Consider the following 55,178-nt stretch of genomic DNA (forward strand, 5'->3'; position numbering starts at 1 on the left):
AAACGGAAACCATCGTGGTTCGCGAGAAACTTCACGACGCTTACTCCGAAGTGGGGGAGAAGGTCGTGAATCAGGAACTGGAAGACCGTAAGGGTTGGAAGGAGGCTTAGGGGCATGGCCTTGGACATGGAATCGGTGAAGGAGCTGCGTGCCCGCACGGGCGCCGGAGTGCTGGACTGCAAGAAGGCCCTGGCGGAATGCGGGGACGATGTGGAAAAGGCGGTGGATTACCTTCGGGAGAAGGGACTCGCCAAGGCGGCCAAGAAGGTGGGTCGCACCGCCGCTCAGGGATTGGTCTTCAGCTACATCCACACCAACGGGAAGATCGGTGTCCTGGTGGAGCTGAACTGCGAGACGGACTTCGTGGCCCGCACCGACGAGTTCCAGCAGCTGGGACACGAGATCGCCATGCAGATCGCCGCCGCCAACCCCCAGTACGTCTCCCCTGAGGAGGTCCCCTCGGACGACCTGGAGCGAGAGAAGGAGATCTACCGCAACCAGGCTCTGGAAGAGGGCAAGCCCGCCCACATCGTGGACAAAATCGCCGAGGGTCGGGTGAACAAGTTCTACGAGGAGACCTGCCTCCTGGAGCAGAACTACATCCGAGACCCGGATCGCAAGATCAAGGACATGGTGATCGACAACATCGCCAAGATGGGGGAGAACATCGTGGTCCGACGCTTCGCCCGCTACTCCATCGGCGAATAGACGCAACGGGGCAGCGAAGGGCGAGGGATTTCGATCCCTCGCCTTTTTCATGGGGTTCGACGGACGACGAAAACCCGGAGGAGGCATGGACGATGAAACGACCCTACGAGCGGGTGCTGCTGAAGCTGTCCGGGGAGATCCTGGCGGGGCATCAGGGTTTCGGCCTGGATCTGGAGGCCGTGGCGGGGATCTGCGAGGAGATCGCGGAGGTGGCCCGTTCCGGCGTGAGCGTGGCCATGGTGGTGGGAGGGGGCAACATTCTCCGGGGGCAGCAGGCGGTGCAGAAGGGCATGGAACGGGCGCAGGCGGACACCATGGGGATGCTGGCCACGGTGATCAACGCCCTGGCCCTGCAGGACGCCCTGGAGCGGCTGGGGGTCTCCACCCGGGTGCAGACCGCGGTGGAGATGCGCCAGGTGGCGGAACCTTTCATCCGGCGTCGGGCCATCCGGCACCTGGAAAAGGGGCGGGTGGTGATCTTCGCCGCCGGCACCGGATCCCCGTATTTTTCCACCGACACCGCCGCGGCCCTTCGGGCGTCGGAGATCGGGGTGGAGTGCTTGTTGAAGGCCACGAAGGTGGATGGTATATATGACCGAGACCCGGCGCTGTACCCCGATGCCCGGCGTCTGCCCCGGGTCACCTACCAGGAGGCCCTGCAGATGCAGCTGAAGATCATGGATGCGGCGGCGTTTGCCCTGTGCCAGGAAAACCGCATCCCCATCGTGGTGTTCGACGTGCTGAAACAGGGGAACCTGCGAAAGCTACTCCTGGAGGGAGAGCAGGTCGGTTCCCTGGTCGAGTGAGTCGGGATTCGGAGCCCGGCCAATCTTCAGGCGAAGGAGTGAGCGGCATGCCGCAGAGCCAGATCAAGGACATGAAGCATCGCACCGAGAAGTCCATCGAGCACCTGAAGACCACCCTCCAGGGGATCCGCACCGGGCGGGCCCACCCCGCCCTGGTGGAGGAGATCAAGGTGGATTACTTCGGCACCCTGACGCCCCTCAAGCAGATGGCCATGGTGAACATCCCCGAGTCCCGGCAGATCGTCATCGCCCCCTGGGACAAGACGGCCCTCAAGGCCATCGAGAAGGCCATCCAGGCTTCCTCCCTGGGGGTGAACCCCCGCATCGACGGGGAGAGCATCCGCCTCACCCTCCCGGAGCTGACCCGGGAACGGCGGGTGGAACTCTCGAAGCTGGTGAACAAGTATTCCGAGGAGGCCAAGGTGGCCATCCGGAACATCCGTCGGGAGGTCCTGGAAGCCCTCAAGAAGATGGAGAAGGACGGGACCATCAGCGAGGACGAGCTGAAGAAGCTCCAGAAGGAAGTCCAGGAGCACACCGACGAGGCCACCCGCAAGGTGGAGCAGGCCACGGCGGAGAAGGACAAGGAGATCCTGAACGACTGACCTTCAAGGGAACGCAAGGGAAGAAAAGAGAGGAGCGGCCCCCTTGGGGGGCCGCTCCCTTGTTTTTGGGGTTAGAGGCTGTTCAGGAACCGGTGGAGCCGTTCCATCCCCTGGGCGATGTCATCGGGGGAGCAGGCGTAGGAGAAACGCAGGAATCCCGGGGCGAAGAAGGCCGTTCCCGGCACCGCAGCCACCAGCTGTTCCTCCAGGAGCCGGGCGGAGAACTCCCTGTCATCGGGCAGGGGGGAACGGGAAACGTCCAGGAAGACGTAGAAGGCTCCCTGGGGGACCCGGAAGCGCACGTAGGGCATCTTCTCCAGCTCCGCCACCATCAGGTTCCGACGTTTTTCGAAGGTCCCCCTCATGGACTCCACGTCCGCCTCCGCCCCCTGAAGGGCACCCAGGGCAGCCCACTGGGCGATGGAGCTGGCGTTGGAGGTCAGGTGCCCCTGGAGGGCGTTGATGTCGTCGATCCAGGACTTGGGTCCCAGGGCGTAGCCGATGCGCCACCCCGTCATGGCGTAGGACTTGCTTGCCCCGTTGAGCAGCAGGGTCTGGTCCTCCAGGTCCGGGGCGACCTGGAGGAAGTTCACGTGCCGGGCCTCCCCGTAGACCAGCCGCTCGTACATCTCGTCGAAGATCACCCAAAGGTCCTTCTCCCGAGCCACCTCCGCCAGCATCCCCAGGACCGATGCGTCCCAGACCGCACCCGTGGGGTTGCAGGGGGTGTTGACGATCATGCCGCGCGTCGCGGGGGTCAGCGCCGCCTCTACCGTCTCCCGAGTGGGGACCAGGTCGGTACCCAGGGTGTCCACCAGGACCTCCCGGCCCTCCGCCATGTGGAGCTGCTCCACGTAGCTCACCCACGCGGGGGTGAAGAGGAGCACCTCGTCTCCCGGATCCACTGCCGCCTGGAGGGCTTCATAGATCAGGGGCTTGCCCCCGCAGCCGATGAGGATGCGGGAGGAGGGGATGTCCAGGCCGAAACGCCGGGCGTAGTCCCCCCGCACGGCGTCCCGCAGCTCCGGGATGCCCCCTACGGGGGTATAGTGGGTCTCCTGTCGACGGATGGCCTCGACGGCGGCGGAGTAGGCCGCCTGGGGACTGCCGAAGTCCGGCTCCCCCGCGGCGAAGGAGATGACGGGTTTTCCCTCGTGTCGCAGGGCCTTGGCGCGGTTGGTCAGGCCCAAGGTGGCGGAGGGGTGGAGACGTTGGACGCGGGCGGATCGTTTCACATGGCATCACTCCCAGCGAGGAAATTCTTTGCATTATAACGGAGGAAGGGGTTTTTGTGAGGATCGACCATATGCCGCAGTGATGACGCGTTGTCAGGGCGGCTGTGATACAATGGCGTTACCAAGCAAGATGGGAGGGATGGCGATGGAAGTACGCTTTGTCACCCGAAACGTGGAACTGGTGGATTCCATCAAGGAGCACATGGAGAAGAAACTGGGGAAGCTGGACCGCTTCTTCGACCGCATCCTGGATACCCAGGTGGCGGTGGACTTCAAGCGCGGCATGTTCGTGGTGGAGATCACCTCCAACGTGAACGGCCTCGTCATGAGGGGGGAGGACTACGCGCCGGACCTGCGGAAGGCCTTCGACAAATCCCTGAAGAACATCGAGCGGCAGGTGAAGCGGCACAAGGACGTCCTTACGGATCGGCTGCAGCTCAAGACCCGGGACATCTCCTTTGATCTGGAGCCGGAGCCCTTCCCCGCGGAGGCGGACAAGGTCGCCGAAGAATCGGGGAAGGTCCAGATCGTCAAGACGAAGCGGTTCCCCGTCCGCGTCATGACCTCCCAGGAGGCGGCGCTTCAGATGGACCTGTTGGGGCACAGCTTCTTCGTGTTCCGCAACGACCAGTCCGGGGACTTCAGCGTGGTCTATCGGCGCCGCGAGGGAGGCTACGGGGTTCTGGAACCCCAGGAGTAATCCCTTCGGGGTGGATCCGGACGGCAGCCAGTCGGCGGGGGGGGGCCTTGGGCCTCCCCCCGCCTTGACCTTGCCCCCCCGGGGCGATAGCTTCTTGAGGATGCCGCCTCGGCAGGGTGTGGCCAGGAACGGGAGATGAGGGCGCTGCACGAGATGTCCTTGGTGGAATCCCTCCTCGAATCCCTGGAGATGGTGGTTCGGGAGCAGGGGGTCACGGGGGTTCGGGAGGTGGGGCTCCGCGTGGGGGCCCTGCGGCAGGTGGAGCCGGAGGTGATGGCCTTCTGCTTCTCCGTGGCCACCCGGGGGACCTTCCTGGAGGGGGCGGAGCTTCGGGTGATCCTCCAGCCTCTCCGGCGGCGTTGCCTGACCTGTGGGCACCGCTGGGAGGGGGCTTTGCAGGAGGCGGCCTGTCCCCGCTGCGGGAGTGTTTCGGAAAGGACCGGCGGGTTCGAGCTGGATCTGGAGTACATCGAGGTGAAGGAAGATGAATCGACGCATTACCCTGAACCGTAGGGTCGCCCTGGCCGACGAGGTCTACGCGCGGCAGGTGCGGGAACGCTGCGCCCAGGGGGGGATCCTCCTGGTCAACCTGATCGGGTCCCCGGGGGCGGGGAAGACCACCCTGCTGGAGCGGGTGTTGCCCCAGATGCCCTGCCGCTGCGGGGTGGTGGAGGGGGACGTGGCCACCTCCCGGGACGCGCAGCGCATCGCCGCCTGCGGCGTCCCGGTGGTGCAGATCAACACGGGCGGCGGCTGCCACCTGGAGGCTCACCTGGTGCTCCGGGGTCTGGAGGACCTGCCCCTGGACGACCTGGACCTGGTGTTCGTGGAGAACGTGGGCAACCTGGTCTGCCCCGCGGAGTTCGATCTGGGGGAGGATTTCAAGGTGGCGGTGTCCAGCGTGCCCGAGGGGGCGGACAAGCCCCTCAAATATCCCTCCCTGTTCTCCCAGGCCGCCTGCGTGGTGCTCACCAAGACGGACCTGCTTCCCTACCTGCCCTTCGACGAGGAGCTGTTCTGGAAAGACGTGGAATCCCTCAACCCTCGGGGACGGCGTTTTCGGGTGGACGGCCTCCGGGGGGACGGGGCGGAGGAGTGGGTCCGTTTTCTGGCCGAGACCCTGGAGACCAAGCGGTGCGGGGCCTGACCGAATCCCCCTTGCTGGAGGGGCTGAACCCCCCCCAGCGAGAGGCGGTGCTGCACCACGAGAGCAGCCAGCTGGTGCTGGCGGGGGCGGGAAGCGGCAAGACCCGGGTGCTCACCCGGAAGATCGCCTTCCTGATCCGGGAACTGGGGATCTCGCCGGGGCGCATCCTGGCGGTGACCTTCACCAACAAGGCGGCGGGGGAGATGCGGGAGCGGGTGGAGAAGCTCCTGGGGGAACGGGCCCGGGGACTGCGGGTGTCCACCTTCCACTCCTACGGCCTCCATTTCCTGAGGCGTCACGAGGGGATTCTCCAGGAGATGGGCTACGGCCGCCCCCTCCTGGTCTTTGACCGGTCGGACCAGAAGGGGCTGGTGAAGCGTCTTCTGGCGGAGAAAAACCTGGACGAGAAGCGCTTCGATCCCGGTTGGCTCCTGGAGACCTTCTCCACCGCCAAGGACGAGAGGGACCTCTCCTCCGGGACGGTGAACCTGGAGGGGATGCTGGGACAGCTCTACCTGCTGTACGAACAGAGGATGAAGGAACAGGGGGCCCTGGACTTCGACGATCTGGTGACCCTGCCCCTGCTCCTCCTCTCCCGGGACGAGGAGCTGCGTCGCCGGGAAGCCTCGGGGCTGGACTGGGTCCTGGTGGACGAGTACCAGGACGTGAACCGTACCCAGTACCTTCTCCTGCGGCGTCTCACCTCGGAGGGGCAGAAGCTCCTGGTGGTGGGGGACCCGGACCAGGCCATCTACGGCTGGCGGGGGGCGGACGTCTCCATGATCCTCAACTTCGAGCGGGACTTCCCCGGCGCCCGGGTGACGGTGCTGGAGCAGAACTACCGCTCCTCCGGCCACATCTTGGAGGGGGCCAACGGGGTCATCGCCCGGAACTCCGACCGCCGGGAGAAGCGGCTCTGGACCGCCGCCCATCGGGGGGAGCGCATCCAGGTGCTCCGGGCCCGAAGCGATCAGGAGGAGGCCTCCGCTCTGGCGGAACGAGTGGAAGGGCTGCTTCGGGACGGGTACCGCTACGGAGACATGGCGGTGCTGTACCGGATGAACGCCCTGAGCCGCACCTACGAGCAGAAGTTTCTGGAGGAGGGGATCCCCTACCGGGTGGTCCGGGGGGTGGCCTTCTACGAACGCCGGGAGGTGAAGGACGTCCTGGGGATGCTGCGCCTGGCCATCCAGCCCCGGGACCGGGGTTCCCTGGAACGGGTGGGGAACCTGCCTCCCCGAGGCCTGGGCAAGAAGGGCCTGGAGGTCCTGGGGGACTGGCTCCAGGAGCGCACCGAGGACCCCCGTTCGGTTTGGGAGACCCTGCGCGACCAGGGGGTGCCCGCCGTGAAGGGCAAGGCCCGGGAGGGGCTTCGGGGCCTCGCGGAGGGCATGCTGGGGGTGCTGGATCGGAGCGATCGGGCCCGGGAGGCCCTCGTCCACCTCTGGGAGGACTACGGCTACGGGACCTTCCTGGCGGCGGACGATCCGGACCGGTTCGAGGAGCGCCGGGAGAACGTCTTCGAACTCCTGTCGGTGTTGCCCGAGGAGGGGGACGTGGAGCAGGTGCTGGCGGAGGTGGCCCTGTTCACCGATGCGGAGACAACGGAGGAGGACGTGGACCGGGTGAGCCTGCTGACCCTCCACGCCGCCAAGGGACTGGAGTTCCCTGTGGTTTTCCTGGTGGGCATGGAGGAGGGGATCTTCCCCAACGGCCGCTGCCTGGGGGACCGGCAGAGCATCGAGGAGGAGCGGCGGCTGTGCTACGTGGGGATGACCCGGGCACGGGAGCGGCTCTACGTCTCCGGGGCGGAGTCGCGGCTCCTCTTCGGGGCGTTCCAGCGGAACGGGTTCTCCCGGTTCCTCCAGGAGATCCCGGAGGGCTGCACATCCCTGGAGGACCGGACCCGGATGGGGGGGCTGCGGGATGTTCGTGGTAGCCGTCAGCGGAGACATTGGAGCTGGTAAATCCACCCTGACCCGCCTTTGGGCGGATCTGGGGGCGGAGGTCACCGGGGCCGACGAGGTGGCCAAGTCCCTCTGGGGGCGACCGGAGATCCGCGCCGCCGCCGCCTCCCGGTGGGGGGACGAACTCTTCGATCCCCAAGGGACCCCCCGACCGGGGGAGTTTCTGCGTACCGCCTTCGCCTCCCGGGAGGACCACCGTTTTCTGGGGGAGCTGCTTCACCCCCTGGTGTGGGATCTCCTGAAGGAGCGCTCCGGGAGGGGGAGCTGGCGGGTCCTGGAGGTGCCCCTGCTCTTCGAAACGGGGGTCCCCGAATGGGTGGACGCCACGGTCTACGTGACCGCCCAGGCTTCCGTGCGAGAGGAGCGGGTGGCCCGTTCCCGGGGCTGGGCGACGGAAGACCTGGCCCTGCGGGAGCGGTGGCTTCTCCCGGGGGAGGAGAAGGCCCGGCGGGCCCGCTGGACCCTGGCCAACGACGGAGATCGGGACGTCTTCCTTCGGGAGGGAAGGAACCTGGGGCTGCTCTTCCGTCGCCTCGCTTCGGTGGTGGAAGGGGACACGGCCTGCGGCAGCCCCGACGAGGCGGCCCGCATCGCCCGGGCCCTGGTGGAGGGGCGCCTGGTCGCCTGTGTCCAGACAACCCCGACCCGGAGCCTCTTCCGCTGGAAAGGGAGGGTGGAGGAACACCCCGAATGGGTCCTCTCCTTCCGGACGCTGGAGGAGTACCAGGGGCCGGTGGAACGGCGCATTCGGGAACTCCACCGGTATGAACTGCCGGTAGTCTCCTTCCGCGTCCCCAGCCGACTCGGACTGGATGCTCGCCTCTGGGTCACGGAGTCCTGCGGCCCATGAAGCTCATCACCACCCACGTGGGGGCAGACTTCGACTCCCTCGCCAGCATGGTGGCGGTGCGCAAACTCTACCGGGAGGGGACCCTCTGCTTCTCCGGCGCCGCCTCGCGGAACGTGAGGGATTTTCTCAAACGCCACGCCGGAAGGCTCCGGGTCACCACTCCGAGGAAGGTCTCCCTGGAGGAGGTGGACACCCTCATTGTGGTGGACGCCCGATCCCTGGGGCGCATCGGTCCCTTCGCCGCCCTGGCCCGGGACCCCCGGGTGAAGGTGCACCTCTTCGACCACCATCCCCCGGTGTCCGACGAGATTCCCTCGGACTACGCCCTGGTGGAGACCGCGGGTTCCACCACCACCCTTCTGGTGGAGCTGCTCCTGGAGCGCCACGTCCCCATCTCCCCCTTCGAGGCCACCCTCTTTACCCTGGGGATCTACGAGGACACGGGGGCCCTCACCTTCGGGGCCACGGGGGAACGGGAGTACGCCGCCGCTGCGGCCCTGCGTCGCCTGGGGGCGGACCTCTCCGTGATCCCCACGTGGATCGAACTGGCCTTCACCCTGCTGGAACGGGAGCTGCTGGACCGGATGATGGAGGCGGCCTACGAGCGCTTCCTCTCCGGTTCCCGGGTGGTGTTCTGTGCCCTGGAGTTCCCCCAGTACGTGGAGGGCATCTCCCTCTTCGCCCACCGCCTACGGGACGCCTTCGACGCCGACGTGGTGGTGGCGGTGGTGTCCATGGACCGGCGGACCTACATCACCGTCCGCAGCCGGGAGGGGGCGGTGGATGCGGTACGCCTCCTGGCCCGGTTCCAGGGGGGGGGGACACCCCCAGGCGCGGCGGTGGCCCTGCCCCGGACCGATCCGACGGAGCTGCTCCAGGCCCTGGAGAAGGACCTGGAGGGGGCTCTGACCCCGGTGGTGGAGGTGGGGCGGATCATGTCCAGCCCCGTCATGGCGGTGGCCCCGGACCAGACGGTGGAGGAGGCCTACCGCCTCATGATCCGCTACGGACATGCCGCCCTGCCGGTGGTGCAGGAGGAGCGACTGGTGGGGCTCATCACCCGCAAGGATCTGGACAAGGCGCAGCTCCACGGTCTGGGGGCCGTCCCGGTGGTGGAGTTCATGACGGAGAGTGTCCTCACCGTGTCCTCCCGCGCCCCCGTGGGGGAGGCTCATCGGATCATGGTGTCCGCCAACATCGGGAGGCTTCCGGTGGTGGACCAAGAGACCCTGGTGGGCATCGTGACCCGCACGGACCTGCTCCGGGCCCTCTACCCCGTCTCCCTGCCCCCGGGGGAGCGGGCCCTCTCCCCGGGGCTTCCGTGGATGGAGAACCGGGCGGACCTGTTGGAGAAGGGTCTGGACCCCGGTCTGAGGGACCGTCTCCGTGCCCTGGGGCGGGTGGCCCAGGGACAGGGAGCCCGGCTCTTCGGGATCGGAGGCTTCGTGCGGGATCTCCTGCTGGGAAGGCCCAACCAGGACGTGGACCTGGTGGTGGAGGGGGACGCGGTGGCGTTTCTGGAGTCCTTCAAGGGGTCGGACGTGCGGGTCTCGGTGCACCGGCGCTACCGCACGGGCACCCTGGTCTTTCCGGAGGGGCAGAAGATCGACGTGGCCACGGCGCGGCGGGAGTTCTACGAGTACCCCGTGGCCCCGCCCACCGTGTCCAGCGACTCCCTCAAGCACGATCTCTACCGCCGGGATTTCTCCGTCAACGCCATGGCCCTCTCCCTGAACCCCGCCACCTGGGGGGAGCTGGTGGACTACTTCGGCGGGCGGGTGGACCTGGAGCGGCGGCTGCTTCGGGTGCTGCACAACCTGAGCTTCGTGGAGGACCCCACCCGGGTGCTCCGGGGGGTGCGTCTGGAGCGTCGGTTGCGCTTCCACATGGGGGACGACACGGAAAAGCTGGCGCGCAACTGCGTCCGGGGGGGGCTGCTCTCCCTGCTCTCGGGCCCGAGGCTTCGCAGCGAGCTGGAGCTGATCCTCCTGGAGCCGGAGGCCGCCTCCATGGCGGTTCGTCTTCGGGATCTGGGCGTCCTGGAGGGGGTCTTCCCGGGGCTTCGCCCGGGGGACCGCACCCAGAGGACCCTCCGCCGTCTTGCGGCCTTCCGCAAGCGGATGGGGCGGGACCTGCCCGATTCGGGGTCGGACCGCTGGCTGGCTGCGCTGGGGGCGCTTTTGGGGGAGGGGTCCGGCTGGGTCCAGAGGAACGCCCTGGATCGCCTGAGCCTCTCCGCCCGGGAGCGGTGCTGGGTGGAACGGGGGCTGGAAGGACTGGGCGCGGCGGAGAGCTTCCTGGGTACCCGGGCGGACCCGCCCCTTTCGTCGATCTACGGGTTCCTGCGGGACGCCCCGGTCCCGGCGGCCCTGCTCTGGGCGGCCGCCACGGAACAGTGGCGGGTGCGGCGGCGGATCCTGCTGTACCTCACCCGGCTCTTTCGGGTGGAACCCATGCTCACCGGCCGGGACCTCCTGGAAATGGGATGCCCCAAGGGGCCTTGGGTGGGGCGCCTCCTGGGGGACCTGCGGGGAGCCCGGCTGGACGGAGAGGTGGAGACCCTGGAGGACGAACGGGCCTGGGCGATCCGCAGGCTCGGGGAGGGAGGCTGAGGCGCTTCCGCCGCGGCTCCCATCGGGTACAATGGGGGCCACGAAAGGATGTGGAAGGATGTTCGAGGCAACGGGTGACTGGGCCCCTCGGCTGGCCAACCTGCTCTTAAGCGTTCCGGCGGTGTTGTGGGCCATCACGTTTCACGAGTTCTGCCACGGCTACGTGGCCTATCGTCTGGGAGACCCCACGGCAAAGCTGGCGGGGCGGCTTTCCCTCAACCCCCTGCACCACCTGGACCCCCTGGGAGCCCTCATGCTCCTCTTCTTCCGGTTCGGGTGGGCGAAGCCCGTGCCCATCGACGCGCGGTACTTCAAGAACCCCAAACGGGACCTGGTGCTGGTCTCCCTGGCGGGGGCGGCGGGGAACCTGCTTTCCGCAGCGGCCTGCGGCGTGCTGATCCGCCTGGCCCCGAACCTCTTCCTGGGCAACTTCGCCCTGCGGCAGTTCATGCTCCTCATGGTGGTCATGAACGTGGGCCTGGCGGTGTTCAACCTCATCCCCATCCCCCCCCTGGACGGCTCCAAGCTCCTGTACCTCTTCCTGCCCAACCGCTACCTCCAGGGTTTCTTCTGGCTGGAGCGGTACGGCATGATCGTCCTCATGGTTCTGGTGCTGCTGGACGTCATCCCTCGGCTCATGTCCCCGGTGGTGCTCCTCTTCGTCAACCTGATCCTGTAGAAGGAGAAAATCGAAGACCATGAAAATCCTGCTTTCCAACGACGACGGGGTCCTGGCGCCGGGCATCCAGATCATGACCAAGGTCCTGGCGGACCGGGGGGTCCCTGCGTTAGTCGTGGCTCCGGACCGGGAGCGCAGCAGCATCGGCCACGCTCTGACCCTGAACCGTCCCCTGCGCCTCTGGTCCCTGGAGCCGGGGGTTTTCCCCCATGCTGTCCCCGCCTACGCCTGCGACGGGACGCCCTCGGACTGCGTGGTCCTGGGGGTGGGGGAACTTTCCCAGGACGTCACCCTGGTGCTCTCGGGGATCAACCGGGGACCCAATCTGGGGGACGACCTTACCTATTCCGGGACGGTCTCCGCCGCCATGGAGGGGCTCATCCTGGGTTACGGGGCCCTGGCAGTGTCCCTGGACTGCCGGAACTCCGACCCCACGGCCCACTACAGCACCGCCGCCACGGTGGTGCTGGGGTTTCTGGAGTGGATGGAGGCTCACCCTACGGAGGAGAAGATCCTCTATAACATCAACGTGCCCAACGTGCCCCTGCGGGACCTCCAGGGGGTGCTGCCCACCCGCAAGGGGATCCGGCAGTATCGGGACAAGATCACCCGCCTGCGGGACCCCCACGGCAAGGACTGCTACTGGATCGGGGGCTTCCCGGAGGACGAGCTGGAGGAGGGGACGGACGTCTGGGCGGTGTCCCGGGGGTTTGCCTCCGTGACCCCGGTGCACATGGACATGACCCACTTCGACAGCCTCCGGGAGATGCACCGGGACGGGTTCTCCGGGCTGCTTCACCCCCGGACGGCAGGCTGAGCCCGGGGGGAGACTTCCGTCCCTCCCGCGCCGAGATAGCCCGGGAATCCGGCGTGGGCCTCCCTTCCCCAACCCGGGGCTTGGGCTTTCAAGAAAGAGGGTGAGGGAAGTGCGTCGGTTTTCATGCTGCGTCCGAGGGGTTTTGGGGGCGCTCCTGGCGCTTCTGTGCTGCGGGAGCCCCGGAGCGGCGGAGGAGTCCTTCCTGGTGGTGCGGCACATCGCCCCGGTGATGAAGGCCCCCGCCCCCTACAAGGCCGTGGAGAAGGGACGAGGCATCCTGGACCGCCCGGGCATCGAGGCCTGCGTGTACTACGGCAGCCGGGTGACCGTGGCCCCCGCCCCGGGGAAGCACGGGGCTCAGTGGGTTCTCCTGCGATTCCGGGGCAAGACCCTGGGGTACCTGGAGAAGAACGCCCTGATCCCCTTCCCGGCGTACCGGGAGACGGAACCTCAGGCCTTCTGCGTCCGCCCGGAGAAGCTGCCCCTCTACCTTCTCCCGGGGAAGCGCTCCCTGAGCGGTTTCAGCGACTTCACCCTTCCCCGGGGGGTGACGGTGACCGGGGTGGGACGGGCCTCCGCGGCAGGGGAGGAATGGATCCTCCTGCGCTTCGCCAGCGCCACCTACGACGACCGCCCCGCAGACCTGCTGACCCGCTATGCCTGGGCCCGGAAAGGCGATCTGATCCGCCTGGGGGCCTCTTACCGTCCCGACACGACCCGGGTGAGGCCGGACCAGATTCCTTCGGTGGTGCTTACCCGGCAGGACGACTCCTCCCAGAGCCGTTTCACCCTGGGGGAGGGGGAGAAGCGGCGCCTTCAGGAACGGGGGTTCGTGGTGCAGACTCAGCCCGTGATCCTCCCGGAGCTGGAGGTGGACGACCTGGTGGAGGCCTATCCTCGGGTCCGGGACCACGTGACGCCCCTCTTCCTCACTGCGGACCTGGGACTCCACTGTTTCCACCTGATCTTCGACCGGATGCTCCAGAAGACGGAGGAGCGCTTCTTCCTCCCCGCCGTGACGGACCTGCTTGGGCGGATGCAAAGGGGACTGGAGGCCCAGAAGGCTCCCCTGTGCGCCTCACCCCGAGGCAGGGAGATCTACGAGACCGTTCGGGACTATCTGGGGGTGGCCCGCAGGCTCCTGACGGGCAGCGGCGACCTCTCCCCCCTGGGGAAGGGGGAGGTGGAGCGCATCCTGGCGGCCCGGGGACGGCGGAAATCTCCCTTCTCCGGCAAGGAGGAGGACTACACCCTCTACAAGCCCCGGGGGCACTACACCCTCACGCCGGAGCTTCAGCGGTACTTTCGCGCCCTCTCCTTCCTGGGAGGCGTCACCTTCACCCTGAAGGGGCCCGATCCCGCGGTGGGGCAGCGCAACGCCGGGGTGGTGGGGGTGCTCTGTTCCCTCCTGGAGGAACCGGGAACCCAGGGGGCGTGGAAGAAGGTCTTCGATCCCTTCACCTATCTGGTGGGGGCTTCCAACGACAACTCCTGGTACGACTACGCCCCCACGGTGCGTCGGTCCTTCTCCCCCTCCGTCCCGGGGGACGCGGCCAAGCTGGAGGCGTTTCGCGCCGCCCTGGTGGCGGTCAGCCGGCCTCCCCTCATCCTGAGCGCTCCGGCTCCCCGGGTGGGGGCCAGCCAGGGAGAGAGGGAGGACGAGGCCCTGGGCTTCCGGTTCATCGGACGTCGCTTCACCTTCGACGCCCTGGTCTTCGGGGTCCTCACCTCCCCCCGGACGGGCTCCGACGAGGTGCCCCGAAACCTCCCCGATCCCCTGGACGTCATGGCCGTGCTGGGTTCCACCGCGGCCCGGGTGGAAGCGAAGGCCTTCGAGGCGGTCCCCCGCTACCGGGAGAACCAGGAGAAACTCCGTGCCCTCTGGCGGGGTTTCGACAAGGACCCCCTCTCCCGAAACGTCTACACGGGGATGCTTCGGATCTACTCGGACTACTTCCGCCCCACCGAGGGGGGGCAGTTCTTCGCCCGTTCCCCCTGGTGGGAGGTCAAGAAGCTCCTCACCGCTTCGGCCTCCTGGGCGGAGCTGAAGCATGACACCATCCTCTACGGGGAGCAGTCGGGGGCGGAGATGGGGGACGGGGGAGACGTGTGGTATGCCCCGGCCTTCCTGACCCCGGAGCCCCGGGGGTACGTGGAGCCGGAACCTCGCCTCTTCGCGGGGTTGGCGGAGGCGTCCCGCAGGACCCGGGAGTTTCTGACCCGCAGCGGCTTTCGGGACCAGGAATATCCCAAAAAGCTCCAGGCCTTCGCCGCTCTGATGACCCGCCTGGAGGGGATCGCCGCCAAGGAGGTGCAGGGCGGGGAGATCCACCGGGAGGACTACCGGTTCATCCGGGAGTTCCCCGCGGAGCTGAGCCGGGAGCTGCTGCTGCCCGAAACGATGCTCCAGCTCTACCCCCCGGTGACGGAGGAGGTCCGGGATCGTCTGCGCATGGCCCTGGTGGCGGACGTGGCCACGGACCACCTGGCTGGCCAGGCCCTCCATGTGGCCACCGGCGCTCCGAGGCACCTGCTGGTGTTCGTGGACGATCCATGGGGAGGGCCTCGGGTGACCCGGGGAGCAGTCTATTCCTTCTACTCCTTCCCCCGTCCCCTCGCGGAGGGGCGATTGGACGACCAGGCCTGGAAGAAGCGGGTCTACGGCGGGAAACAGGGGGAGTTGGACGCCCTGCGCCCCGGGTGGGTCCGCAGGCTGGAGGACTGAGTGTTTCGAGCCCTTCTGGCGGCGGTGCTCCTGGGGCTGTGGCTGCCTGGGAGCGCCGCCGCCCTTTCCTGTCCTCCCCTCCCCGAGGGGGTGCGCTCGGCCCTGGCGGTCCCTGCAACCCCGGTCTCACCCCTCCCTGAAGTTCCGGTCCTGCCGATCGCGGCGGGGGGGATCGCCCCGCACCACGACCTGGCGGGGCCCCTGATCCTCCGGTTCTACGAGGCCCTGGCGGCAGGGGATCCTCATCCCCGCCGGGTGATCCTCCTGTCTCCGGACCATTTCCGCCAGGGGCGGGCTTCCGTCTCCTTCTGCGGGGCGGACTGGGAGACCTCCTTCGGCTCCCTACGGGCGGATCGGGAGGGCGTCGACGTCCTGGCGCAGTCTGGCCTGGCCTCCCGCCAGGACGATCTCTTCCCCCGGGAGCACGGCGTCACGGTCCACCTGCCCCTGATCCGACGGGCCTTTCCCGAGGCGACGGTGCTTCCCCTGACGGTTCGAGCGGGGGCCTCGGACCTCCAGCTTCTGGGGCTGCGCAGGCTCCTCCTTCCCCTCCTGGTGGAGGGGGGGCTGCTGGTCCTGAGCATGGACCTCTCCCACCACAAGCGACCCCCGGAGGCCCTGAGGGAGGACGAGCGGACCCTGCCGGTCCTTCTTGCGATGCGGGTCGGGAGGGTGCGGGGGCTGGACCTAGACTGCCCCCGGGGGGCGGTCCTTTTCCTGGGGCTCCTGGCGGACCGGGGGATCCGGGAGGGGGTCCTGCTGGAACACGCCCACTCCGGCACCTTCACGGGGGACGAGACGGCCCCCTGCACCACCTACGCCACGGTACTGTACCCCCGAAGCGAAACGGGGGGGTCTTCGGGAATTCTTCCGAAACCGATGTTGACAAAGCCTCAGGGGGCGCTATAATCTCCCCCAACATCCTCTGACGGAAGGGCAGGAGCGCGCGATGACTTGGTTGTTCCTCAATGATCGACGTAGACGACGAAGCCTGGACCCCGCCGTACATCCCCATAAGGGCGATGACGGGGCACGGTTTCTGTGGTCTCGACGACAGAGAGGAAACGCCTAGGCTGAAAGCGTTTCTCGTCGCAAGAGCAGGAACCTCGCACCCCCGAGCCTCCTCCCGAAGAAAGGCCCGCATCCGGGCCAAGTAGGGAGGCGGGAGGTTCCCGTCACAGGACGCAAGGAAGCGGCCGGAGCTTCGGCACCGGCAAAGAGGGTGGCACCGCGGGCTACAGAGCCCGTCCCTTAACAGGGACGGGCTCTGTTTTTTTGTGGGTTTTCGGAGGAAAAAACGAAGGAGGCGTGGAAGAGATGGAATACAAGGGCAAGGTCGTATTGGCGTACAGCGGCGGGTTGGACACTTCCGTGGCGATCCAGTGGCTGAAGGATCAGGGGTACGACGTGGTCACCATGACGGCGGACGTGGGGCAGCAGGTGGACCTGGAGGCCTGCAAGGACAAGGCCCTCCGGACCGGGGCGGTGAACGCCTACGTCATGGATCTGCGGGAAGAGTTCGTGCAGCAGTACGCCTGGAAGGCCCTGAAGGCCAATGCGCAGTACCAGGGCACCTACCCCCTGAACTCCGCCCTGTCCCGGCCCCTCATCGCTCGGCAGCTGGTGCAGGTGGCGGAGATGGAAGGCGCGGTGGCGGTGGCCCACGGCTGCACCGGCAAGGGGCAGGACCAGGTGCGCATCGAGGTGTGCACCAACGCCCTCAACCCGGAGCTGAAGGTGGAGGCCCCGGTGCGGGACTGGCACTTCAGCCGGGAGGACGAGATCGAATACGCCCAGGAGCACGGCATCCCCGTGCCCACCACCAAGGAGAGCCCCTACAGCATCGACGAGAACATGTGGGGCCGGGCCATCGAGTGCGGCGTCCTGGAGAACCCCTGGAACGAGGTTCCCGCCGGGGCCTTCAAGCTCACCGCGGATCCCCTGGATGCCCCGGACGAGCCCCTCTCCGTGGAGATCGGCTTCGAGGCGGGGATCCCCGTCTCCCTGAACGGCACCGCCCTCTCCGGGGTGGCCATGGTGGAGATGCTCAACGACCTGGCGGGCAAGGCCGGGGTGGGGCGGGTGGACATGATCGAGGACCGGCTGGTGGGCTTCAAGAGCCGGGAGGTGTACGAGTGCCCCGCCGCGGTGACCCTCCTGACGGCCCACCGGGCACTGGAGACCCTCACCCTGAGCAAGGAGGTCCTGAAGGTCAAGAGGGAGCTGGAGACCAAGTACGCCGAGCTGACCTACGAAGGCTACTGGTTCTCCCCCCTGAAGGAGGCCCTGGACGCCTTCATGGACAGCACCCAGAAGACCGTCTCCGGGGTGGTTCGGGTGCGGTTCTACAAGGGGCAGGTCACGGTGACGGGCATGAAGTCCCCCCAGTCCATCTACCGGGAGGACCTGGCCACCTACTCCGAGGGGGACACTTTCGACCACCAGTCTGCGGTGGGCTTCATCAAGGTCTGGGGGCTCCCCATCAAGACCTGGCGGCAGGTTCACGGGGAGACGGTGGACGCGGAGGGGTGCGCGGAGGTGCCGACGCTGAAGAAGGCCAGCGGCCTGGACGGCTGAAGCGTCGCGGCGAAACGGGGACACACCGGGGGAGCGGACCGAAGGGGCCGCTCCCCTTTACGGCTGCGGGGGCAGCCGGCAGCCCTGACGCAGCCCCTGGGTCTCCAGAGCCTCCTGGAGGCGGCGAAGGGTGCCTGCCTTGTCCCCCATCCAGGCCGGGGCGATCAGCCGGTCCGGGGGAGCGTCGGCGGTGAGGCGCTGGAGGATGGTCGTCTCCGGCAGGGTCGCCAGAGCCCGAACCACCTGGTCTCGGTAGACTTCCTCCGGGACGGGGGTGAAGAGCCCTCGGCGGTACAGGTCCTCCAGTGCGGCCCCCCGGAGCACGTGGAGGGGGTGGAGCTTCAGGGCGTGGAAGCCCCAGCGAGCCAGGGTGGAGGCGTCCCGGGCAAGCCGTTCCGGGTCGTCCCCGGGAATGCCCCCGATGAGGTGGGCGCAGAGAAAAAGTCCCCGGCCACGAAGGATTCGGGCCGCGTCCTCCGCCGCCCCGGCCCCGTGTCCCCGGCGCAGCCAGACAAGCTGGTCTTCCTCCAGGGTCTGGACCCCCACCTCGATCCACACCTCCAGCCCTTCGTCCCCCCATCGGGTCGCCGTCTCCAGGAAGGGGGCGGGGATCTGGTCCGGCCGAACCCCGAAGGCCAGCCCCAGGACCGATAGTCCCTCTTCCCGGGCGGTCTCCCGGGCCTGGCGCACCTTGGCCTCCAGGATCTCCGGGGGATCCTGGGTGCAGGAGTAGCTCTGGAAGTACAGGAAGACCCGGGGGGAGGGGAAGCGGCGTTTCAGGGGTCGGGCTTTCTGCCGCACCTGCTCGGGGAGGGAAAGGCCCAGGAGGGCGGCTCCGTCGCCGCCCCCCCGTTCATCGCAGTACAGACAGCCCCCCGAGGCCAGGTCGTTTCGGTGGGGACACCCCGCCCCGGTGTCCAGGGCCAGCTTGCGCACCGGACCGCCGTGGCGTTCCCGGAGCACCGCCGACCAGGCCCGCCAAGGAAGGGTCAAGCCCCGTAAGCTTCCCCGGGGATGGGGGGAAGCCCCTCCACCTTGGACCGGCTGGAGACCACCGAATCAGCGGCCCGACGTGCCCAGGCTCGGTAACGCTCCGTCAGGTCCGGTTCTTCCAGAGCCAGGATGCGCACCGCCAGGAGGGCGGCGTTCCGTGCCCCGTCGATGCCCGTGCAGGCCACGGGGACCCCCGGGGGCATCTGGGCGATGGAGAGCAGGGCGTCCAGCCCTCCCAGGGTGCCCCCCGCCACGGGGATGCCGATTACCGGCAGGGTGGTGTGGGCCGCCACCACCCCGGGAAGGGCTGCGGAAAGGCCCGCCGCCGCCAGGATGACCCGGACGCCCCGGGCGGCGGCTCCCTCCGCCAGGGTGCGCACGTCCTCGGGGGTGCGGTGGGCCGAGGCGATCCCCACTTCGTGGGGGACGGAGAATTCCTCCAGAATCTCCGCGGCCTTCCGGGCCACGGGCAGGTCCGATGCGGAGCCCAGCAGGATGGTGACCTTCGGGTTCATGGGATGACCTCCTTCATGTGGCTTGCGCCCCCCTAGGGGGCGGGACTACAGGTTCCGATGGGCGCCGTGACCGATGTCGGAACGGAAGAAGGATCCCCCCAGGCGGATTCCCTCCAGACGGCGGTAGGCCCGCTCCCGGGCCTGCTCCAGGGTTTCCCCGAGGCCCACCACCGTGAGCACCCGGCCCCCCCGGCTCACCAGGTTCCCCGCCTCGTCCCGACCCGTGCCCGCGTGGAACACCAGGGACGTGCCGTCGTCGAAGGGCTCCGTCCCCTGGAGACGTTCCCCCGTGCGAGGGGCGTCGGGATAGCCTCCGGAGGCCAGGACCACCCCAAGGGCGTGTCCCCGAGGCTCCGGCCAGGGGATGGCGGCCAGTTCTCCCCGCACGCAGCGCTGGACCACCTCCAGCCAGTCGCCGCCGAACACGGGCAGCACCTCCTGTGCCTCCGGATCTCCCAGGCGCACGTTGTACTCCAGCACCGAGAGGCTGCCGTCCGGGGCCAGCATGAGCCCCGCGTAGAGCACCCCGCAGTAGGGGATGCCCTCCTCCTGGAGGCCTTCCAGGGTGGGCTCCAGAACCTCCCGGAGGATGCGCTCCCGCAGGGCGTCGGTGCCCCAAGGCACGGGGGCATAGGCCCCCATCCCCCCCGTGTTGGGTCCCTGGTCCCCGTCGAAGGCTCGTTTGTGGTCCTGGCTCAGAGGAAGCAGGCGGATCGTCCTCCCGTCCGTCACGGCCAGGGCGGTGATCTCAAAGCCCTCCACGAAATCCTCCACCACCACCGTGGCCCCCGCCGCCCCCAGGGCGTGTTCCTCCAGGAGGGAGCGGCAGGTGTCCAGCGCCTCCTCCAGGGTGGGGATCACGAAGGCTCCCTTCCCCGCCGCCAGGCCGTCGGCCTTCACCACGTAGGGAGGGGTGCGGCGGCGCAGGGCCTCCGCGCAGGCGGGAAGGCTGGTGCACCGCTCGAAGGAGGAGGTGGGGATCCCGTGGCGCTCCATGAACTCCTTGGAGAAGACCTTGCTTCCCTCCAGTCGCGCCCCGGAGGCTCCGGGGCCGAAGACGGGGATCCCCGCCTCCCGCAGCCGGTCCGCCACCCCCGCCACCAGGGGAGCTTCGGGGCCCACCGCCACCAGGTCGATGCGGTGTTCCCGGGCGGCGGCCAGCACCGCCTCGGGGTCGCAGGGGTTCAGGTCCAGCCGGGTCGCCAGGGGTTCCATCCCCGGGTTGCCCGGGGCTGCGAAGAGCCGGGGAGCCTGGGGGGAGCGGGCCAGGGCCCAGAGGATGGCGTGCTCCCGTCCGCCGCCTCCCAGAACCAGGACGTTCATGTCCCGTCTCCTAGTGGCGGAACGTGCGTCCGCCGCCCACGAACAGGGTGACTCCCCGCTCCTGGGCCGTCCGGGCCACGTCCTCGTCCTTCACGGAGCCGCCGGGGTGCATCACCGCCGCCACCCCCGCCGCCGCCGCCAGTTCCACGCTGTCCGGGAAGGGGAAGAAGGCGTCGGAGGCCATCACCGCTCCCCGTGCGCTTTCCCCCGCCTGTTCCAGGGCATGGCGCACTGCGTCCACCCGGTTGGGGAAGCCGCAGCCGATTCCCAGGGTGGCTCCGTCCTTCACCAGGGCCACGGCGTTGCTCTTGGCCAGGGCGGCGGCCTTCCAGGCGAAGACCAGGTCGCTCCACAGGTCCCGACGGGGGGCGCCGCGCCAGGTTCCGTCCTCGGGGGTGGGCAGGGGAGGCAAGGCATCGTCCTGCACCAGCAGTCCGCACCAGGTGGAGGTGAGGCGTTCCCGGAAGGGGCGAACCGCCCGGGGAACCACCACCCGGAGGTTGGGCCGCCGGGCGGTCAGGGTCTCCAGGGCCTCCGGGGCCACGGCGGGGGCGGCCACCACCTCGAAGAAGTGTTCCCCCAGTGCCCGTGCCGCCTTCCCGTCCAGGGGGCGGGTGAAGGAGACGATGCCCCCGAAGGCGGAGACGGGGTCGCAGGCCAGGGCACGGCGGAAGGCCTCCTCCGGGTCCGATCCGGAGGCGATGCCGCAGGGAGTGGTGTGCTTCACGATGACGCAGGCGCAGGCCTCCTGGTAGAGAGCCGCGCCCCGGAGCACCGTGTCCAGGTCCAGGAGGTTGTTGTAGGAGAGTTCCTTCCCCGAGAGGACCTCGAAGGGGGCCTCCGCCAGGGGGGGCAGCCAGAGGGCCGCCTGTTGGTGGGGGTTCTCCCCGTACCGCAGGGCCTGGGCCCGGCGCAGGGGCAGCACCCGAAAGAGGGCGTCCTCCTCCCGTTCCGGGTCTCCCAGGGCCCGGGAGAGTCCCTCCCGGATCAGGGCGTCGTAGGCGGCGGTGCGCTCGAAGGCCTTCAGAGCGGTACGCCCCCGCAGGGCCAGGGACAGCTCCCCGGAGACCTCCAGATCCCGCATGGCCTCGTCGTAGTCCGCCGGGTCCAGAAGCAGCCCCACGTGGCGGTAGTTCTTCGCCGCCGCCCGAAGGAGGGTCACCCCGCCGATGTCGATCTGCTCGATCAGCGCGTCCAGGTCCGCGCCGCTCTTCGCGGTCTCCTCGAAGGGGTAGAGGTTGCACACCACCAGGTCGATCCGGGGGATGCGGTGGGCCTGTCGGTCCGCGTCGTCCGAGGCGTTTCCTCGTCGGGCCAGGATGCCCCCGGCCACGACGGGGTGGAGGGTCTTGACCCGTCCCCCCAGGATGGAGGGAAGCCCCGTCAGGTCCTCCACCTCCGTCACTTCCAGCCCCTGTTCCCGCAGGAACCGGGCGGTGCCGGAGCTGGAGAGGAGCCCGTAGCCGCAGCGGACCAGCAGGGTCGCCAAGGGGCCCAGCCCCGTCTTGTCGTGCACCGACATCAGCGCGTAGGGTCGTTCGTTCATCGGGAATCCCTTCCTTTGCGGGAGAAGTCCCCCTCCAGGAGCCATCGGGCGATGGTCCGGGGGTAGATTCGGTGTTCCGTTTCGTGGATGCGGTCCTCCAGGGACTCCAGGGTGTCCCCGGGCAGCACCGGGACCGCCTCCTGGGCCAGGATGGGGCCGTGGTCCACCTTCTCGTCCACCAGGTGCACCGTCACCCCCGTCACCGTCACGCCTCCCTCCCAGGCGTCCCGGATGCCGTGGGCCCCGGGGAAGGAGGGAAGCAGGGCGGGGTGCAGGTTGAGGATCTCCCCCTCGTGGCGTCGCACGAAGGAGGGGGAGAGGACCCTCATGAAGCCCGCCAGCACCAGGTGGCGGATTCCATGTTGGGACAGGAGGGCCTCCAGAGCCGCTTCGCCCCGGTCCCGCCCCTCGTCGTAAGGCAACACCGCCGTGGCGAGGCCCCGTTCCCGGGCCCGTTCCAGCCCCGGGGCGTCGGCCCGGTCCGAGGCCACCAGGACGATGCGCCCCGGCACCTCCCCCCGTTCGATGGCCTCCGCCAGGGCGAGGAAGTTGGTGCCCCGCCCCGACAGGAGCACCCCCAGGGGGGTCACGCGGGCACCACCCGGCCGATGCGCCGGGGTTCCTCCCCGAAGCCCTTCAGGGCGGCGCACACCGCCGCCTCTCCGTCCTCCGGGACCACCAGGACGAACCCGATCCCCAGGTTGAACACCCGGCGCATCTCCTCTTCCTCCACCCCCCGTCGGGAGAGGAGGCGGAAGATTTCCGGGCGCTCCCAGGCGTCGTAGCGAAGCTCCGGCTTCAGACCTTCCGGGATCACCCGCACCAGGTTGCCCTCCAGGCCCCCGCCGGTGATGTGGGCCATGGCGCGCACCTTCCCCGTAGCCGCCGCCGCCAGGGCGGGGCGCACGTAGAGCTTCGTGGGGCGAAGCAGGGTCTCCCCCAGGGGGGCGTCCAGCCCTTCCGGCGTCTCCTCCAGGGTGAGGCGCTCCGATCCGGAGAGGAGGGCGGAGCGCACCAGGCTGTACCCGTTGCTGTGCACCCCGGAGCTGGACAGGCCCAGCAGCAGGTCCCCCGGGCGCACCCGATCCGGGGTCAGCAGGTCCGCCTCCCGGACCATCCCCACGGAGAAGCCCGCCAGGTCCAGCCCCGTGGGGGCGTACACCCCGGGCATCTCCGCCGTCTCGCCTCCCAGAAGGACGCAGTCCGAGGCGGCGCAGGCGTCCACCACCCCCGCCACCACCTGGGAGAGCACGGGCACCTCCAGGCGACCGCAGGCCAGATAGTCCAGGAAGAAGAGGGGGCGGGCCCCGCAGGTCACCAGGTCGTTCACGTTCATGGCCACCAGGTCCTGCCCCAGGCCCCGGTAGTCTCCCGCCTCCCGGGCCACCTCCACCTTGGTGCCCACCCCGTCGCAGCATCCCGCCAGAAGCAGGTCCCCCTGAAGGCGGAAGAGGCCGGAGAAGCCCCCGATGCCCCCCACCACCCGAGGGTCCCGGGGGACCCGTCCCACCAGACCCTTGATGGCGTCCACCCAGGAGTCCGCCGCCGCCAGGTTCACCCCGGCCTTCTCATAGCTCCAGGTCATGGCAGGTGCCTCCTTCCAGATAGCGCCCGCTGAAGCAGGCGGTGCAGAGCTTCTCCTCCGGCAGGCCGATGGACTCCACCAGGTCCGTCTCGTCCAGGTAGGCCAGGGAGTCCGCTCCCACCTCCCGGCGCAGGGCCTCCAGGTCCATCCGGGCCGCCGCCAGTTCCTCCGAGCAGGGGGTGTCGATGCCGTAGTAGCAGGGGAAGCGCACGGGAGGGGAGGCGATGCGCAGGTGCACCGACCGGGCCCCCGCGTCCCGGATGAGGCTCACCACCCGGGACGCGGTGGTGCCCCGGACGATGGAATCGTCCACCACCACCGCGTCCCGGTCCCGGAAGATCTCCCCGTTGGGATTCAGCTTGATGCGCACCCCGATCTCCCGAACCCGCTGGGTGGGCTGGATGAAGGTTCGCCCCACGTAGCGGTTCCGCACCACCGCGATCTCGAAGGGACAGGCGGAGGCCTCGGCGTAGCCCAGGGCCGCCAGGGTGCCGCTGTCGGGCATCCCCGCCACCAGCTCCGCCTCGCTGCAGGGGCAGCGAAGGGCCAGGCGGCGTCCCAGCTCCTTGCGGGCCTGGTACACCGAACGGCCGTCCAGGACGCTGTCGGGCCGGGCGAAGTAGACGTATTCGAAGGAGCAGTGGAAGCCCTTCCGAGGGGTCATGGGGATCCGCAGGCTCAGGGTTCCCTTGGCATCGATCACCACCACCTCCCCGGGTTCCACGTCCCGGAGGAGCTTGGCCCCCACGATGTCCAGAGCGCAGGACTCCGAGGCCACGTAGGTCACGTCGTCCCGGACCCCCAGGACCAGGGGCCGGAAGCCCCAGGGGTCCCGGGCGGCCACCAGGCGGTCCTCCAGAAGCACCGCCAGGCTGTAGGCTCCCTCCAGGCGGCGCAGGGCGTCCATCAGGGCGTCCAGGGGGTTCTTGTGGGCCTGGTGGGCCATGAGGTGCAGGATGGTCTCGGTGTCGCAGGTGGACTGGAAGATGGCTCCCCGGTTCTCCAGGTAGTGCATGAGCCCGTCGGCGTTGGTGAGGTTGCCGTTGTGGGCGATGGCCACGGGGCCTCGGGCGTAGTTGGCCGCCAAGGGCTGGGCGTTCTGGAACAGGGAGCCCCCGAAGGTGGAGTAGCGCACGTGCCCGATGGCAGAGGAGGCGGGGATGGAGGAGAGGGTGCCCTGATCCAGGGCGTTATGCACCAGCCCCATCCCCTTCAGGGAGTGCACGTTCCCGTGGTCGATCCAGGAGACCCCCGCGGATTCCTGCCCCCGGTGCTGGAGGGCGTACAGACCCAGGTACACGTCCTCCAGCACCGGACGACCGGAGGCGGAGAAGGCTCCGAAGACGCCGCACATCCTAGGGTCTCCCCGGGCGGAGCGCCGCCAGACGATCCAGGGGAAGGGGTGCCTCGTCGGGGAGGGTCAGGGTCCGCTCCTCCTTGAGTCCCCCCAGCACCTCTGCGGGATAGCCCCGCCACAGGGCGAGGAAAGGCACCAGAGACTTCTGGGGCACCGTGTAGAGGGCCCGGGGTCCCCCCTCCCCGAAGAAGAACAGGTCCTTGCGGTCCGGGGAACGGAAGTCCACCTCCGCCCCCAGACCCGAGGTCAGGAGGATCTTGACCAGGGTGCCCCCCAGGCCTCCCGCCGCCAGGGTGCGTCCCGAAGAGGCCAGGCCGCTTCGGGCGGCTTCGAGGCTGCGGGTTCGGAAGTCCAGCTCCAGGTCGGGCTGGAAGAGGAAGGGCTTGCCCTTCAGGCCGAAGGTCCGCCTTCCGTAAAGACTTCCCCCCAGGGAGCAGGAGGGGCCCACCAGGACGATCCGGTCGCCGGGCCTGCCTCCCCCTGGGGAGAGCAGGTGCGCTCCGTCCTCCACCAGCCCCGCCGCCACCAGCAGGGGGGTGGGGAGGATCTTCCCCGAGGCGCTCTCGTTGTAGAGGCTCACGTTGCCGGACACCACCGGGCAGTCCAGCTCCTCGCAGGCCCAGGCCATGCCTCGGATCGCCTCTCCCAGCTCCCAGTACTGCTCCGGCACCTCCGGAGAGGGGAAGTTCAGGCAGTTGGTGAGACCCAAGGGGCGGGCTCCCGCCACCCAGAGGGCCCGGAGGCAGGCGGCGGTGGCTTCCGCGGTGCCGCCCCGAGGGTCCAGGTGGCTGCACCAGGGGTTCGTCTCCATGGAGAGGACCACCCGCCGGGAGGAGTTCTTGAGGCGCAGCGCCGCCACGGGGCTTCCCGGCCCCAGGACGGTGTTGAGCTGCACCATGGAGTCGTACTGCTCGTGGATCCAGGTGAAGTCCCCCAGGTTGGGATCCCGGAAGAGGTCCTCCAGGGCCGAGCCCACTGAGGCCAGGTCCGGGTGTTCCTCCAGGCGCAGCGTCTGGCGGCACCCCAGGTCCGCGGGGATTCGAGCCTCCCAGTCCGCCAGGGGGGCATCTCCCCCCAAAAGGGAGGTGGGCAGGTCCGCCACCAGTTCGCCCCGGTGGAAGACCCGATAGCGGTTCCCCGCCTCGGTCTGTCCCACGGCGGCGCAGTCCAGGCCGTAGCGCCTTGCCAGGGCCTCCACCTCCTGCACCCTCCCGGGCTCCACCACCAGGAGCATCCGTTCCTGGGACTCGGAGAGGAAGATCTCCCAAGGGGCCATGTCCGCTTCCCGCAGGGGCACCCGGTCGCAGTGGATGGTCATGCCCACGCCGCTCTTGAAGGCCACCTCGCTGGAGGAGGAGAGGATCCCCGCCGCCCCCATGTCCTGCATTCCCACGATGAGTCGTTTGTCCAGCAGCTCCAGGCAGGCCTCGATGAGGAGTTTCTCCTCGAAGGGGTCTCCGATCTGGATCTGGGGGCGGCTGGCCGCCCCGTCCTCCTCCAGCTCCCGGGAGGCGAAGGCCGCCCCGGCGATGCCGTCCCGCCCCGTCTTGGAGCCCAGAAGCAGCACCGCAAGACCCGGGACGGCGGTCTGGCTGCTGGCCAGGTTCTCCAGCCGCACCAGGCCGGCGCAGAAGGCGTTCACCAGGGGGTTGTCATCGTAGCAGGGGTCGTGCAGGGTCAGGCCTCCCACCGTGGGAACCCCCACGGCGTTGCCGTAGCCCCCGATGCCTTCCACGATCCCCGGGGCCAGGTGGGCCGTCCGGGGGGTCGAGGGGTCCCCGAAGCAGAGGCCGTCCAGGGAGGCCACCGGACGGGCTCCCATGGCCAGGATGTCCCGGATGATGCCCCCCACCCCGGTGGCGGCTCCCTGATAGGGCGCCACGGCGGAGGGGTGGTTGTGGCTTTCCACCTTGAAGGCCAACCCCCAGCCTTCCCCCAGGTCCACCACCCCGGCGTTCTCCCCCGGGCCGTGGACCACCGCCTCCCCCTTCTGGGGAAGCTCCTTCAGGAAGTTCCGGGTGGACTTGTAGCTGCAGTGCTCCGACCACATGACCCCCACCATCTGGAGTTCCAGGTCGTTGGGCTCCCGCCCCAGCCTCTGGAGGAGCAGCTCCCACTCCCGTTCCTTCAGCCCCACCTCACGCCCCTTCATGGCCGAACCTCCCGTTCCCCTGGGTCCGCACCCAGTCGCTTACCGAATGCCACATTTCCCGGCCGTCCGCTCCTCCAAGAAGGGCCTCGGAGGCCCGCTCGGGGTGGGGCATCAGTCCCAGCACGTTCCCCCGACCGTTGACGATCCCCGCGATGGCCCGCAGGGAGCCGTTGGGGCTGGCCTCGGGGCCCACGACCCCCTCGGGGGTGGCGTACCGGAACACCACCTGGCCGCGTCTTTCCAGCTCGTCCAGCTCCGCCTCGGGGAGGAAGAAGAGTCCCTCGTGGTGGGCGATGGGGAACTGTACCACCTGTCCGGGAGCGTAGCGTCCCGTGAAGGGGGTGTCGACGCGCTCCACCCGAAGGTGGCAGGGGCGGCAGAGGAAGGTCTGGCAGGTGTTGGGCAGCAGGGCTCCGGGAAGCAGACGCGCCTCCGTGAGGACCTGGAAGCCGTTGCAGATGCCCAGGAGCAGCCCCCCCGCCTCGGCGTGGGCCTTCACCGCCCCCATGAGGGGGCTTCGCGCCGCCATGGCGCCGGAACGCAGGTAGTCTCCGTAGGAGAAGCCCCCGGGGAGCACCACCAGATCCGGGGGGGTAGGGAAGGAGGTCTCGTCGTGCCACACCGGGTCCACGGGGATGTGCAGGGTGTCTTCCAGGGCCCAGATCACGTCGCGGTCGCAGTTGCTTCCGGGAAAGATGACGACGGCGGCTCGCATGTCAGGCCGGTTCCACCTGGAGGGAGTATTCCTCGATCAGGTCGTTCACCAGGAGTTCCCGGCACATCCGGTCTCCTTCCTCCCGGGCCGCCGCCTCCGAGGGGGCCTCCAGGAGGAGCTGCAGGTACCGCCCCACCCGGACCTCCTCCAGGGTCCCGTGGCCCAGGCGGATCAGGGTGGCCTGCACCGCCTTGCCCTGGGTGTCCAGGACACCCCTCTTGGGGTAGACCAGCACGGAGGCTCGGTAGTTCATCGTCCCGCCCCTCCGGAAAGGCGCCGCCAGATCTCCTCGTAGGCCCCCAGCACGTCTCCCAGATCCTTGCGGAAACGGTCCTTGTCCAACCGGTCCCCGGTGCTGCGATCCCAGAAGCGGCAGGTGTCCGGGGAGATCTCGTCCGCCAGCAGCAGGTTCCCCTCCATGTCCCGGCCGAACTCCAGCTTGAAGTCCACCAGGATGATCCCCAGGCCGGAGAAGATCTCCCGCAGCTCGTCGTTCACCCGAAGGGCCAGGGCCTTGATGGTGTCCAGCTCCTCCCGGGTGGCCCAGCCGAAAAGCAGGGCGTGGTCCTCCAGGATCAGGGGGTCGTCCAGGGCATCTTCCTTATAGTAGAACTCCACCAGGGGGCGGGGCAGCTCCATACCCTCCCGGATGCCCAGGCGTTTGCACAGAGACCCGGTGGTGATGTTCCGCACCACCACCTCCAGGGGGAAGATCACTACCTTCTTCACCAGTTGGTGCACGTCGTCGAGGATCCGTTCAAAATGAACCGGAATGCCCCGATCCCGCAGCTTTTCGAAGAGATGGGCGCTGATGAGGTTGTTGAGGCGCCCCTTGCCCCCCATGGTGGCCTTCTTCTGCGCGTTGAAGGCGGTGAGGTGGTCCTTGTATTCCACCACCACCTGCGTCGGGTCGTCGGTGCCGTAGAGTTTCTTCGCCTTGCCCTCGTAGAGGAACTCGCGCTTTTCCATGGATGATCCCCTCCAGGAATGGAATGCTTACATATATATCCAGAAAAACTAGAATGTCAAGGACAACTCCTCGTAAGCGTTGACATTTTGAACACAAGTGCTGAATATGGTGTGGAAATCTTCGCGCTTGGTGCACAGGTCCACAAGACAGATCCTTCAGCGGAAGGAGGGGACGGTCGAGGGCGCTCAAGGGATCCGCGTTGCACGAGGAGGAAGAGGAAGAAGCGTCTGGATCGAGAGAAGAGGGAGGATTCGATCATGTCCATGAGGAAGCGTACGTCCGTTGTCCTGGCGGTGGCCTGCCTGGCCCTTTGCGTCCTGGGAAGCGCGGCCTTTGCGGCGGACAAGGTCATCAAGATCGGCACCCTGTTCCCCCTGACGGGACCCTGTGCGGTGGCGGGGCAGCGCTGCGTCGCCGCCGTGGAGACCGCCGCGGAGGTCATCAACAACAAGCATCCGGAGCTGAAGGTCCCCCTGGCGGCCCAGGAAGGCATCAACGGGGGCACCAAGATCGTCCTCGTGAAGGCGGATACCCAGGGCAAGCCAGACGTGGCCAAGTCCGAAGCCGAACGCCTCTATAACCAGGAGGGGGTCTACGCCATCATCGGCTGCTACAACAGCTCCTCCACCAAGCCCGCCAGCGCCGTGGCGGAGCGCATGAAGAAGATCTTCATGTGCGGCTGTTCCAGCTCCGCCGCCCTGACGGATCGGAACTTCAAGTACTTCTTCCGCCTCGCCCCCACGGACAAGACCGAGTCGGCGGAGTTCACGGAGTACTTCCAGGAGATCAACAAGAGCCAGAAGGCGGGCATCAAGACCGTGGGCTTCATCTACGAGAACACGGAGTTCGGCAAGCACGCCGCCGACGAGGGCAAGGCGGCCGCCAAGGCTGCGGGCTTCCAGATCGTGGCGGACGTGGCCTTCACCCCCGGAGCCACCAACCTGAACAGCGAGGTGCAGACCCTGAAGGCCGCCAACCCCGACGCGGTGTACGGCGCCTGCCTGGGCGGGGACTACACCCTGTGGGTCCGCAGCATGAAGCAGATGAACTGGCTGCCCAAGGCGGCCATCAACTACTGCACGGGCTACCAGGATCCCATCATCGCCAAGCAGCTGGGACCCGACGGGGACCTCTTCATGGGCGGCACGGGCTACTCCCCGGAGATCGGGGCGAAGTACATGAAGGCCGTGGCGGCGGTGGAGAAGCTCTACACCAAGAAGACCACCGTGCCCTTCGACTCCGACTCCATCCAGGAGGCCGTGGCTCTGTTCATCCTGGCCCAGGCGATCGACAAGGCCAAGACCCTGGATGTGGAGAAGGTGGCGGAGACCCTGCGCACCACCACATGGGATTCTCCCCTCTCCCTGGGGGGCAAGGTCGCTTTCGGTGCGGGAGGCCAGAACATGAAGGCCACCAGCGTCATCACCCAGCTCCACGGGCTGAAGTACGTCCCCGTGTTCCCCAAGGAGTATGCGGAGGCCAAGGCCACCGTCCCCATGACCCCTTGGGACAAGCGCAAGTAGGCACCGAAGGTCCGAGGGCGGGGGAGGGTCTCTTTCCCCGCCCTTTTTCTCCGGACCGAAGATCATGATGCACTCAAGAACGGTCTTCTAAGGAGGTCCCTGCCATGGTTCATCTGTTCCAGGTGATCCTCGACGGGGCGATGAGCGGTCTGCTCTACGCCCTGGTCGCCGCGGGCCTGAGCCTGATCTGGGGAGTCATGGACGTCATCAACTTCGCCCACGGCGAGTTTCTGATGGTGGCCATGTACCTGAGCTACTGGATCGGCTTTCTGGCCCACGTGGACCCCATCGTCTCCTGGATCGCCTCGGCGGCCTTCCTCTTTCTCCTGGGGGCGGTCACCTACAAGCTCATCGTGTCCCGGTGCCTGGGCAAGGCGGCCATGGCCCCCCTGCTGGCCACCTTCGGCCTGTCCATGGTGCTGAAGAACTTCTGTCTCAATCGGTTCTCCCCCAACTTCCGCCTCCTCTCCGGAACCCTTCTGGAGGGGAAGAAGATCCTCCTGGGGGAGCTGGTGATCCCCCTGCCCCAGCTGGTCACCAGCCTCTTTGCCCTGGGAGTGCTGGCCCTTCTCTACGTGATGCTGAAGAAGAGCCGCCTGGGCTGGGCCATCCAGGCTACCGCCATGGATCGGGAGGCGGCGGAACTCATGGGCATCGACACGGAGAAGATCTTCCTCCTGGTCTTCGGCCTCGGCGGGGCTTGCGTGGGCATCGCCGGGGGGCTGCTGCCCTCCTACCTGGCGGTGCACCCGGAGGTGGGTGGACTCTTCGGCCTCATCGCCTTCATGGTGGTGGCCATGGGAGGGTTCGGGAGCATCCCCGGAGCCCTCATCGCGGCCCTCATGATCGGCCTGGTGGAGTCCTTCACGGGGTTCTACGTGGCTCCGGTGTTCAAGTACGTGGCGGTTTTCGGCATCTATCTGGTGGTCATCATGATCCGGCCCAAGGGCCTTTTCGGGTGGTGACGGGATGATCCGGCAGACTCGACGCAGCGATCTCCTCTGGTACGGCTTCGTCGCCCTCCTGGCCGCCCTTCCCCTGGTTCCGGGGCTCATCGGCAACAGCTTCCGGGCCCACGTGTTCATCCTGGTGCTCCTGTACGCCTCCATGTCCCAAGCCTGGAATATCCTGGGAGGCTACTGCGGTCAGGTCTCCTTCGGCCACTCCGTGTTCTTCGGCATCGGAGCCTACGGGGCGGGACTGGCGGTGGTCACCTACGGAGGCACCCCCTGGCTGGGGGCCCTTCTGGGAGCCCTGGCCGCTTCCGCAGTCTCCGTCCTGGTGAGCTACCCCTGCTTCAAGCTCAAGGGGCATTACTTCGCCATCGCCACCTTCGCCATCGTGGAGATCTTCAACCGGCTCTTCATGGTGTGGGACTGGGTGGGAGGTGCCCTGGGGCTGGACTACCCCATCCTGCCGGATGGGTGGAAGGACTTCGTCTGGACCAACACCAAGGAGGGGTACTACTACGGCGCCCTGGGCCTGTTCGTCCTGGTCTTCGGCGTGGTGCGCTGGATCGAACGGCACCGTCTGGGGGCCTACCTGCGGGCGGTTCGGGAGGGGCAGGAGACCGCCGAGTCCCTGGGGGTGAACAGCACCGTCGTCAAGCTCGCCGCCATGGCCTCCTCCGCCTTCCTGGCGGGCCTGTGCGGGGCCTTCTTCGTGCAGTACAACTTCCGAGTGGATCCCCCCATGGTCATGTCCCTGGATATGTCCATGAAGTTCGTGCTGGTCACCATTCTGGGAGGCGTGGGAACCTTCCTGGGGCCCCTGCTGGGGGCGGCGGTGCTCATCCCCCTGCAGGAGTACACCCGGGCCTACCTGGGCAGCCTGGGGAGCGGAATGGATCTGATCATCTTCGGCGCCCTCATCATCCTCATGATGGTGAAGCAGCCCCGGGGGATCATGGGCATCCTGGCGGACCTGGGCGTCCTGGGAGGACGCCGGTCCCGCGAGAAGAAGGAGGACGAGGCCTGATGTCCCTCCTGGAGGTTCGCAACCTGACCATGAAGTTCGGTTCCCTGGTGGCCAACAGCGACGTTTCCTTTGACGTAGACCAGGGAACCATCGTGGGGCTCATCGGCCCCAACGGGGCGGGCAAGACCACCCTGTTCAACTGTGTGGCGGGGCTCTACCGGCCCAGCGGCGGCACCATCGCCTTCGACGGACAGGACATCACCAAGCTGCCCTCCTATAAGGTGGCCCGCCTTGGGGTGGCCCGCACCTTCCAGGTGGTGCGTCCCCTCAAGGAGATGACGGTGCTGGAGAACATCCTGGTGGGGGCCTACCTGCGTCACCCCCAGCCGGAGAAGGCCCTGGAGACGGCTCAGCGCTGCCTGGAGATCTGCTTCCTCCAGGAGTTGCGGGATCGCCTGGCCGGGGACATGACCATCGGGAACAAGAAACGCCTTGAGGTGGCCCGGGCCCTGGCCACCGGTCCCAAGCTGCTTCTGCTGGACGAGGCGGTGGCGGGGCTCACCTCCACGGAGGTGAAGGAGATGGTGGAGGTGATCCTGCGCCTGAAGGCGGAGGGGATCACCATCCTCATGGTGGAGCACATCATGGAGGCCATCATGCCCATCTCCGACAAGATCGTGGTGCTCCGCAGCGGCGTGAAGATCGCCGAGGACACCCCCCGGGCGGTGGTGCAGGACCCGGAGGTCATCAAGGCCTACCTGGGGGAGAAGTTCAGCCGACGCCTGGCGGAGAAGAGGGAGGCGGGGGGCCATGAGTGAGCCCATGCTGCAGGTCCAGGACCTGCGTTGCGCCTACGACGGCGTTCCGGTGATCTTCGGCGTCTCCCTGGAGGTGAACCGGGGGGAGATCGTGGCCATCGTGGGGGCCAACGGAGCGGGCAAGTCCACCACCATGAGGACCATCGCGGGGCTCATGCACCCCGTGGGAGGGAGCGTCCGCTTCCTGGGGGAGGACGTGAGCCGGGTCCCGGCGAACCAGATGATCCGCCGGGGCATCAGCTACGTTCCCGAGGGGCGGCGGCTGTTCGCCAAGCTCTCCGTGCGGGAGAACCTGGAGCTGGGCGCCTTCGCGGAGAAGGACCGGGCCTCCGTGGCGGAGCGGCTGGAGGAGGTCTTCTCTCTTTTCCCCGTCCTCAAGGCCCGATCCGCCCAGATCGCCGAAACCATGAGCGGGGGAGAGCAGCAGATGTGCGCCATCGCCCGAGGGCTCATGAGCCGGCCGCAGCTTCTCATGCTGGACGAGCTGTCCCTGGGCCTCATGCCCAGTCTGGTGGAGAAGGTGCTGGAGGCGGTGGCGGAGATCAACCGCCGGGGGGTGACGGTGCTCCTGGTGGAACAGATGGTACAGGAAGCCCTGGAGATCGCCCATCGGGGCTACGTGATCCAGACGGGCCGCATGGTCCAGTCCGGCTCCGCCAAGGATCTGCTGGACTCCGAGGAGGTCCGCAAGGCCTACATGGGAATGTAGGGGGTCGGATCGAGGTGCAACGAGCGAGAGGAGGCCCCTCTGGCCTCCTCCCGCGTCTTGATCAGCCCCGGGGAGAAGGCGTCTCCGGAGAACGTCCTTCCTCGCCCTCTTCCTCCAATGCCTGTCGCAGCGCCGAGGAGAACCCTCGCACTTCCTCGTCGGTCAGGGTGAGGGGAGCGTAGGCTCGGAGTAGCTGAAACCGCTTGGAGAGCCCCAGGAAATACCCCCGGCGAAGGAGGGCGGTGAACAGGCGGGAGGGGGAAGCCTCCGGGGGCACCTGGAAGACGTTCATCATCCCTCGGCCCCGAACCTCCGAGATGCCCCGCAGGCCCCCCCGGGCCTCCTCCACCTGGGCCCGCAGGGACGCCCCGACCCGGTCTCCCCGAGCCACCAGGCCGTCCCGCCCCAGGATCTCCACGACCTTCCGGGCCACGGCACACCCCAGGGGATCGTCGATGTGGGACTGGACGTAGATCAGGTTTTCCTCCCGGGCCTGTCGAGCAAGGGAGGAGCGGAGGAGCACGCCGCTGACGGGGTATCCGTTCCCCAGTCCCTTCCCCAGGGCAATCAGGTCCGGCAGGTCCGAGGCCCCGACCAGGGAGGGGTAGTGCTGGAAGCCGAACCAACGCCCGGTCCGTCCGAAGCCCGTGGTCACCTCGTTGCAGACCACCAGCCCCCCTGTCTCCCGGATCCGGGCGCTCAGATGGGAGACCAGTTTCGGGGGGGGGCACAGGACCCGCCCTCCGGAGTTCCCCGGTTCGAAGACGAAGCAGGCGTGGTCCCGGAAATCGATTCCGTCGAGTTTCTCGCAGAGGTCGCATCGGGAGGATGCCCCGCAGTCCAGACATCCCCGGATGTCCAGGTCGGTCCAGGCGTCGGGGTTCCGGGGCATGCGCAGATCCGGGGTGGCCCCCAGATAGGAAAGATTCGTACAGAGCTTGCGGGTCCGCTTTGTCAGGTTCTCTGCAAGCCACACCGCCGCGGAGACTGCCTCGGTGCCGGAGGTCAGGTAGGTCCCGCAGTAGTCTCCGCCCGACAGGCCCGATGCGTCGCAGAGCTCCTCGGTCAGGTCGGAGGCGTGTCGAAGGACGAACTTCTCGTGGAGGTGCAGGGCCCGAGGGGCCTGTTCGATCAGCGTTTCGAGGATCTCCGGGTGGGCGTGCCCCAACGGGGCCGCCCAGCATCCCGATTCCATGTCCACCAGCTCGCCGTATTCGTCGGTCCAGATTCGGTTTCCCGAAGCCTTTCGGGCGGTCAGGGAAACCGGAAGAGATTCGAACAGGCGCAATCTCCGGTCGGGTCGAACCTCCGGGGCCGTCATCATGCTTCGCTCCTCCTCGCGGGATGGGGTCTCCACGGCGACCGTGGAGGCACGGGGATCCCGGGAGGGCGTCCCTTTCTCTCCGCGAGAATGGGAGGCGGGGATCCGTCCTTACCGTACCTTATAGATTCTCCCGTCCAGGCTGCCGAAGAAGGCCGCCCCGTCCCCCAGAGCGGGCGCACCCGTCACGTTGCCCCCCACCTTGGCCTTCCAGAGCAGATTGCCCGTGGCCGCGTCCAGGCAGAAGAGGGCGTCGTCGTTGCTTCCAAAGTAGACCTTCCCCGCCGCCACGGCGGGGGAGGAGGGGATGCCCATGTGGGTCTTGAAGACCCAGAGGGGGTTGCCCGTGGCGGCGTCCAGGCAATGGAGCTGTCCCGCCATGTCCCCCACGTACAGCTTTCCTCCGGAGACCACGGGGGAGGACTCCACGGAAGCCCCGGCGGCGTAGCGCCACACCACTGCCCGGTGCTTGACCCGGGCGGCGTAAACCTTCCCGTCCCAGCTTCCGAAGTAGAGCATCCCGTCGGCCACGGCGGGGGAGCCGCTGATGGGACCGCCTACCACCGCCCGCCAGAGGAGGGTGCCCTTCTGGGCATCCAGGGCGTAGAGCTTGCCGTCGTGGTTGCCCACGTACACCACCCCGTCCGCCACCGCCGGGGAGGAATAGACCTCCCGCCCTGCCTTGAATTTCCACTTCTGCCAGCCCTTCTTCAGGTCCACCCCGTACACATATCCGTCCACGCCTCCGAAGAAGACCAGGCCGTCCGCTACGGCGGGGGAGCTGTGGACGTTCTTGTGGGTGGTGAAGCGCCAGGCCAGTTTGCCCGTGGCGGCGTCCAGGGCGTAGACCCGGCTGTCGTAGCTGCCGAAGATCACCAGGCCCCCGGAAACGCAGGGGGAAGAGGCCACCCAGTTCTCCGTGGGGAAGGTCCAGCGTACCCGACCGGACTCGGCGTCCAGGGCGTAGAGGCTGCCGTCGTTGCTTCCCACGAAGAGGGTGTTGCCCCAGAGGGCGGGGGAGGAGGACACGGCGCCGCCGGTCTGGAGGCGCCAGACCAGTTCTCCCTTGACGGCGGAGGGAGCCGTGGAGGGGGCGGAGGCGAGCCCCGTGCGGCGCTCGTTGCCTCGGAAGACGGGCCAGGATTCTCCCCAGGCCAGGGATGTCCCCAGGGTGAGGACAAGGGCTGCGGCGGCGAGGATGCGAAGGTTTCTGTTCAAGGGTGGGACCTCCTCTCGCGGGGGCAAGCCCCGCAACGATGGGATTTTTCGGTACAATCGTCGGGTCATTTCAGGACGAGGTGAAGGAAGATGGACAGGGAACGCATCCGCAATTTTAGCATCATCGCCCACGTGGACCACGGCAAGTCCACCCTGGCGGACCGGCTTCTGGAAACCACCTCCACGGTGGAGCTCCGGAACATGAAGAACCAGATGCTGGACTCCCTGGAGCTGGAGCGGGAGCGGGGCATCACCATCAAGCTGGTGCCGGTGCGCATGGACTACCGCGCCGAGGACGGGGTGGACTACGTGCTGAACCTCATCGACACCCCCGGGCACGTGGACTTCAGCTACGAGGTGTCCCGGTCCCTGGCGGCCTGCGAGGGGGCGGTGCTGGTGGTGGACGCCGCCCAGGGGGTGGAGGCCCAGACGGTGGCCAACGCCTATCTGGCGGTGGACCAGGGGCTGGAGCTGATCCCGGTGCTCAACAAGATCGACCTGCCCTCCGCCCAGCCGGAGCGGGTGTGTCGGGAGATCGAGGAAATCGTGGGCATCGACACCACCGACACGATCCACGCCAGCGCCAAGGAGGGGGTGGGGATCGCCGAGATCCTGGAGCGGGTGGTTCGGGACGTGCCTCCTCCCCTGGGGGATCCGGACGCTCCCCTGCAGGCGCTGATCTTCGACTCGGTGTACGACAACTACCGGGGGGTGATCTGCTACGTCCGGGTGGTGAACGGGGTCCTCAAGGCGGGGGAGCAGGTGCTCTTCATGGCCCTGGAGGGGGACCACGAGGTGGAGGAGGTGGGGGTTTTCCGCCCGGGCATGAGCCGGGTGGAGGCTCTAGGGCCCGGGGAGGTGGGCTACTTCACCTGTGGCATCAAGACCATCGCCGAGGCCCGGGTGGGGGACACGGTGACGGAATCCGTCCGCCCCGCTGCGGCGCCCCTTCCGGGGTACCGGAAGGTGAAGCCCGTGGTGTTCTGCGGTTTCTACCCCATCGAGCGGGACGAAATCCAACAGCTTCGGGAGGCCCTGGAGAAGCTCCAGCTCAACGACTCCGCCATCTTCTTCGAACCCGAGACCTCCGCGGCCCTGGGGTTCGGGTTCCGGTGCGGCTTCCTGGGGCTGCTGCACATGGACATCGCCAAGGAACGCCTCTCCCGGGAGTTCGGGGTGGACCTGGTGGCCACGGCCCCCAACGTGGTCTACCAGATCCAGCTCACCGACGGCACGGTGATGGAGGCCCATCGCCCCTCGGACTTTCCCGAGGCCACGAAGATTGAGGAGATTCGGGAGCCCTTCATCCGGTGCACCCTCTTCCTCCCCGAGGGGTTCGTGGGCCCTGCCATCCAGCTCTGTCAGGAGCGCCGGGGGGTCTACGGGAGCCTGGAGTACATGAGCCCCGAGCGGGTGCGGCTCACCTACGACCTGCCTCTGGCGGAGTTCATCCTGGACTTCCACGACCGGCTCAAGTCCGTCACCCGGGGGTACGCCTCCCTGGACTACGAGCACCTGGGGTTCCGCCCCTCCCAGCTGGTGAAGGTGGACATCCTCATCAACGAGGAGCCCGTGGACGCCTTCTCCTTCATCTGCCACCAGGACGCGGCGTACCATCGGGGGCACGGGGTGGCCACCAAGCTCAAGGACCTGATCCCCCGGCAGCTCTTCGAGGTGCCCATCCAGGCGGCCATCGGCAAGCGGGTCATCGTGCGCACCAACATCAAGGCGGTGCGCAAGGACGTGCTGGCCAAGTGCTACGGCGGCGACATCACCCGGAAGCGCAAGCTCCTGGAAAAGCAGAAGGAAGGCAAGAAGAAGATGAAGCAGATCGGACGGGTGTCCATCCCCCAGGAGGCGTTCCTGGCCTTCATGGAGGTCTCGGGCTCCAAGGAGGACTAGTGACCCCCTTCGACGGACGGGGTCCCCTGGCCCTCTACGTCCACGTACCCTTCTGCACCGCCAAGTGTCCCTACTGTGCCTTCCCCAGCGCCCCTCCCGGGGAGGGGGACGAGGACCGCTATCTGGAGGGGATCGGTCGGGAGGTCCGTTTCTGGGCGTCCCGCCTGAAACGCCGGGGGCTTTCCTCCCTCTACGTGGGAGGGGGGACCCCCACCCGTCTCTCCCCCTCGGGCTGGGAACGCCTCATCCGCTTCCTGGAGGAGGCGTTCTCCTTCCGTTCGTCCACGGAGATCACCGTGGAGGCCAACCCGGAAAGCCTCTCCCCGGAACATCTGGAAATCTGGGGGCGGTGGCGTCCCCTGCGGGTCAGCCTGGGAGTGCAGAGCTTCCGGGACGAGGAGCTGGTCGCCCTGGGGCGGCTTCACGACGGGGCCCGGGCGCGGGAGGCGGCGATGCGGATCCGTCGCCAGGGGATCCCCCTGGGCCTGGACCTGATGTTCGGGATTCCCCGCCAGACCCTGCGCACCTTCGCGGAAAGCCTGAGGGAGGCCCTGTCCCTGGACCCGGAACACCTGTCCCTCTATCAGCTCATGCTGGAGGAGGGGACCCCCTTCGGAGAGAGCCCCCCCGAGGGGAGGGCGGAGGAGGGATACCCCTTCTACCGATACGCCCAGTGGCGGCTTCCCCGGGCGGGATACGGGCAGTACGAGGTGGCCAGCTTCGCTCTTTCGGGCCGATGGCGGCGTCACAACCTGCGCTACTGGCTGGGAGGGGACTTCCTGGGCCTGGGACCCGGAGCCTGGGGGTGCCTGGGGGGGTGGCGGTACCGCAACGATCCCACCCTGACGGGCTGGAGGGCTCGAACGGACCGGGGGCGATCCGCCGCCCTCTGGGGGGAGCGTCTTTCGGGGGAGCGCAAGGCCCGGGAGGAGGCGATCCTGGCTCTGCGGACCCGCTGGGGGTGGAGCCCCGGGGAAACCTCCCGGAGGTTCGGCTTTCCGGTGGCCGAAGCGGTGGAGGCGGACCTTCTCCCCTTCGTGGGTGCCTTTGTCCGGCGTCAGGGGGTACGATGGGTCCTGACCCCCCGAGGGTTCCAGGTGGCCAACCGGATCTGGGAGGCCTTGGTCTGAGATACCCCTGCGGGGGGGAAGGAAGAGGGGAGCGTTCGCGTGGACTATCTGCTGTTGCCGCTGCGGGAAGGACGCACCGAGGAGGACCTTCACGACCTGCTTCTGAAGGTGGCGGAGGACGGGCAGGACCAACCGCCTATGGCGGGGTACCCCGTGGAGGTGGCCCCGAACCTGCGGGACACCCTGGCCTTCCTGGAGGGGTTCCCCCTGGAAGCCCCCGACTCCCCTTCCCTCTGGGTGCGCCTCTATGCGGCATTTTCTGACGAGGGCGACCAGGCGCTCCTGGTGGGGGAGGGGCTTGCCCGCCGTCGGGCCGACCTGCCTCCGGGCAAGTGGGGGGAGAGTGTCCCCGCCCCTCGAGGCCGTGCTTCCTGGGGGCTTATCGGCATGGCGGTGCCCGGATGGGTGCTGCTGTTCGACGAGAGCCTGGAGTACCCCGTGCAGGAGCCTCTCAACGAGCGGGTCCGCACCGCCTTCCTGCCCCTGGACGCCCAGGACGGAGCCCTTTTCGGCCCCTCCCAGGATACCCGAATCGTTCAGGGAACGCTCCTCCGGGCTCTCTTCGAGGCTCTGCCGGATCGGGAGGACGACGAATCCCTGTAGGGGCGGCCCACGGCTGCCGGTACGAGAGGAGGACGACATGAACGACGCGATCCGCAACCTGCTGCGCCAGCTCCCCTCCATGGACGAGCTCCTGGCTCTTCCTTGGGTTCCGGAAATGGAGGAACGCCTGGGGCGCGATGCCGTCAAGGGGACCTTCTCCGAGGTGGTGGGAGAGTGGCGTCAGGCATTCCGAGAGGGAACCCGCGAAGCCTTGGACCGGGAGTCCCTGACGGAGGAGGCCCGCGCCCGACTGGAGACCCGCTCGCGTCGCAGCCTGCGCCGGGTCCTCAACGGGACGGGGGTGGTGGTGCACACCAACCTGGGGCGCTCCCTGCTCCCTCCGCAGGCGGTGGAGGCGGTCCGGGAAGTGGCCTTGGGGTACAGCACCCTGGAGTATTCCCTGGAGGAGGGGAAGCGGGGTCACCGGAACGACCACGTGGAGTGGCTCCTGTGCCAGGCCACGGGGGCGGAGAAGGCCCTGGTGGTGAACAACAACGCCGCGGCGGTGCTGCTGGGCCTGGCGGGGCTAGCCGCAGGGCGGGAGGTCATCGTGTCCCGGGGGGAGCTGGTGGAGATCGGGGGCTCCTTCCGCATCCCCGAGATCCTTTCCTTCGCCGGGGCCAAGATGGTGGAAGTGGGCACCACCAACCGAACCCGCGTGGAGGACTATGCCGGGGCGGTGACGGACCAGACGGCCCTGCTCCTGAAGGTGCACCCTTCCAACTACCGCATCGAGGGGTTCCACCAGGTCCCGGCCCGGGAGGAACTGGCCGCCCTGGCCCGGGAACGGGAACTGACCTTCATGGAGGACCTGGGCAGCGGGCTTCTGGCCCCACCCAATCACCCGGGGTTGGAAGGGGAACCCACGGTGCGCCAGTGCCTCCACGCGGGGGTGGACCTGGTGACCTTTTCGGGGGACAAGCTCCTGGGGGGGCCTCAGATCGGCGCTCTGGTGGGGCGGCACGCCCTGGTGGACCGGCTGAAGCGCCATCCCCTCATGAGGGCCTTCCGGGTGGACAAGATGACCCTTGCTGCCTTCGAGGCGATCCTGCGCATGGAGCTTCGAGGAGAAGGGGGACAGATCCCCACCTCCCGCATGCTGCATCTGGAGGAGGGGGAGCTGAAGGCCCGGGCTAACCGGTTGGCCGCCCGCTGTCGCCGCGTCCTGAAGGCCCGGAACGAGGAAAGCTGGGTCGGGGTGGTGCCGGTGGAGGACGCCGTGGGAGGTGGAGCCTTTCCCGCCACGCCCCTCCCGGGGTACGCCGTGGCCCTGCGCCTGCCCCGCATCGGCAGCGCCGGGAGAATCCAGGAGCGGTTCCGTCTGGGGGATCCGCCGGTGGTGTTGGGGGCGGAGGACGACTTGGCCTGTCTGCACCTGCGGACCCTCCAGAGGGAGGAGGAATCCCTGTTCCTGAAGGCCCTGGAGAGGGTGCTGGAGGGGCGAGGGCGATGAACGCCCCGGGGGAGTTTCCCTTCGTCATCGGTACGGCGGGGCACATCGATCATGGCAAGACCGCCCTGGTGAAGGCCCTCACCGGGGTGGACTGTGACCGCCTCCGGGAGGAGAAGAAGCGGGGCATCACCATCGAACTGGGCTTCGCTCCCCTCATCCTGCCGGACGGCCGGGTGGTGAGCCTGGTGGACGTGCCGGGGCACGAACGGTTCATCCGCCAGATGGTGGCGGGAGCGGCGGGAATCGACGCGGCCCTCCTGGTGGTGGCCTCCGACGAGGGGATCATGCCCCAGTCCCGGGAGCACCTGGACATCCTGGGGCTTCTGGGGGTCCAGGACGGGTTGGTGGTGCTGACCAAGCGCGACCTGGTGGAGGAGGACTTTCTCGCCATGGTGGAGGAAGACGTGGAGGCCTGCGTTCGGGGGACCTTCCTGGAGGGGCGGCCGGTCGTGCCAGTCTCCGCCTTCACCGGGGAGGGGTTGGAGGTGCTTCGGGAGGAGGTGGCCCGCCTGGTGGAACGGGGTGCTCCCCGGTCCCGCAAGGGGGCGTTCTTCCTGCCCATTGACCGGGCCTTCCCCATCTCCGGCTTCGGCACCGTGGTGACCGGGACGGCTTATCGAGGGTCTCTGAAGGAAGGGGAGGACGTGGAGATCCTGCCTCGGGGCGGGCGCTCCAAGGTCCGCAGTCTCCAGGTGCACGGGGACCGGGTGCCCGAGGCCACGGCGGGACAGAGGGTGGCGGTGAACATCCCCTCCGTATCCGTGGACTCCCTCGAGAGGGGGGATGTGTTGGCCGTCTCGGGGCGTTACCGGGAGACCTCCTGCCTGGAGGTGCGGCTGCGTCTCCTTCCCGGGGCCCCGGAGCCGGTACGCCACTGGCAACGCCTTCGGGTACACCTGGGAACCTCGGACGTGGTGGCTCGCGTGGGTTTTCTGGACCGCCTCCGCCTGAATCCCGGGGAGGAGGTCTGCGCCCAGCTGGTGGCGGAGGAGCCCGTGGCGGCGGTGCGGGGAGAGCACTTTGTGATCCGCTTCTACAGCCCTCTTCAGACCATCGGAGGAGGAGAGGTGCTCTTCGCCTACGGGGAAAAACCGCGAGGGGCACGTTCCCGAGAGGAACGACGCCGCTTTCTCGCTTCCCTGTGCGAGGCGAAAAACGACGGGGACCGGGTGGAGGCCTACCTGGACCTGGCGGGGTGCCTTCCCTTTACTCGCCTGGAGCAGGACCTCCAGTGCCTCTCCGGGGACCTCATGTCCCTGTTGCGGGAGCAGCAGGCAACTCGGGGATGGGTGGTCCTCTCCGGGGCAGACCCCCTGGTGCTCTCTCAGAGGAGGCACCGTGCCGCCAAGGAGGAACTGATCCGGCGACTGGAGGTCTTTCACGAGGAACACCCGGAACGGAAGGGGTTGCCCGTGGAGGAGGGTGTGGGAGCCCTCCTTCGGGGGGAACAGAAGGCCTACCGCGCCTGGGTCGAATCCCTCCACGCCCAGGGAGCCCTCGTCCTGGAGGAGGGGCGGATGCGCCTGCCCGGTTTCAACCCCGCCCGGGAAGGGGTGCAGGAAACGGTGTCCCGGCTCCTGGAGTATGCCCAGTCCCGAGGCTTCCAGCTTCCGGAGCTGGCGGAGGCCCAAGAAGCCTTGGCTTTGGATGCGTCCCAGTTTCGGCGGGTCCTCCAGGTGGCCAAGGAGTCCGGAGAGGGACACATCCTCGCGGGAACCTTCTTCCTTTCCCGGGAGGTGGAGCGGCGTTTCTGGAGCCTTCTCGGGGGCATCGACGGGGAGATCACCGTGGCCACGGTGCGGGACGCCTCCGGAACGAGCCGGAAGTATTCCCTGCCCCTGCTGGAGCATTTCGATTCCCTGGGGGTCACCCGGCGGGTGCAGGACCGGAGGGTGCTGCTGAAACGCCCGCCAACACAAGACAATCCATGACAATTCGGTAAAGGTTTGCCGGGAATTGGGTGGAAACCCTTGCAAAGTTTCGACAAAGGGCGTAATATTCAGCCAATCTTTGCATCGGGAGTGACGCCCATGGCACAATCTCTGAACACGATCCGGGAACTGGTCCTGCAGCATCGGGGATCGAAGGTCTCCTACCGATCAATGAACGGTCGTCGGAAGGTGGAGGAGCGTCAGGGGGTCATCGTCGAAGCTTACCCGTCTCTCTTTACGATGTACGTCGAGTCGCAGCATAGCACCGTGTCCTTCAGCTATGTGGACATCCTGACGAAGGAAGTGGTCTTGGAGCTGCTGCCGGGGCACGAAAAGCTACTTTAGCGGGATCCGGCAATCCTGGGGCGCCCTGGCTTCTCGCCAGGGCGCCCTTGCTGTATGGAGGAGGTTGGAACGTGGAGTGGATCGAGCCGTGTCCTTTGAAGGTGAATCTCTGCCTGGGGGTCGGACACCTCCAGGCAGACGGTTACCATGAGGTGGAGACCCTTTTCTGGCGCCTTCCTTCCCCGGAAATATTGACGATACGCGAAATAAATGTAAATAATGTGAGGGACCGGATCTTCCGCTCCGGGGATCCCTTCGCGGGAGAACACCTGGTTCGTCGGGCACTGGATCTCCTTCGACGTCACGGGGCGGTCCTGCCCCCCCTGGAGATCGGCTGTTCCAAGGTGGTGCCCGCCGGGGGCGGTGTAGGCGGGGGAAGCGGCAACGCCGCGGCCCTGATCCGCTGGGCCCGACGGTATGGCTTTGCCTCCCTGCTCCCTGAGGAGACGGGGGAGTTGGGCAGCGACGTTCCCTTCCTGGCGGACGGGGCCCCGCTGGCCTGGGGAGGGGGGCGAGGCGAGCGGCTCCTGCCCCTGTCCCCGGGGGTACAGGCCAAGGGATTCCTCGTCTTTCCCCGGTGGGTGTCCTGCACCGCCGAGGCCTACGGGCGTCTGGACGCCCTGAGGGAGGCCTGCGGTTTGTCGCAGGAGTTGCCTGATCGAGAGGAGGGAGAACGCATCCTCTCGGATCTGAGGGAACGACGGGTCGTGGGGTTGCTGCCCAACGACTTCGTCTCGGTGTCGGAGTCCCTCCACGGGGAGTACCGGGAAGCCTGGGCCCTGGCGGAGTGGGCGGGAGCCCTCGCCTGGGGGCTTTGCGGAAGCGGGAGCGGGTGGTTCGTGGTGTTGGATCCCCGGGCGGACGCGACCTCTCTGGGGCAAGTCCTGGGGAGGCTGTCCTGGGTGCGAAGGCTGGTGGCTTGGGAGGGTTGAGGATGAGAGGGCAACGGACGGAGCGCCTGGTCCGCATGGCTTCGAGGTTTCTCTTGGGACCGTCTCGCCAAGTGTCCCTGACGGAGCTGGCGGGGGATTTCGAGGTCTCCAAGACCGTGGTGAGCGACGATGTGGAGATCATCGACGGGGCCTTCGCGGAGGAGGGCCTCGGGCGGATCCTGGTGGATCGGGGACGCTGCGGGGGGGCACATTTTGTCCCCCAGGTTCGGGAGGAGGTCCGGTCCCGCTGGCTGGAGAACCTGGCGGGCATTCTGTCCGATCCCGAGCGGCTCCTGGCAGGGGGGTTGGTATACTACAGCGATCTCATCTTTGACCCCCGTTTCGCCTCCTCCCTGGGGTTCATCATGGCGTCCCGTTTTTCCGACGTGAAGCCCGACGTGGTGATGACCTCGGAGGTGAAGGGCATCCCCGTGGCTCTCTTCGCCGCCCACGCCCTGGGGGTGCCCCTGGCGGTGTGCCGTTTCCGCAATCGCCCCAGCGACGGGCCCGCCGTGGCGGTGCACTTTCCCACGGGGGCGGGGGACGTGCGGACCATGTACATGGGGACCCGGCAGCTGAGCCGGGGGAAGAAGGTCCTGGTGGTGGACGACTACATGCGCGGGGGCAGCACCGCCGCGGGGATGCTCCTGGTGGCTCGGGAGTTCGGGGCGGAGGTGGCGGGCGTAGGGGTCTTCATCGCCGCTGCGGAGCCCCGCCAGAAGGCCGTCCCCCAATACCGCTCCCTGCTCACCCTTTCCCAGGGGCAGGGGCGCATGAACGTGGAGGTAACACCCGCCAACTGAGGAAGACATGATGTATGCATCCCGTTTGACCGATGGAGTCCCTTGAATTAGAATCGGGCCTTGGGAGGAGGTGACCCTCGTTCATGATGGTCCGTGTCAACCAGGACGAATGCATCGGGTGCGGAGTCTGTGCCCAAATATGCCCCGAGGTTTTTGAATTAGATGAAGCGATCGGCAAGGCTCGGGTTTTGCGACCCGAAGGGGCTGAATGCGCCCAGGAAGCGGCGGACAGCTGTCCCGTCGGCTGCATTCAGGTGGAGGCCTAACCCGGCCGTCCCGACGGTGCGGGGACGGGTGGGGACCATGTCCGAGGAAGTCGCGTCCGGGCCCATAGCTCAATTGGTTAGAGCCACCGGCTCATAACCGGAAGGTCCCTGGTTCGATCCCAGGTGGGCCCACCAGACCGGAAGATAGGGGAAAGCCACCTTCGGGTGGCTTTCCCGTTTTTTGAGGAAGGGGGGATGAATGTGAGGATCGACGAATGGGTGCGGCGTGTCGAGGCGTCCCTGCCCCCCAGTTGGTGCGCCTCCTGGGACAATGCGGGGCTCCTGGTGGCGAGGCGTGGGGGCGAACTGGCCCGAGTGGCGGTGGCCCTGGAGGCCACCCCGGAGACGGTGGAAGCAGCCCATCTGCGGGGATGCGGCCTCCTGGCGGTGCACCACCCGATCCTTTTCCGCCCCCTTCGTCGGATCCTGTACCCTTCCCCGCAGGCGGATCCGCTGCTTGCGGCGGTGGCGGGAGACGTGGCGATCTACGCTGCCCACACCAACTGGGACGTCTCTCCCGAGGGTACCAACGTCTGTCTGGCCCGAAAACTGGGTCTGGAGAACCTGGTCCCCCTGGAGCTTCAGCCAGGGGCCTGGGGCCTGGGAGCCTTGGGATCCCTTCCCGCTCCCGTCTCGGGGATGGAGGTCCTCCGCTCCCTGTCCCGTCTCTGGGGGGTCACGTGGGTGCGGGGACTGGGGGGCCTGGATCGTCCCGTCTCCCGGGTTGCCCTGTGCGGGGGGTCCGGGGGAGATCTGTGGGAAGAGGCGAGGGCCCAGGGGGCGGAGCTTTTTCTAACCGCCGACATGGGGTACCATCTGCAATTGGACGCGGTTCGGTCGGGGCTGGCTCTGGGGGTCCTGGACCACGGCGAGATGGAACGGGCCAGCATGGAGGGTTTTGCCCGTTTCCTGGAAAACCGAGGGGGGCTTCCCGTGTCCCTACTGGTCGAACCGCAGGATCCCGCCCGATTCGTGTTTGCGGATCGGGTCATCAGCCGAGGTGAGGTCGAGTGAATCAGCGTGTGTTCAGCGGAATGAGGCCGACGGGGAAGCTGCATCTGGGGCATATGGCCGGAGCCCTGATCAACTGGGTCAAGCTCCAGGACGATCACGAGTGCTACTACAGCATTGTGGACTGGCACGCCCTCATGTCGGACTATGCGGACAGCAGCAGACTTCGGGACAACTGCCGGGAGATCCTCCTGGACTGGCTGGCGGTGGGGTTGGACCCGGAGAAGTGCACCATCTTCGTGCAGTCCCACGTGCTCCAGCACGCGGAGTTGAGCCTGGCCCTTTCCATGGTCACCCCCCTGGGCTGGCTGGAGCGCTGTCCCACCTACAAGGAGCAGATCCTGAACCTGCAGAACAAGGATCTCTCCACCTACGCTTTTCTCGGGTACCCGGTGCTCATGGCTGCGGACATCCTGCTCTACAAGGCGGGGCAGGTCCCGGTGGGGGTGGATCAGTCCGCCCATCTGGAGTTGAGTCGGGAACTGGCCCGGCGGTTCAACCAGTTCTTCGGGGAGGTCTTCCCGGAACCTCAGGCCCTGCTCACCCCCAACCCCAAGATGCCCGGAACCGACGGCCGGAAGATGAGCAAATCCTACGGAAACTCCCTGAACATCGCCGACGAGCCCAAGGAACTGTGGGAGAAGCTGCGTCCCATGGTGACGGACCCCGCCCGGTATCGCCGCTCCGACCCCGGAGATCCGGACAAGTGTCCCGTGTGGGACCTGCACCGGTTCTTCAATCAGGACCTGGAGGAACGAAAGGAACTGGAGCAGGGGTGTCGCAACGCGGGCATCGGCTGCGTGGACTGCAAGAAGAAGCTCTTCGTCCACGTGGAGAAGATGATGGTGCCCATCCAGGAGAGGCGACGCGCCTTTGCGGCCCGGGAGGAGACCCTGACGGACATCCTGCGGCACGGGGCGGACCGGGCACGGGGGACGGCGGCAGCCACCATGGAGGAAGTGTACCGGGCCATTGGCTTCTACCGCTGAGGCCCCTCCGGAGGTCCGGGGCCCGGAATCCTTCGAGGTTCGCCTCGACGCTTTCTCCGGCCCCCTGGACCTTCTCTGCCACCTGGCGGAGAGCCGACAACTCGACGCGGCGAAGCTCCCCCTTTCCGCGCTGTTGGAGCAGTACCTCCAGTTTCTCCTGCGCACCGAACGGGTTTCCTTGATGGAGATGGCGGAGTTCTTCTCCCTGGCCAGCCGTCTCCTCCTCTCGAAGCTGCGGGCCCTCTTCCCCTCCCTGGGAGAAGAGACGGAGGAAGGGGGAGAGGATGAACCCTTCGAGGAAATCTCCTTGGAGGAGTCCCTGGTGCGATACCGTCCCCTGCGCAACGCCGCAGCCTGGCTTGCGGATCGGCAGCGGGAGCGGGAGCGCTGTTTCGTGCGCCACGGGGAGGAAGGCCCCCCTTGGTTCGACCTGGGGGACCTGTATGCCCTGGCCCAGGTGTGGTGGCGTCTGGTGGAGGAGCGTTCCCGGGACTCCGCCGGGGGGGAGGAATGGTCGGAGGAGCTGGTGGACGGGGCCCCGGAGGAGCAGTGGGTGGAGGAGCGCATGGAGGAACTGCAGCGTCTCCTGGCCCTGGGCCCCACGTCCCTGCGGGCGCTGCTTCCCGGAGGGGCGAGGGGGGCGCTGGTGGTCACGCTTCTGGCTCTTCTGGAACTGTCCCGCCTGGGTCTGGTGACCCTCAGGCAGGAGGAACCCTTTGCGGATCTCGCCCTCTGCCTCCGCTGAGCCCCTGGGGCTGGTGGATAGGCAGGTGGAGGCGCTCCTCTTCGTCTCCTCCACTCCCCTGGAGGTGGGGGAGCTGGCGGGCTTCCTGGGTCTTTCGGCCTCGGCGATCCGCCAGAGCCTGGAGCGGTTGAAGGATCACTACGCCACGGGGCACGGGCTGGTGCTTCTGGGCCTGGCGGGGGGGTGGCAGCTGGCCACCGCGCCGGATCTGGGGGACCTGGTGGCGAACTTTCGGGACACCGCCCAGAGCCAGAGGGTGCGTTTGAGCCGCGCGGCGGTGGAGACCCTGGCAGCGGTGGCCTACCACCAGCCCGTGACCCGGGCGGAGGTGGAGGAGCTTCGGGGGGTTCGGTGCGACCGGGTGCTGGAGACCCTCCTGCGCCACGGCCTGGTGCGGGTGGCGGGGCGACGCAAGAGCACCGGGACCCCCCTGCTCTACCGCACCACGTCCCGATTCCTGGAGCTTTTCGGCCTGGGGGGGCTGGGAGAACTGCCTTCCCTGGAGGACCTGCAGGACGTGCTGCCTCCCGAGGCAGGCGGGGAGACGGACCCTTCGGAGGAGGAAAGCCCATGAGCGAGGATTCCCAGCGCCTGAACCAGTACCTGGCACGCTGCGGCGTGGCCTCCCGACGGAAGGCGGAGGCTCTGATCCTGGGAGGGCGGGTTCGGCTCAACGGGTGCGTCGTCCTGGACCTGGCGGTCCGGGTGCAGGGAGAGGATCGGGTGGAGGTGGACGGGGAGCCTGTCCTGCCCCGGGTTGCCCTGTATCTGGTCCTCCACAAGCCCCGGGGGGTCCTCTCGGCGGTGGAGGATCGCAGGGAGCAGACGGTGGTGGACCTGCTGCCCTCCCGATTCCGCCCGGAGCGTCCCTTTCCCGTGGGGCGGCTGGACAAGGACAGCGAAGGTCTTCTTCTCCTCACCAACGACGGGGATTTTGCCCAACGGTTGCTGCACCCTAGCGCGGGGATCGTGAAGAGCTACGAAGTCCAGCTGGACCGCCCCCTGGCTCCGGAGCATCGGGAGAGGATGCTGGAGGGACTCTGGTCCGAGGGGGAGTTCCTGCGTCCCCTGTCCATCCGGTCCCTGGGGGTTCCGGATCGTCGCTGGACGGTCTTCGATCTGGTGGAGGGAAAGAAGCGGGAAATCCGCCGTCTGGCGGCCCTGTTCGAGTATGGGGTCCTCCGGCTGATCCGCAGGAGGGTGGGAAAGCTGGAACTGCGTCGCCTGGAAACCGGGGTGGCCCAGGAGCTTTCCGGGGAGGCACTCTGGCGTCAGATTCTATCGGGTGGTATCGTATAGCCTAGATTGCCGGGCGGGGAGGACCGCAGGAGGGATGTCATGCAAGGTCTGGATGAAAGAACCCGCGACTTGATCCAAAGGCGCGTCCTCAAGCGCGTCAACGACATACCTTCTTTGCCGCAGTTCGTCATCGATACCCTCAAGAAGCTCGACGATCCCAAGAGCAGCGCCCAGGACGTGGCGGACAAGCTCTCCCGGGACGAAGGCCTGGTGTTGCGCATCCTTCGTCTGGCCAACTCGGCCTACTACGGCCTTCCCCGGAGGATCACCGGCGTCTCCGAGGCCATCTCCCTCCTGGGGTTCAAGACCGTCAAGAGCATCGTGCTGGCCGCCTCGGTCTACAAGTTCATGGACGGTTCCTTCACGGGCTACGCCCTGGATCGGGGAGAGCTTTGGAAGCACTCCTTGAGCGTGGCCTTCGCCTCTCGCTACCTGGCCAAGAAGATCAAGGGGCTGGACGACGAGGAGGCCTACGTGGCGGGGATGGTCCACGACATCGGCAAAATCGTCCTGAACGACTACGTCCGCTTCGGCTACGGCATCATTGCCAAGCTGGTGGAGGATGACCAGGTTCCCTTCATGGACGCGGAGCGTCAGGTTCTGGGGTTCGACCACGCCCAGGTGGGGGGGCTCATCATGGAGCAGTGGAATCTCCCGGAGACCTACATGCTTGCTGCCCGGTACCACCACTCCCCCTGGGAGCTTCCGGAGGAGTCCAAGGCCCACCAGGTCTTCGTGGACGTGATCCACGTGGCCAACATCCTCTGTCTCATGCTCGGGGTGGGGTTGGGAGCGGACGGTCTGCAGTACAAGATCCACCCGGAGAGCCTGGAGCGGCTGGGCATTGCCGACGTGGAGGTCCTCATGTCCGACCTGGTGGATCTGATGGCCAAGGTGGACGAAGAGATGGTCCTGGAGGATGCGGGATGATCCGTCGCCCCATCGTGGTGCTCGATGGTCCCGCGGGAGCGGGCAAGAGCACCGTCGCTAGGATGCTGGCCCGGGAGCTGGAGCTTCCCTTTCTGGACACGGGAGCCCTCTACCGTGCCGTGGCCTACTGGCTGCAGCGCCAGAAGGTCCCCCCGGAGGAGACGCCGGACCTGGAGTCTCGCGTCCTCTCCCTGGGGGTGCGCCTGGAGGGAGAACGGGTCCTGGTGGGACAAGAAGACGTGACGGCGGCGATCCGGACCGAAGCGGTGGACCGGATCGTTTCCTTGTATGCCGCCCTTCCCTCCGTGCGCAGGGGGCTGCTGGAACTGCAGCGAAGCCAGGCAGAACAGGGCTTGGTGGCGGAGGGTCGGGACATGGCTTCGGTGGTATTTCCCCGGGCGGACGTGAAGGTCTACCTGACCGCCTCTCCCCAGGTTCGAGCCCGGCGGCGCCACGAGGAGCGCCTTGCCGCGGGGCAGACCTCGGATTACGAGGCGATCCTTCGGCAGGTGGAGGAACGGGATCGCATCGACTCCAGCCGGGAGTGCGCCCCTCTTCGGGTGGACGAAGGCGCTTTGGTGGTGGACACCAGCGACCTTTCCCTTCCGGAGGTGGTGGATCGGCTCCGCCGCGCCGTGGAGGGTAGGGTTGCCCCCCATGGGAACTAGCCAGAATCCCTTTCTCTACACCCTGGTCCGCGGATCCTGCCGCCTGGGGTTTCAGACCCTCTTTCGGCTGCGGATCCATGGGCTGGACCAGATCCCTCAGGACGATCCCGTCCTGGTGGCCTCGAACCACATGAGTCACCTGGACCCTCCCCTGATCGGCTCCGCCTTTCCTCGCCCCCTTCACTACCTGGCCAAGGAGGAGCTGTTCTGCAAGCCCGTCTTGGGGCGACTCATCGCCGCCCTGGGGGCGCGCCCGGTGAGCCGGGAGGACAGCCAGAAGGCAGGGACGGTGCTCAAATTGCTTCTGCGGTTCCTGGAGGAGGGAAAGAGCCTGCTCCTCTTCCCCGAGGGAACGCGCTCCCCCGACGGCACCCTGCAACCCCTGGAGGGGGGCATCTCCTTTTTGAGCGTCAAGGCTCGGGTTCCCGTGGTGCCCGCGTGGATCACCGGCACCTACGAGGCGTTTCCCCGCGGGGCGTCCTTCCCCCGCTTCGTCCCCCTTGAGGTGCGCTTCGGGGCACCCCTGCGCCCGGAGGCATTTCTGGAGGCGGGCCTTTCGGAGCGGGAAGCCCGAGCGGCGCTGCTTCAGGAGCTGGCATCCTCCCTTCGCACCCTGGCGTCCCTCCCTCGCCCATGACCACCCCCCGCAGAGCCGTGTTGGCTTCCCTGGTCCCCGAAGGGGATCCGGCTCTTCTGGAGCTGGAGGCCCTTCTTGGCAACCTGGGGTACGAGGTGGCGGGGACGGTGTTCCAGAAGCGCGCCGCCCCGGATCCGTCCGGGTTTCTCGGGCAGGGCAAGGCCGAGGAAATCCGCCTCTTCGCCCAGGCCCAGGGGGCGCGGATCCTGGTGGTGGAGGGGGAGCTCTCCCCTACCCAGCGGCGCATCCTGGGAGAGAGGACGAAGCTGGAGGTCTGGGACCGCCCCTACTTGATCATGAAGATCTTCGAGGCTCGGGCGGTGACGGCGGAAGCGAAGTGGCAGGTGCAGTTGGCCGCGTATCGCTACGAGATTCCCTTCCTCAAGGGGCTGGGACGGCAGATGTCCCGCCCCGGCGGGGGCATCGGTACCCGCGGTCCGGGGGAAACGGAGTTCGAACGACACCGGCGGAAGATTGAGCGGCGCATCGGAGCCATCGAGGAGAAGCTTCGGGAGGTGCGCCGCCGGCGCAAGGAGCGAAGGGAGCGCCGCCGTAAGGAAGGGCGGCGTTTGGTGGCCCTGGTGGGGTACACCAACAGCGGGAAGACCACCCTGCTGCGGCGCCTTTCGGGAGATCCGAAGGTCCAGGGGGCGGATCGGCTCTTCGCCACCCTGGACACCACCTCCCGAAGCGTGCTTCTCCCTTCGGGGCAAAGGGTCCTCTTCACCGACACCGTCGGATTCATCCGGCGCCTGCCCCCTCAGCTGGTGGCGGCCTTTCGGGCCACCCTGGAGGAGACCCGGGATGCGGACCTGATCCTGGTGGTTCTGGACGGAGCGGACCCGCAGGTGGAGGCTCACTACGAGGTGGTGCTGGAAACCCTGGAGGCCCTGGAGGCGGCGCAGGTGCCCCGAGTGGTCCTCCTCAATAAGGCGGACCTCTCGGCGGCGGAGGCCTCGGAGGACTGTCTTTCCCTCCTGCGAGCCCGGGGAGAACGGATCGTTTCCGGGAGCGCCTCCACCGGTGAAGGCCTGGAGGCTCTTTTGGAGGCGGTGGAGAATCGCCTGGACGAGCCCCGAGGGGGACCCCCCGAACCGGGGGGGGAGGAAGGAGGGATTCCGGCATGTTCACCAGCATGACCGGCTATGGGAGGGCGCAGGTGGAGAGGGATTGGGGATCCCTGAGCCTGGAACTGTGGAGCGTCAACCACCGCTACCAGGAGGTCACGGTGCGGCTTCCTCGGGAGCTTGCCTCGTGGGAGCCCTGGTTTCACCAGAGATTGCGGAAGGGCTTCCGGAGGGGAAAGGTGCAGGGGAAGCTGGAGATCCTCTGGGCCGCCTCCCGCAAAGCGGGCCGGGTGAACCGGGAGGCCTTCCTCCATTTCTTCCGGGAACTGGACGCCCTGCGCCGGGAGACCGGAGAGGGCGGGGACATCGCCCTGGACCGTCTCCTGGGGATGCCCGGGGTGCTGGAAGTCCCCCTGCTGGAGGGGCAGACCTCCCAGGAGGACCTGGAAACCCTGCTGGAGGGACTCCTGCAGGAAGCCTTGGGCGCCTGGAACGCCATGCGTCGAACCGAGGGGGCAGCCCTCTGGGGAGAGGTCCTGGGGCACCTGGAGAGCTACGAGGGATGGATCCGGAGGATCGACGAGACCTGGGCCTCCTCCCGAGACCAGGCCTACGAAGCCACCAAGGGGCGCATCCGCGAGCTTTTGGACGCCGCCGGGGTGGCCCCGGACGAACACCGGTGGATGCAGGAACTGGCCTACCTGGCGGATCGGTGGGACGTCTCGGAGGAGTTGGCTCGGATCCGCAGCCACCTGTCCCAGTTCCGCAAGCTGGGTCAGGAGGCGGAAGGTTCCGGCCGGAAACTGGATTTCCTCGTCCAGGAGCTGAACCGGGAGACCAACACCCTGGACTCGAAGGTCGCCGACGCGGCCATCCGCGCCCTGGCCGTGGAGGCCAAGGCCGCCCTGGAGCGGGTGCGCGAGCAGATCCAGAACCTGGAGTGAGGACGTCGCCATGGTGAAGCTCGTGCACGTCGGCTTCGGGAACCTGGTGGTGGGGGAGCGCATCGTGGCTCTCATCGGACCGGCTTCCGCCCCCATCAAGAGGCTCAAGGAAGAGGCGGCCAAGGAGGGGCGGCTGGTGGATGCCACCCAGGGACGCAAGACCCGGGCTATTCTGGTGATGGACAGCGGGCATGTGATCCTCTCCGCCCTGCATCCGGAGACCTTGGCGCACCGTTTCGAGGGGGAGGGGGAGGAGGAAAGGGATGAGTAGGGGGATTCTCTTCGTCCTTTCCGGCCCCAGCGGCGCCGGGAAGGGCACCCTGCGGAGGCTGCTCTTCCAGAGGCTCCCCGGGCTGGCCTATTCCGTCTCCTGCACCACCCGTCAGCCCCGTCCCGGGGAGACCGAAGGGGTGGAGTACCACTTCGTCTCCGAGGAGGCCTTCCGGGAGATGATCGCGCAGGGACGGTTCCTGGAGTGGGCCAAAGTGCACGACCACTTCTACGGGACCCGGGCCTCGGACGTGCGGGAGGTCTTGGAGCGGGGGTTGGACGTGGTGCTGGAGATCGACGTTCAGGGGGCCCTTCAGGTCAAGAAGGCGATCCCCGAGGCGGTGACCCTGTTCATCGACCCACCGTCGGTGGAGGAGCTGGAGCGGCGCCTGTCCTGTCGGGGCACCGAGGCCCCCGAAGAACGGCGGCTTCGGCTCATGAACGCGAAGGCGGAAATGGAACAGGCCCGATCCTACGACCATCGGGTGGTGAACGACCACCTGGAGGAGGCCCTGGAGGATCTGGCCCATCTCGTGGAGTTCTACCGCGGGAAACGAATGAAGGAGGGTACCCCATGATTTTTTGCGACCTGGAGAAGATCTACCGGGAAAGGAACATCTCCAACAAGTACATCCTGACGCTCATGGTCTCCGCCCGAGCCCGGCAGCTGAGCGAACAGAAGGGGCGTCTGGTGGCGGAGGACACGGGAGAGAAGTTCATCACCCGAGCCCTGCGGGACGTCCAGGAGGGGCGCGTGGAGTTCCGTTTCCTGGAGCCTCCGGCGAAGACCCCCGGCAGCGGGCATGTTGTCGTGGAAGACTGACCGAAGGATCCTCCTGGGGGTTTCCGGGGGGATCTCGGCGTACAAGGTGACGGACCTGGTACGCCATTGGCGGCACGCGGGCTGCGACGTGGAGATCCTATTCACCGAGGCGGCGGAGCGGTTCGTAAGCCCCCTGGTGCTCTCCACCTTCACGGGCCGACGGGTCTGGAGGGAGGAGGACTACCTGGACCCCGAAAAGGGCTTCTCCATCCCCCACATCTCCCTGGCGGACTGGGCGGAGGCGATGGTGGTGGCCCCCTGCACCGCCCACGTCCTGGGTCTGGCCGCCCGGGGGGATTCGGGAACCCTTCTGGGGGCGGCCCTCCTGGCCACCCGTGTC

The 55,178-nt window shown here is 67.7% G+C and carries 58 protein-coding genes and 1 tRNA gene (2 of these 59 cut by a window edge); 45 read left to right on the forward strand and 14 right to left on the reverse strand.

Annotated features, from left to right (window positions below):
* The 4 genes from rpsB to frr form a co-directional block, all read left to right on the forward strand.
* Positions 1–110: the end of a 30S ribosomal protein S2 gene (gene rpsB / locus APAU_RS05765; protein WP_006300788.1), read on the forward strand. The gene continues 745 nt to the left of window position 1, outside the view; the window shows 110 of its 855 coding nt (coding positions 746–855); its start codon lies beyond the left edge, outside the window; the stop codon is at positions 108–110.
* 4 nt (positions 111–114) lie between these two features.
* Positions 115–708, forward strand: coding sequence for a translation elongation factor Ts (gene tsf / locus APAU_RS05770; protein WP_006300789.1), 594 nt, complete (start codon positions 115–117; stop codon positions 706–708).
* A gap of 92 nt (positions 709–800) precedes the next feature.
* Positions 801–1,514, forward strand: a complete 714-nt coding sequence (gene pyrH, locus APAU_RS05775) for a UMP kinase (protein WP_006300790.1) — start codon at positions 801–803, stop codon at positions 1,512–1,514.
* 47 nt (positions 1,515–1,561) lie between these two features.
* Positions 1,562–2,119, forward strand: a complete 558-nt coding sequence (gene frr / locus APAU_RS05780; protein WP_006300791.1) for a ribosome recycling factor — start codon at positions 1,562–1,564, stop codon at positions 2,117–2,119.
* A 71-nt stretch (positions 2,120–2,190) separates the two neighbouring features.
* On the opposite strand, the gene APAU_RS05785 is transcribed toward frr, so the two are convergent.
* Positions 2,191–3,354, reverse strand: coding sequence for a pyridoxal phosphate-dependent aminotransferase (locus APAU_RS05785; RefSeq protein ID WP_006300792.1), 1,164 nt, complete (start codon positions 3,352–3,354; stop codon positions 2,191–2,193).
* A gap of 145 nt (positions 3,355–3,499) precedes the next feature.
* Between APAU_RS05785 and hpf the strand changes: the two genes are divergently transcribed.
* From hpf to APAU_RS05845, 12 genes are all read left to right on the forward strand, one after another.
* Positions 3,500–4,054: a ribosome hibernation-promoting factor, HPF/YfiA family gene (hpf, locus tag APAU_RS05790; RefSeq protein ID WP_006300793.1), complete on the forward strand. Its 555-nt coding sequence runs from the start codon at positions 3,500–3,502 to the stop codon at positions 4,052–4,054.
* Positions 4,055–4,207: 153 nt separating this feature from the next.
* Positions 4,208–4,567, forward strand: a complete 360-nt coding sequence (locus APAU_RS05795) for a hydrogenase maturation nickel metallochaperone HypA (RefSeq protein WP_050792480.1) — start codon at positions 4,208–4,210, stop codon at positions 4,565–4,567.
* Entirely contained in the window at positions 4,539–5,201 is a 663-nt protein-coding gene (gene hypB, locus APAU_RS05800) for a hydrogenase nickel incorporation protein HypB (protein WP_006300795.1), read from the forward strand. The genes APAU_RS05795 and hypB overlap by 29 nt, the downstream gene beginning before the upstream one ends.
* Positions 5,189–7,168, forward strand: coding sequence for an ATP-dependent helicase (locus tag APAU_RS05805; protein ID WP_006300796.1), 1,980 nt, complete (start codon positions 5,189–5,191; stop codon positions 7,166–7,168). The genes hypB and APAU_RS05805 overlap by 13 nt, the downstream gene beginning before the upstream one ends.
* Complete coding sequence (locus APAU_RS13305) at positions 7,128–8,018, forward strand: dephospho-CoA kinase (protein ID WP_006300797.1); 891 nt, start codon at positions 7,128–7,130, stop codon at positions 8,016–8,018. Before APAU_RS05805 ends, APAU_RS13305 begins: the two co-directional genes overlap by 41 nt.
* Positions 8,015–10,630, forward strand: a complete 2,616-nt coding sequence (locus APAU_RS05820; protein ID WP_006300798.1) for a CBS domain-containing protein — start codon at positions 8,015–8,017, stop codon at positions 10,628–10,630. The genes APAU_RS13305 and APAU_RS05820 overlap by 4 nt, the downstream gene beginning before the upstream one ends.
* 58 nt (positions 10,631–10,688) lie before the next feature.
* On the forward strand, positions 10,689–11,309 hold the full coding sequence (locus tag APAU_RS05825; protein ID WP_006300799.1) for a site-2 protease family protein: 621 nt from the start codon (positions 10,689–10,691) through the stop codon (positions 11,307–11,309).
* A gap of 19 nt (positions 11,310–11,328) precedes the next feature.
* A complete protein-coding gene (gene surE / locus APAU_RS05830) occupies positions 11,329–12,126 on the forward strand; it encodes a 5'/3'-nucleotidase SurE (protein ID WP_006300800.1) in 798 nt (265 codons plus the stop codon).
* A gap of 109 nt (positions 12,127–12,235) precedes the next feature.
* Positions 12,236–14,851 carry a DUF3160 domain-containing protein gene (locus tag APAU_RS05835; protein ID WP_006300801.1) on the forward strand — a complete coding sequence of 872 codons (2,616 nt, stop codon included), beginning with the start codon at positions 12,236–12,238 and terminating at the stop codon, positions 14,849–14,851.
* Positions 14,852–15,760, forward strand: a complete 909-nt coding sequence (gene amrB, locus APAU_RS05840) for an AmmeMemoRadiSam system protein B (protein WP_006300802.1) — start codon at positions 14,852–14,854, stop codon at positions 15,758–15,760. It abuts the gene before it with no gap.
* A gap of 59 nt (positions 15,761–15,819) precedes the next feature.
* Positions 15,820–16,008: a hypothetical protein gene (locus tag APAU_RS13310; protein WP_156789444.1), complete on the forward strand. Its 189-nt coding sequence runs from the start codon at positions 15,820–15,822 to the stop codon at positions 16,006–16,008.
* Between the two features lie 160 nt (positions 16,009–16,168).
* Entirely contained in the window at positions 16,169–17,428 is a 1,260-nt protein-coding gene (locus APAU_RS05845) for an argininosuccinate synthase (RefSeq protein WP_006300803.1), read from the forward strand.
* A gap of 57 nt (positions 17,429–17,485) precedes the next feature.
* Here APAU_RS05845 and APAU_RS05850 read toward each other — a convergent pair whose 3' ends face one another.
* The 11 genes from APAU_RS05850 to purC are packed head-to-tail and all read right to left on the reverse strand — an operon-like array spanning position 17,486 to position 28,583.
* On the reverse strand, positions 17,486–18,421 hold the full coding sequence (locus APAU_RS05850; protein WP_006300804.1) for a TIGR01212 family radical SAM protein: 936 nt from the start codon (positions 18,419–18,421) through the stop codon (positions 17,486–17,488).
* Entirely contained in the window at positions 18,418–18,936 is a 519-nt protein-coding gene (gene purE / locus APAU_RS05855) for a 5-(carboxyamino)imidazole ribonucleotide mutase (RefSeq protein ID WP_006300805.1), read from the reverse strand. Before purE ends, APAU_RS05850 begins: the two co-directional genes overlap by 4 nt.
* Positions 18,937–18,981: 45 nt before the next feature.
* Entirely contained in the window at positions 18,982–20,259 is a 1,278-nt protein-coding gene (purD, locus tag APAU_RS05860; RefSeq protein ID WP_006300806.1) for a phosphoribosylamine--glycine ligase, read from the reverse strand.
* Positions 20,260–20,269: 10 nt separating this feature from the next.
* A complete protein-coding gene (gene purH / locus APAU_RS05865; RefSeq protein WP_006300807.1) occupies positions 20,270–21,805 on the reverse strand; it encodes a bifunctional phosphoribosylaminoimidazolecarboxamide formyltransferase/IMP cyclohydrolase in 1,536 nt (511 codons plus the stop codon).
* Positions 21,802–22,395 (reverse strand): phosphoribosylglycinamide formyltransferase, encoded by a 594-nt coding sequence (gene purN, locus APAU_RS05870; protein WP_006300808.1) that lies wholly within the window; start codon positions 22,393–22,395, stop codon positions 21,802–21,804. The genes purH and purN overlap by 4 nt, the downstream gene beginning before the upstream one ends.
* Positions 22,392–23,390, reverse strand: coding sequence for a phosphoribosylformylglycinamidine cyclo-ligase (gene purM / locus APAU_RS05875; protein WP_006300809.1), 999 nt, complete (start codon positions 23,388–23,390; stop codon positions 22,392–22,394). The genes purN and purM overlap by 4 nt, the downstream gene beginning before the upstream one ends.
* Positions 23,374–24,744, reverse strand: a complete 1,371-nt coding sequence (purF, locus tag APAU_RS05880; protein ID WP_006300810.1) for an amidophosphoribosyltransferase — start codon at positions 24,742–24,744, stop codon at positions 23,374–23,376. Before purF ends, purM begins: the two co-directional genes overlap by 17 nt.
* 1 nt (position 24,745) lies before the next feature.
* Positions 24,746–26,899, reverse strand: a complete 2,154-nt coding sequence (gene purL, locus APAU_RS05885; RefSeq protein ID WP_006300811.1) for a phosphoribosylformylglycinamidine synthase subunit PurL — start codon at positions 26,897–26,899, stop codon at positions 24,746–24,748.
* Positions 26,886–27,614 carry a phosphoribosylformylglycinamidine synthase subunit PurQ gene (gene purQ, locus APAU_RS05890; protein WP_006300812.1) on the reverse strand — a complete coding sequence of 243 codons (729 nt, stop codon included), beginning with the start codon at positions 27,612–27,614 and terminating at the stop codon, positions 26,886–26,888. Before purQ ends, purL begins: the two co-directional genes overlap by 14 nt.
* 1 nt (position 27,615) lies before the next feature.
* Positions 27,616–27,867, reverse strand: a complete 252-nt coding sequence (gene purS / locus APAU_RS05895; RefSeq protein WP_006300813.1) for a phosphoribosylformylglycinamidine synthase subunit PurS — start codon at positions 27,865–27,867, stop codon at positions 27,616–27,618.
* Complete coding sequence (purC, locus tag APAU_RS05900; RefSeq protein WP_006300814.1) at positions 27,864–28,583, reverse strand: phosphoribosylaminoimidazolesuccinocarboxamide synthase; 720 nt, start codon at positions 28,581–28,583, stop codon at positions 27,864–27,866. Before purC ends, purS begins: the two co-directional genes overlap by 4 nt.
* A 264-nt stretch (positions 28,584–28,847) precedes the next feature.
* On the opposite strand from purC, the gene APAU_RS05905 reads away from it, so the two are divergent.
* The 5 genes from APAU_RS05905 to APAU_RS05925 all read left to right on the forward strand — a co-directional run bounded on the left by APAU_RS05905 (position 28,848) and on the right by APAU_RS05925 (position 33,551).
* Positions 28,848–30,107 (forward strand): ABC transporter substrate-binding protein, encoded by a 1,260-nt coding sequence (locus APAU_RS05905; protein WP_232207773.1) that lies wholly within the window; start codon positions 28,848–28,850, stop codon positions 30,105–30,107.
* 104 nt (positions 30,108–30,211) lie between these two features.
* The gene (locus APAU_RS05910) at positions 30,212–31,072 is read left to right on the forward strand and encodes a branched-chain amino acid ABC transporter permease (RefSeq protein WP_006300816.1); all 861 of its coding nucleotides are present in this window, start codon (positions 30,212–30,214) and stop codon (positions 31,070–31,072) included.
* Positions 31,073–31,076: 4 nt separating this feature from the next.
* Positions 31,077–32,084, forward strand: a complete 1,008-nt coding sequence (locus APAU_RS05915; protein WP_006300817.1) for a branched-chain amino acid ABC transporter permease — start codon at positions 31,077–31,079, stop codon at positions 32,082–32,084.
* Positions 32,084–32,842, forward strand: coding sequence for an ABC transporter ATP-binding protein (locus tag APAU_RS05920; protein WP_006300818.1), 759 nt, complete (start codon positions 32,084–32,086; stop codon positions 32,840–32,842). Before APAU_RS05915 ends, APAU_RS05920 begins: the two co-directional genes overlap by 1 nt.
* A complete protein-coding gene (locus APAU_RS05925) occupies positions 32,835–33,551 on the forward strand; it encodes an ABC transporter ATP-binding protein (RefSeq protein WP_006300819.1) in 717 nt (238 codons plus the stop codon). Before APAU_RS05920 ends, APAU_RS05925 begins: the two co-directional genes overlap by 8 nt.
* A gap of 61 nt (positions 33,552–33,612) precedes the next feature.
* On the opposite strand, the gene APAU_RS05930 is transcribed toward APAU_RS05925, so the two are convergent.
* A complete protein-coding gene (locus tag APAU_RS05930; RefSeq protein WP_006300820.1) occupies positions 33,613–34,875 on the reverse strand; it encodes an aminotransferase class III-fold pyridoxal phosphate-dependent enzyme in 1,263 nt (420 codons plus the stop codon).
* Positions 34,876–34,983: 108 nt separating this feature from the next.
* Complete coding sequence (locus tag APAU_RS05935; RefSeq protein WP_006300821.1) at positions 34,984–36,090, reverse strand: outer membrane protein assembly factor BamB family protein; 1,107 nt, start codon at positions 36,088–36,090, stop codon at positions 34,984–34,986.
* Between the two features lie 90 nt (positions 36,091–36,180).
* Between APAU_RS05935 and lepA the strand changes: the two genes are divergently transcribed.
* From lepA to coaBC, 24 genes are all read left to right on the forward strand, one after another.
* A complete protein-coding gene (gene lepA, locus APAU_RS05940; RefSeq protein WP_006300822.1) occupies positions 36,181–37,992 on the forward strand; it encodes a translation elongation factor 4 in 1,812 nt (603 codons plus the stop codon).
* The gene (gene hemW / locus APAU_RS05945; protein ID WP_006300823.1) at positions 37,992–39,122 is read left to right on the forward strand and encodes a radical SAM family heme chaperone HemW; all 1,131 of its coding nucleotides are present in this window, start codon (positions 37,992–37,994) and stop codon (positions 39,120–39,122) included. The genes lepA and hemW overlap by 1 nt, the downstream gene beginning before the upstream one ends.
* 39 nt (positions 39,123–39,161) lie before the next feature.
* Complete coding sequence (locus APAU_RS05950) at positions 39,162–39,725, forward strand: hypothetical protein (protein WP_006300825.1); 564 nt, start codon at positions 39,162–39,164, stop codon at positions 39,723–39,725.
* 37 nt (positions 39,726–39,762) lie between these two features.
* A complete protein-coding gene (selA, locus tag APAU_RS05955; protein WP_006300826.1) occupies positions 39,763–41,178 on the forward strand; it encodes an L-seryl-tRNA(Sec) selenium transferase in 1,416 nt (471 codons plus the stop codon).
* Positions 41,175–43,109 (forward strand): selenocysteine-specific translation elongation factor, encoded by a 1,935-nt coding sequence (gene selB, locus APAU_RS05960; RefSeq protein WP_006300827.1) that lies wholly within the window; start codon positions 41,175–41,177, stop codon positions 43,107–43,109. Before selA ends, selB begins: the two co-directional genes overlap by 4 nt.
* Before the next feature lie 99 nt (positions 43,110–43,208).
* The gene (locus tag APAU_RS05965; protein ID WP_006300828.1) at positions 43,209–43,454 is read left to right on the forward strand and encodes a Veg family protein; all 246 of its coding nucleotides are present in this window, start codon (positions 43,209–43,211) and stop codon (positions 43,452–43,454) included.
* 221 nt (positions 43,455–43,675) lie between these two features.
* Positions 43,676–44,386 carry a GHMP family kinase ATP-binding protein gene (locus APAU_RS05970; RefSeq protein ID WP_050792482.1) on the forward strand — a complete coding sequence of 237 codons (711 nt, stop codon included), beginning with the start codon at positions 43,676–43,678 and terminating at the stop codon, positions 44,384–44,386.
* Positions 44,387–44,388: 2 nt separating this feature from the next.
* Positions 44,389–45,189, forward strand: a complete 801-nt coding sequence (locus APAU_RS05975; RefSeq protein WP_006300830.1) for a phosphoribosyltransferase family protein — start codon at positions 44,389–44,391, stop codon at positions 45,187–45,189.
* An 86-nt stretch (positions 45,190–45,275) separates the two neighbouring features.
* Complete coding sequence (locus APAU_RS05980) at positions 45,276–45,455, forward strand: ferredoxin (protein WP_332248413.1); 180 nt, start codon at positions 45,276–45,278, stop codon at positions 45,453–45,455.
* A gap of 58 nt (positions 45,456–45,513) precedes the next feature.
* Positions 45,514–45,590, forward strand: a tRNA-Ile gene (locus APAU_RS05985).
* Positions 45,591–45,656: 66 nt separating this feature from the next.
* Complete coding sequence (locus tag APAU_RS05990) at positions 45,657–46,469, forward strand: Nif3-like dinuclear metal center hexameric protein (protein ID WP_198004040.1); 813 nt, start codon at positions 45,657–45,659, stop codon at positions 46,467–46,469.
* Positions 46,466–47,455, forward strand: a complete 990-nt coding sequence (gene trpS / locus APAU_RS05995; protein WP_006300833.1) for a tryptophan--tRNA ligase — start codon at positions 46,466–46,468, stop codon at positions 47,453–47,455. Before APAU_RS05990 ends, trpS begins: the two co-directional genes overlap by 4 nt.
* Entirely contained in the window at positions 47,439–48,200 is a 762-nt protein-coding gene (locus APAU_RS06000; RefSeq protein WP_006300834.1) for a segregation and condensation protein A, read from the forward strand. The genes trpS and APAU_RS06000 overlap by 17 nt, the downstream gene beginning before the upstream one ends.
* Entirely contained in the window at positions 48,172–48,774 is a 603-nt protein-coding gene (gene scpB, locus APAU_RS06005) for an SMC-Scp complex subunit ScpB (RefSeq protein WP_006300835.1), read from the forward strand. Before APAU_RS06000 ends, scpB begins: the two co-directional genes overlap by 29 nt.
* A complete protein-coding gene (locus APAU_RS06010; RefSeq protein WP_006300836.1) occupies positions 48,771–49,499 on the forward strand; it encodes a pseudouridine synthase in 729 nt (242 codons plus the stop codon). Before scpB ends, APAU_RS06010 begins: the two co-directional genes overlap by 4 nt.
* A 69-nt stretch (positions 49,500–49,568) precedes the next feature.
* A complete protein-coding gene (locus APAU_RS06015) occupies positions 49,569–50,429 on the forward strand; it encodes an HDOD domain-containing protein (RefSeq protein WP_232207774.1) in 861 nt (286 codons plus the stop codon).
* Positions 50,426–51,097, forward strand: coding sequence for a (d)CMP kinase (gene cmk / locus APAU_RS06020; protein ID WP_006300838.1), 672 nt, complete (start codon positions 50,426–50,428; stop codon positions 51,095–51,097). Before APAU_RS06015 ends, cmk begins: the two co-directional genes overlap by 4 nt.
* Positions 51,087–51,734: a lysophospholipid acyltransferase family protein gene (locus tag APAU_RS06025; RefSeq protein WP_040345747.1), complete on the forward strand. Its 648-nt coding sequence runs from the start codon at positions 51,087–51,089 to the stop codon at positions 51,732–51,734. Before cmk ends, APAU_RS06025 begins: the two co-directional genes overlap by 11 nt.
* Positions 51,731–52,873: a GTPase HflX gene (gene hflX, locus APAU_RS06030; protein WP_006300840.1), complete on the forward strand. Its 1,143-nt coding sequence runs from the start codon at positions 51,731–51,733 to the stop codon at positions 52,871–52,873. The genes APAU_RS06025 and hflX overlap by 4 nt, the downstream gene beginning before the upstream one ends.
* Entirely contained in the window at positions 52,858–53,745 is an 888-nt protein-coding gene (locus tag APAU_RS06035) for a YicC/YloC family endoribonuclease (protein ID WP_006300841.1), read from the forward strand. The genes hflX and APAU_RS06035 overlap by 16 nt, the downstream gene beginning before the upstream one ends.
* 10 nt (positions 53,746–53,755) lie before the next feature.
* Positions 53,756–54,016: a DUF370 domain-containing protein gene (locus tag APAU_RS06040; protein WP_006300842.1), complete on the forward strand. Its 261-nt coding sequence runs from the start codon at positions 53,756–53,758 to the stop codon at positions 54,014–54,016.
* A complete protein-coding gene (gene gmk, locus APAU_RS06045) occupies positions 54,009–54,593 on the forward strand; it encodes a guanylate kinase (protein WP_006300843.1) in 585 nt (194 codons plus the stop codon). The genes APAU_RS06040 and gmk overlap by 8 nt, the downstream gene beginning before the upstream one ends.
* Complete coding sequence (rpoZ, locus tag APAU_RS06050) at positions 54,590–54,838, forward strand: DNA-directed RNA polymerase subunit omega (protein WP_006300844.1); 249 nt, start codon at positions 54,590–54,592, stop codon at positions 54,836–54,838. The genes gmk and rpoZ overlap by 4 nt, the downstream gene beginning before the upstream one ends.
* On the forward strand, positions 54,819–55,178 hold the start of the coding sequence (gene coaBC / locus APAU_RS06055) for a bifunctional phosphopantothenoylcysteine decarboxylase/phosphopantothenate--cysteine ligase CoaBC (protein WP_006300845.1). 852 nt of this gene lie beyond the right edge of the window; only the first 360 of its 1,212 coding nucleotides appear in the window; the start codon lies at positions 54,819–54,821; the stop codon falls past the right edge of the window. Before rpoZ ends, coaBC begins: the two co-directional genes overlap by 20 nt.

The organism is Aminomonas paucivorans DSM 12260 (genome assembly GCF_000165795.1).
GTDB lineage: Bacteria > Synergistota > Synergistia > Synergistales > Synergistaceae > Aminomonas > Aminomonas paucivorans.

What these genes read in the sequence shown, in the direction of transcription:
- tsf (WP_006300789.1), top strand. Translation starts at nt 115, where the DNA reads ATGGCCTTGGACATGGAATCGGTGAAGGAGCTGCGTGCCCGCACGGGC.
- pyrH (WP_006300790.1), top strand. Translation starts at nt 801, where the DNA reads ATGAAACGACCCTACGAGCGGGTGCTGCTGAAGCTGTCCGGGGAGATC.
- frr (WP_006300791.1), top strand. Translation starts at nt 1,562, where the DNA reads ATGCCGCAGAGCCAGATCAAGGACATGAAGCATCGCACCGAGAAGTCC.
- hpf (WP_006300793.1), top strand. Translation starts at nt 3,500, where the DNA reads ATGGAAGTACGCTTTGTCACCCGAAACGTGGAACTGGTGGATTCCATC.
- APAU_RS05795 (WP_050792480.1), top strand. Translation starts at nt 4,208, where the DNA reads ATGTCCTTGGTGGAATCCCTCCTCGAATCCCTGGAGATGGTGGTTCGG.
- hypB (WP_006300795.1), top strand. Translation starts at nt 4,539, where the DNA reads ATGAATCGACGCATTACCCTGAACCGTAGGGTCGCCCTGGCCGACGAG.
- APAU_RS13305 (WP_006300797.1), top strand. Translation starts at nt 7,128, where the DNA reads ATGTTCGTGGTAGCCGTCAGCGGAGACATTGGAGCTGGTAAATCCACC.
- APAU_RS05820 (WP_006300798.1), top strand. Translation starts at nt 8,015, where the DNA reads ATGAAGCTCATCACCACCCACGTGGGGGCAGACTTCGACTCCCTCGCC.
- APAU_RS05825 (WP_006300799.1), top strand. Translation starts at nt 10,689, where the DNA reads ATGTTCGAGGCAACGGGTGACTGGGCCCCTCGGCTGGCCAACCTGCTC.
- surE (WP_006300800.1), top strand. Translation starts at nt 11,329, where the DNA reads ATGAAAATCCTGCTTTCCAACGACGACGGGGTCCTGGCGCCGGGCATC.
- APAU_RS13310 (WP_156789444.1), top strand. Translation starts at nt 15,820, where the DNA reads ATGATCGACGTAGACGACGAAGCCTGGACCCCGCCGTACATCCCCATA.
- APAU_RS05845 (WP_006300803.1), top strand. Translation starts at nt 16,169, where the DNA reads ATGGAATACAAGGGCAAGGTCGTATTGGCGTACAGCGGCGGGTTGGAC.
- purE (WP_006300805.1), bottom strand. Translation starts at nt 18,936, where the DNA reads ATGAACCCGAAGGTCACCATCCTGCTGGGCTCCGCATCGGACCTGCCC.
- purD (WP_006300806.1), bottom strand. Translation starts at nt 20,259, where the DNA reads ATGAACGTCCTGGTTCTGGGAGGCGGCGGACGGGAGCACGCCATCCTC.
- purH (WP_006300807.1), bottom strand. Translation starts at nt 21,805, where the DNA reads ATGAACGAACGACCCTACGCGCTGATGTCGGTGCACGACAAGACGGGG.
- purM (WP_006300809.1), bottom strand. Translation starts at nt 23,390, where the DNA reads ATGACCTGGAGCTATGAGAAGGCCGGGGTGAACCTGGCGGCGGCGGAC.
- purF (WP_006300810.1), bottom strand. Translation starts at nt 24,744, where the DNA reads ATGTGCGGCGTCTTCGGAGCCTTCTCCGCCTCCGGTCGTCCGGTGCTG.
- purL (WP_006300811.1), bottom strand. Translation starts at nt 26,899, where the DNA reads ATGAAGGGGCGTGAGGTGGGGCTGAAGGAACGGGAGTGGGAGCTGCTC.
- purQ (WP_006300812.1), bottom strand. Translation starts at nt 27,614, where the DNA reads ATGCGAGCCGCCGTCGTCATCTTTCCCGGAAGCAACTGCGACCGCGAC.
- purS (WP_006300813.1), bottom strand. Translation starts at nt 27,867, where the DNA reads ATGAACTACCGAGCCTCCGTGCTGGTCTACCCCAAGAGGGGTGTCCTG.
- purC (WP_006300814.1), bottom strand. Translation starts at nt 28,583, where the DNA reads ATGGAAAAGCGCGAGTTCCTCTACGAGGGCAAGGCGAAGAAACTCTAC.
- APAU_RS05905 (WP_232207773.1), top strand. Translation starts at nt 28,848, where the DNA reads ATGAGGAAGCGTACGTCCGTTGTCCTGGCGGTGGCCTGCCTGGCCCTT.
- APAU_RS05910 (WP_006300816.1), top strand. Translation starts at nt 30,212, where the DNA reads ATGGTTCATCTGTTCCAGGTGATCCTCGACGGGGCGATGAGCGGTCTG.
- APAU_RS05915 (WP_006300817.1), top strand. Translation starts at nt 31,077, where the DNA reads ATGATCCGGCAGACTCGACGCAGCGATCTCCTCTGGTACGGCTTCGTC.
- APAU_RS05920 (WP_006300818.1), top strand. Translation starts at nt 32,084, where the DNA reads ATGTCCCTCCTGGAGGTTCGCAACCTGACCATGAAGTTCGGTTCCCTG.
- APAU_RS05925 (WP_006300819.1), top strand. Translation starts at nt 32,835, where the DNA reads ATGAGTGAGCCCATGCTGCAGGTCCAGGACCTGCGTTGCGCCTACGAC.
- APAU_RS05930 (WP_006300820.1), bottom strand. Translation starts at nt 34,875, where the DNA reads ATGATGACGGCCCCGGAGGTTCGACCCGACCGGAGATTGCGCCTGTTC.
- lepA (WP_006300822.1), top strand. Translation starts at nt 36,181, where the DNA reads ATGGACAGGGAACGCATCCGCAATTTTAGCATCATCGCCCACGTGGAC.
- selA (WP_006300826.1), top strand. Translation starts at nt 39,763, where the DNA reads ATGAACGACGCGATCCGCAACCTGCTGCGCCAGCTCCCCTCCATGGAC.
- selB (WP_006300827.1), top strand. Translation starts at nt 41,175, where the DNA reads ATGAACGCCCCGGGGGAGTTTCCCTTCGTCATCGGTACGGCGGGGCAC.
- APAU_RS05965 (WP_006300828.1), top strand. Translation starts at nt 43,209, where the DNA reads ATGGCACAATCTCTGAACACGATCCGGGAACTGGTCCTGCAGCATCGG.
- APAU_RS05975 (WP_006300830.1), top strand. Translation starts at nt 44,389, where the DNA reads ATGAGAGGGCAACGGACGGAGCGCCTGGTCCGCATGGCTTCGAGGTTT.
- APAU_RS05980 (WP_332248413.1), top strand. Translation starts at nt 45,276, where the DNA reads ATGGTCCGTGTCAACCAGGACGAATGCATCGGGTGCGGAGTCTGTGCC.
- APAU_RS06010 (WP_006300836.1), top strand. Translation starts at nt 48,771, where the DNA reads ATGAGCGAGGATTCCCAGCGCCTGAACCAGTACCTGGCACGCTGCGGC.
- cmk (WP_006300838.1), top strand. Translation starts at nt 50,426, where the DNA reads ATGATCCGTCGCCCCATCGTGGTGCTCGATGGTCCCGCGGGAGCGGGC.
- APAU_RS06025 (WP_040345747.1), top strand. Translation starts at nt 51,087, where the DNA reads ATGGGAACTAGCCAGAATCCCTTTCTCTACACCCTGGTCCGCGGATCC.
- hflX (WP_006300840.1), top strand. Translation starts at nt 51,731, where the DNA reads ATGACCACCCCCCGCAGAGCCGTGTTGGCTTCCCTGGTCCCCGAAGGG.
- APAU_RS06035 (WP_006300841.1), top strand. Translation starts at nt 52,858, where the DNA reads ATGTTCACCAGCATGACCGGCTATGGGAGGGCGCAGGTGGAGAGGGAT.
- APAU_RS06040 (WP_006300842.1), top strand. Translation starts at nt 53,756, where the DNA reads ATGGTGAAGCTCGTGCACGTCGGCTTCGGGAACCTGGTGGTGGGGGAG.
- gmk (WP_006300843.1), top strand. Translation starts at nt 54,009, where the DNA reads ATGAGTAGGGGGATTCTCTTCGTCCTTTCCGGCCCCAGCGGCGCCGGG.
- rpoZ (WP_006300844.1), top strand. Translation starts at nt 54,590, where the DNA reads ATGATTTTTTGCGACCTGGAGAAGATCTACCGGGAAAGGAACATCTCC.